This window comes from Nitrincola schmidtii (genome assembly GCF_008973715.1).
GTDB lineage: Bacteria > Pseudomonadota > Gammaproteobacteria > Pseudomonadales > Balneatricaceae > Nitrincola > Nitrincola schmidtii.
Genome location: NZ_WBOL01000003.1, coordinates 115,343 through 173,013, shown reverse-complemented (window position 1 = coordinate 173,013; position 57,671 = coordinate 115,343). Strand labels below are relative to the sequence as shown.

General features: G+C 44.3%; 56 protein-coding genes and 3 tRNA genes (2 of these 59 running past the window's edge). 18 read left to right on the top strand and 41 right to left on the bottom strand.

The features are described from left to right. The 11 genes from F7R24_RS04085 to F7R24_RS04035 all read right to left on the bottom strand — a co-directional run. A protein-coding gene (locus F7R24_RS04085) for a PH domain-containing protein (RefSeq protein ID WP_151669974.1) crosses the window boundary here: on the bottom strand, nucleotides 1-509 show its 5' portion. It extends 94 nt beyond the left edge of the window; the window shows 509 of its 603 coding nt (coding positions 1-509); its start codon is at nucleotides 507-509; its stop codon lies off the left edge, out of view. A 46-nt stretch (nucleotides 510-555) separates the two neighbouring features. After that, nucleotides 556-1,629, bottom strand: coding sequence for a toxic anion resistance protein (locus F7R24_RS04080; protein WP_168926769.1), 1,074 nt, complete (start codon nucleotides 1,627-1,629; stop codon nucleotides 556-558). Between the two features lie 48 nt (nucleotides 1,630-1,677). Next, nucleotides 1,678-2,550, bottom strand: coding sequence for an MFS transporter (locus F7R24_RS04075; protein WP_151669972.1), 873 nt, complete (start codon nucleotides 2,548-2,550; stop codon nucleotides 1,678-1,680). A gap of 76 nt (nucleotides 2,551-2,626) precedes the next feature. After that, nucleotides 2,627-3,466 carry a 3-mercaptopyruvate sulfurtransferase gene (gene sseA, locus F7R24_RS04070; protein WP_151669971.1) on the bottom strand — a complete coding sequence of 280 codons (840 nt, stop codon included), beginning with the start codon at nucleotides 3,464-3,466 and terminating at the stop codon, nucleotides 2,627-2,629. A gap of 49 nt (nucleotides 3,467-3,515) precedes the next feature. Beyond that, entirely contained in the window at nucleotides 3,516-5,327 is a 1,812-nt protein-coding gene (locus tag F7R24_RS04065) for a gamma-glutamyltransferase family protein (RefSeq protein ID WP_151669970.1), read from the bottom strand. Nucleotides 5,328-5,491: 164 nt separating this feature from the next. After that, nucleotides 5,492-6,766, bottom strand: a complete 1,275-nt coding sequence (gene clpX, locus F7R24_RS04060; RefSeq protein ID WP_151669969.1) for an ATP-dependent Clp protease ATP-binding subunit ClpX — start codon at nucleotides 6,764-6,766, stop codon at nucleotides 5,492-5,494. A gap of 73 nt (nucleotides 6,767-6,839) precedes the next feature. Further along, nucleotides 6,840-7,472 carry an ATP-dependent Clp endopeptidase proteolytic subunit ClpP gene (clpP, locus tag F7R24_RS04055; protein ID WP_151669968.1) on the bottom strand — a complete coding sequence of 211 codons (633 nt, stop codon included), beginning with the start codon at nucleotides 7,470-7,472 and terminating at the stop codon, nucleotides 6,840-6,842. Between the two features lie 113 nt (nucleotides 7,473-7,585). Next, the gene (tig, locus tag F7R24_RS04050) at nucleotides 7,586-8,908 is read right to left on the bottom strand and encodes a trigger factor (protein ID WP_151669967.1); all 1,323 of its coding nucleotides are present in this window, start codon (nucleotides 8,906-8,908) and stop codon (nucleotides 7,586-7,588) included. Between the two features lie 361 nt (nucleotides 8,909-9,269). Further along, a tRNA-Leu gene (locus F7R24_RS04045) sits at nucleotides 9,270-9,354 on the bottom strand. A gap of 19 nt (nucleotides 9,355-9,373) precedes the next feature. After that, nucleotides 9,374-9,449 (bottom strand) — tRNA-His (locus F7R24_RS04040). A gap of 28 nt (nucleotides 9,450-9,477) precedes the next feature. Continuing rightward, a tRNA-Arg gene (locus F7R24_RS04035) sits at nucleotides 9,478-9,554 on the bottom strand. 242 nt (nucleotides 9,555-9,796) lie between these two features. Between F7R24_RS04035 and folD the strand changes: the two genes are divergently transcribed. From folD to F7R24_RS03995, 8 genes are all read left to right on the top strand, one after another. After that, nucleotides 9,797-10,654, top strand: coding sequence for a bifunctional methylenetetrahydrofolate dehydrogenase/methenyltetrahydrofolate cyclohydrolase FolD (gene folD, locus F7R24_RS04030; RefSeq protein ID WP_151670059.1), 858 nt, complete (start codon nucleotides 9,797-9,799; stop codon nucleotides 10,652-10,654). Between the two features lie 206 nt (nucleotides 10,655-10,860). Then, nucleotides 10,861-11,622, top strand: coding sequence for a MotA/TolQ/ExbB proton channel family protein (locus tag F7R24_RS04025; RefSeq protein ID WP_151669966.1), 762 nt, complete (start codon nucleotides 10,861-10,863; stop codon nucleotides 11,620-11,622). Next, the gene (locus F7R24_RS04020) at nucleotides 11,612-12,013 is read left to right on the top strand and encodes an ExbD/TolR family protein (protein ID WP_151669965.1); all 402 of its coding nucleotides are present in this window, start codon (nucleotides 11,612-11,614) and stop codon (nucleotides 12,011-12,013) included. Before F7R24_RS04025 ends, F7R24_RS04020 begins: the two co-directional genes overlap by 11 nt. Nucleotides 12,014-12,015: 2 nt before the next feature. Further along, complete coding sequence (locus F7R24_RS04015; protein WP_151669964.1) at nucleotides 12,016-12,432, top strand: ExbD/TolR family protein; 417 nt, start codon at nucleotides 12,016-12,018, stop codon at nucleotides 12,430-12,432. Then, a complete protein-coding gene (locus F7R24_RS04010; protein WP_151669963.1) occupies nucleotides 12,429-13,277 on the top strand; it encodes an energy transducer TonB in 849 nt (282 codons plus the stop codon). Before F7R24_RS04015 ends, F7R24_RS04010 begins: the two co-directional genes overlap by 4 nt. 108 nt (nucleotides 13,278-13,385) lie before the next feature. Beyond that, nucleotides 13,386-14,294 (top strand): acyltransferase, encoded by a 909-nt coding sequence (locus F7R24_RS04005; protein ID WP_338087083.1) that lies wholly within the window; start codon nucleotides 13,386-13,388, stop codon nucleotides 14,292-14,294. Nucleotides 14,295-14,413: 119 nt separating this feature from the next. Then, the gene (locus tag F7R24_RS04000) at nucleotides 14,414-14,656 is read left to right on the top strand and encodes a type II toxin-antitoxin system Phd/YefM family antitoxin (protein WP_151669961.1); all 243 of its coding nucleotides are present in this window, start codon (nucleotides 14,414-14,416) and stop codon (nucleotides 14,654-14,656) included. 7 nt (nucleotides 14,657-14,663) lie between these two features. Next, entirely contained in the window at nucleotides 14,664-14,963 is a 300-nt protein-coding gene (locus F7R24_RS03995; RefSeq protein ID WP_151669960.1) for a type II toxin-antitoxin system RelE/ParE family toxin, read from the top strand. Nucleotides 14,964-14,980: 17 nt separating this feature from the next. Here F7R24_RS03995 and F7R24_RS03990 read toward each other — a convergent pair whose 3' ends face one another. From F7R24_RS03990 to hemP, 6 genes are all read right to left on the bottom strand, one after another. After that, nucleotides 14,981-16,105 carry a CobW family GTP-binding protein gene (locus F7R24_RS03990; protein ID WP_151669959.1) on the bottom strand — a complete coding sequence of 375 codons (1,125 nt, stop codon included), beginning with the start codon at nucleotides 16,103-16,105 and terminating at the stop codon, nucleotides 14,981-14,983. A 78-nt stretch (nucleotides 16,106-16,183) separates the two neighbouring features. Next, nucleotides 16,184-18,133 (bottom strand): MacB family efflux pump subunit, encoded by a 1,950-nt coding sequence (locus tag F7R24_RS03985; protein WP_151669958.1) that lies wholly within the window; start codon nucleotides 18,131-18,133, stop codon nucleotides 16,184-16,186. Next, the gene (locus F7R24_RS03980; protein ID WP_151669957.1) at nucleotides 18,130-19,296 is read right to left on the bottom strand and encodes an efflux RND transporter periplasmic adaptor subunit; all 1,167 of its coding nucleotides are present in this window, start codon (nucleotides 19,294-19,296) and stop codon (nucleotides 18,130-18,132) included. The genes F7R24_RS03985 and F7R24_RS03980 overlap by 4 nt, the downstream gene beginning before the upstream one ends. 91 nt (nucleotides 19,297-19,387) lie before the next feature. Then, entirely contained in the window at nucleotides 19,388-20,530 is a 1,143-nt protein-coding gene (locus F7R24_RS03975; protein ID WP_338087086.1) for an MFS transporter, read from the bottom strand. A 193-nt stretch (nucleotides 20,531-20,723) separates the two neighbouring features. Further along, nucleotides 20,724-22,934: a TonB-dependent receptor domain-containing protein gene (locus F7R24_RS03970; RefSeq protein ID WP_151669955.1), complete on the bottom strand. Its 2,211-nt coding sequence runs from the start codon at nucleotides 22,932-22,934 to the stop codon at nucleotides 20,724-20,726. A 120-nt stretch (nucleotides 22,935-23,054) separates the two neighbouring features. Continuing rightward, nucleotides 23,055-23,249 carry a hemin uptake protein HemP gene (hemP, locus tag F7R24_RS03965; RefSeq protein ID WP_151669954.1) on the bottom strand — a complete coding sequence of 65 codons (195 nt, stop codon included), beginning with the start codon at nucleotides 23,247-23,249 and terminating at the stop codon, nucleotides 23,055-23,057. 270 nt (nucleotides 23,250-23,519) lie between these two features. Between hemP and bfr (F7R24_RS03960) the strand changes: the two genes are divergently transcribed. Both bfr (F7R24_RS03960) and bfr (F7R24_RS03955) read left to right on the top strand, forming a co-directional pair. Further along, a complete protein-coding gene (bfr, locus tag F7R24_RS03960) occupies nucleotides 23,520-23,984 on the top strand; it encodes a bacterioferritin (protein ID WP_151669953.1) in 465 nt (154 codons plus the stop codon). Nucleotides 23,985-23,996: 12 nt separating this feature from the next. Next, nucleotides 23,997-24,464 carry a bacterioferritin gene (gene bfr, locus F7R24_RS03955; protein WP_151669952.1) on the top strand — a complete coding sequence of 156 codons (468 nt, stop codon included), beginning with the start codon at nucleotides 23,997-23,999 and terminating at the stop codon, nucleotides 24,462-24,464. Nucleotides 24,465-24,708: 244 nt separating this feature from the next. Here bfr (F7R24_RS03955) and F7R24_RS03950 read toward each other — a convergent pair whose 3' ends face one another. Then, a complete protein-coding gene (locus tag F7R24_RS03950) occupies nucleotides 24,709-24,909 on the bottom strand; it encodes a (2Fe-2S)-binding protein (RefSeq protein ID WP_151669951.1) in 201 nt (66 codons plus the stop codon). Between the two features lie 209 nt (nucleotides 24,910-25,118). On the opposite strand from F7R24_RS03950, the gene F7R24_RS03945 reads away from it, so the two are divergent. Further along, nucleotides 25,119-25,385 (top strand): sigma-70 family RNA polymerase sigma factor, encoded by a 267-nt coding sequence (locus F7R24_RS03945; protein WP_151669950.1) that lies wholly within the window; start codon nucleotides 25,119-25,121, stop codon nucleotides 25,383-25,385. A gap of 36 nt (nucleotides 25,386-25,421) precedes the next feature. Here the strand turns inward: F7R24_RS03945 and mgtE are convergent, their stop codons facing one another. The 4 genes from mgtE to F7R24_RS03925 form a co-directional block, all read right to left on the bottom strand. Beyond that, on the bottom strand, nucleotides 25,422-26,780 hold the full coding sequence (gene mgtE / locus F7R24_RS03940; protein ID WP_151669949.1) for a magnesium transporter: 1,359 nt from the start codon (nucleotides 26,778-26,780) through the stop codon (nucleotides 25,422-25,424). Between the two features lie 78 nt (nucleotides 26,781-26,858). After that, on the bottom strand, nucleotides 26,859-28,253 hold the full coding sequence (gene cysS, locus F7R24_RS03935; protein ID WP_206057467.1) for a cysteine--tRNA ligase: 1,395 nt from the start codon (nucleotides 28,251-28,253) through the stop codon (nucleotides 26,859-26,861). A 95-nt stretch (nucleotides 28,254-28,348) separates the two neighbouring features. After that, on the bottom strand, nucleotides 28,349-29,356 hold the full coding sequence (locus F7R24_RS03930) for a hypothetical protein (RefSeq protein WP_151669947.1): 1,008 nt from the start codon (nucleotides 29,354-29,356) through the stop codon (nucleotides 28,349-28,351). 7 nt (nucleotides 29,357-29,363) lie between these two features. Further along, nucleotides 29,364-31,043 carry a glutamine--tRNA ligase/YqeY domain fusion protein gene (locus F7R24_RS03925; protein WP_151669946.1) on the bottom strand — a complete coding sequence of 560 codons (1,680 nt, stop codon included), beginning with the start codon at nucleotides 31,041-31,043 and terminating at the stop codon, nucleotides 29,364-29,366. A 194-nt stretch (nucleotides 31,044-31,237) separates the two neighbouring features. On the opposite strand from F7R24_RS03925, the gene F7R24_RS03920 reads away from it, so the two are divergent. Genes F7R24_RS03920 through F7R24_RS03910 form a run of 3 tightly spaced genes read left to right on the top strand, consistent with a single transcriptional unit; the run spans nucleotide 31,238 to nucleotide 33,785 of the window. Then, nucleotides 31,238-32,482 carry a TIGR03862 family flavoprotein gene (locus tag F7R24_RS03920; RefSeq protein WP_151669945.1) on the top strand — a complete coding sequence of 415 codons (1,245 nt, stop codon included), beginning with the start codon at nucleotides 31,238-31,240 and terminating at the stop codon, nucleotides 32,480-32,482. A 53-nt stretch (nucleotides 32,483-32,535) separates the two neighbouring features. Next, a complete protein-coding gene (locus F7R24_RS03915; RefSeq protein WP_151669944.1) occupies nucleotides 32,536-33,051 on the top strand; it encodes a peptidylprolyl isomerase in 516 nt (171 codons plus the stop codon). Between the two features lie 8 nt (nucleotides 33,052-33,059). Next, the gene (locus F7R24_RS03910) at nucleotides 33,060-33,785 is read left to right on the top strand and encodes a UDP-2,3-diacylglucosamine diphosphatase (protein ID WP_151669943.1); all 726 of its coding nucleotides are present in this window, start codon (nucleotides 33,060-33,062) and stop codon (nucleotides 33,783-33,785) included. A gap of 8 nt (nucleotides 33,786-33,793) precedes the next feature. Here the strand turns inward: F7R24_RS03910 and F7R24_RS03905 are convergent, their stop codons facing one another. From F7R24_RS03905 to rluC, 7 genes are all read right to left on the bottom strand, one after another. Beyond that, a complete protein-coding gene (locus F7R24_RS03905; protein ID WP_151670058.1) occupies nucleotides 33,794-34,417 on the bottom strand; it encodes a MiaE family protein in 624 nt (207 codons plus the stop codon). A 218-nt stretch (nucleotides 34,418-34,635) separates the two neighbouring features. After that, nucleotides 34,636-36,126 carry a tripartite tricarboxylate transporter permease gene (locus F7R24_RS03900; RefSeq protein WP_151669942.1) on the bottom strand — a complete coding sequence of 497 codons (1,491 nt, stop codon included), beginning with the start codon at nucleotides 36,124-36,126 and terminating at the stop codon, nucleotides 34,636-34,638. Nucleotides 36,127-36,178: 52 nt separating this feature from the next. Continuing rightward, a complete protein-coding gene (locus F7R24_RS03895; protein WP_151669941.1) occupies nucleotides 36,179-36,676 on the bottom strand; it encodes a tripartite tricarboxylate transporter TctB family protein in 498 nt (165 codons plus the stop codon). 76 nt (nucleotides 36,677-36,752) lie between these two features. Continuing rightward, nucleotides 36,753-37,751: a Bug family tripartite tricarboxylate transporter substrate binding protein gene (locus F7R24_RS03890; protein ID WP_240775976.1), complete on the bottom strand. Its 999-nt coding sequence runs from the start codon at nucleotides 37,749-37,751 to the stop codon at nucleotides 36,753-36,755. A gap of 143 nt (nucleotides 37,752-37,894) precedes the next feature. Then, the gene (locus F7R24_RS03885) at nucleotides 37,895-38,581 is read right to left on the bottom strand and encodes a response regulator (protein ID WP_151669939.1); all 687 of its coding nucleotides are present in this window, start codon (nucleotides 38,579-38,581) and stop codon (nucleotides 37,895-37,897) included. A gap of 12 nt (nucleotides 38,582-38,593) precedes the next feature. After that, on the bottom strand, nucleotides 38,594-40,198 hold the full coding sequence (locus tag F7R24_RS03880; protein ID WP_151669938.1) for an ATP-binding protein: 1,605 nt from the start codon (nucleotides 40,196-40,198) through the stop codon (nucleotides 38,594-38,596). A 51-nt stretch (nucleotides 40,199-40,249) separates the two neighbouring features. Beyond that, nucleotides 40,250-41,239, bottom strand: a complete 990-nt coding sequence (gene rluC, locus F7R24_RS03875) for a 23S rRNA pseudouridine(955/2504/2580) synthase RluC (RefSeq protein ID WP_151669937.1) — start codon at nucleotides 41,237-41,239, stop codon at nucleotides 40,250-40,252. A gap of 463 nt (nucleotides 41,240-41,702) precedes the next feature. Here rluC and rne point away from each other — a divergent pair, with 463 nt between their 5' ends. Then, nucleotides 41,703-44,777: a ribonuclease E gene (gene rne, locus F7R24_RS03870; RefSeq protein ID WP_240775975.1), complete on the top strand. Its 3,075-nt coding sequence runs from the start codon at nucleotides 41,703-41,705 to the stop codon at nucleotides 44,775-44,777. Nucleotides 44,778-44,965: 188 nt separating this feature from the next. Here the strand turns inward: rne and murB are convergent, their stop codons facing one another. The 7 genes from murB to F7R24_RS03835 are packed head-to-tail and all read right to left on the bottom strand — an operon-like array spanning nucleotide 44,966 to nucleotide 51,336. Continuing rightward, nucleotides 44,966-45,991: a UDP-N-acetylmuramate dehydrogenase gene (gene murB / locus F7R24_RS03865; RefSeq protein ID WP_151669936.1), complete on the bottom strand. Its 1,026-nt coding sequence runs from the start codon at nucleotides 45,989-45,991 to the stop codon at nucleotides 44,966-44,968. Further along, nucleotides 45,991-46,767, bottom strand: coding sequence for a 3-deoxy-manno-octulosonate cytidylyltransferase (kdsB, locus tag F7R24_RS03860; protein ID WP_151669935.1), 777 nt, complete (start codon nucleotides 46,765-46,767; stop codon nucleotides 45,991-45,993). Before kdsB ends, murB begins: the two co-directional genes overlap by 1 nt. Before the next feature lie 4 nt (nucleotides 46,768-46,771). Beyond that, nucleotides 46,772-46,960, bottom strand: coding sequence for a Trm112 family protein (locus F7R24_RS03855; protein WP_151669934.1), 189 nt, complete (start codon nucleotides 46,958-46,960; stop codon nucleotides 46,772-46,774). Beyond that, nucleotides 46,953-47,969: a tetraacyldisaccharide 4'-kinase gene (gene lpxK / locus F7R24_RS03850; RefSeq protein WP_151669933.1), complete on the bottom strand. Its 1,017-nt coding sequence runs from the start codon at nucleotides 47,967-47,969 to the stop codon at nucleotides 46,953-46,955. Before lpxK ends, F7R24_RS03855 begins: the two co-directional genes overlap by 8 nt. Next, entirely contained in the window at nucleotides 47,953-48,390 is a 438-nt protein-coding gene (locus F7R24_RS03845) for an ExbD/TolR family protein (RefSeq protein WP_151669932.1), read from the bottom strand. The genes lpxK and F7R24_RS03845 overlap by 17 nt, the downstream gene beginning before the upstream one ends. 15 nt (nucleotides 48,391-48,405) lie before the next feature. Continuing rightward, complete coding sequence (locus F7R24_RS03840; RefSeq protein WP_151669931.1) at nucleotides 48,406-49,023, bottom strand: MotA/TolQ/ExbB proton channel family protein; 618 nt, start codon at nucleotides 49,021-49,023, stop codon at nucleotides 48,406-48,408. Nucleotides 49,024-49,080: 57 nt separating this feature from the next. Next, the gene (locus tag F7R24_RS03835) at nucleotides 49,081-51,336 is read right to left on the bottom strand and encodes a DNA internalization-related competence protein ComEC/Rec2 (RefSeq protein WP_151669930.1); all 2,256 of its coding nucleotides are present in this window, start codon (nucleotides 51,334-51,336) and stop codon (nucleotides 49,081-49,083) included. A gap of 102 nt (nucleotides 51,337-51,438) precedes the next feature. On the opposite strand from F7R24_RS03835, the gene F7R24_RS03830 reads away from it, so the two are divergent. Beyond that, nucleotides 51,439-51,972, top strand: coding sequence for a DUF2062 domain-containing protein (locus F7R24_RS03830; RefSeq protein ID WP_240775974.1), 534 nt, complete (start codon nucleotides 51,439-51,441; stop codon nucleotides 51,970-51,972). 33 nt (nucleotides 51,973-52,005) lie between these two features. Here F7R24_RS03830 and F7R24_RS03825 read toward each other — a convergent pair whose 3' ends face one another. Both F7R24_RS03825 and F7R24_RS03820 read right to left on the bottom strand, forming a co-directional pair. Then, nucleotides 52,006-52,695 carry an ABC transporter ATP-binding protein gene (locus F7R24_RS03825; protein ID WP_151669928.1) on the bottom strand — a complete coding sequence of 230 codons (690 nt, stop codon included), beginning with the start codon at nucleotides 52,693-52,695 and terminating at the stop codon, nucleotides 52,006-52,008. Further along, nucleotides 52,688-53,935 (bottom strand): lipoprotein-releasing ABC transporter permease subunit, encoded by a 1,248-nt coding sequence (locus F7R24_RS03820; protein ID WP_151669927.1) that lies wholly within the window; start codon nucleotides 53,933-53,935, stop codon nucleotides 52,688-52,690. Before F7R24_RS03820 ends, F7R24_RS03825 begins: the two co-directional genes overlap by 8 nt. A 103-nt stretch (nucleotides 53,936-54,038) precedes the next feature. On the opposite strand from F7R24_RS03820, the gene F7R24_RS03815 reads away from it, so the two are divergent. After that, a complete protein-coding gene (locus tag F7R24_RS03815) occupies nucleotides 54,039-54,626 on the top strand; it encodes a PilZ domain-containing protein (RefSeq protein WP_151669926.1) in 588 nt (195 codons plus the stop codon). After that, complete coding sequence (locus F7R24_RS03810) at nucleotides 54,610-54,879, top strand: hypothetical protein (protein ID WP_151669925.1); 270 nt, start codon at nucleotides 54,610-54,612, stop codon at nucleotides 54,877-54,879. The genes F7R24_RS03815 and F7R24_RS03810 overlap by 17 nt, the downstream gene beginning before the upstream one ends. A gap of 59 nt (nucleotides 54,880-54,938) precedes the next feature. Here the strand turns inward: F7R24_RS03810 and sthA are convergent, their stop codons facing one another. The 3 genes from sthA to nqrF form a co-directional block, all read right to left on the bottom strand. Next, nucleotides 54,939-56,339, bottom strand: coding sequence for a Si-specific NAD(P)(+) transhydrogenase (gene sthA / locus F7R24_RS03805; RefSeq protein ID WP_151669924.1), 1,401 nt, complete (start codon nucleotides 56,337-56,339; stop codon nucleotides 54,939-54,941). A gap of 89 nt (nucleotides 56,340-56,428) precedes the next feature. After that, on the bottom strand, nucleotides 56,429-56,689 hold the full coding sequence (gene nqrM, locus F7R24_RS03800; RefSeq protein WP_151669923.1) for a (Na+)-NQR maturation NqrM: 261 nt from the start codon (nucleotides 56,687-56,689) through the stop codon (nucleotides 56,429-56,431). A 133-nt stretch (nucleotides 56,690-56,822) separates the two neighbouring features. Continuing rightward, nucleotides 56,823-57,671 carry the 3' portion of an NADH:ubiquinone reductase (Na(+)-transporting) subunit F gene (nqrF, locus tag F7R24_RS03795; RefSeq protein WP_151669922.1) on the bottom strand. Its footprint extends 378 nt past the window's final position, so the window shows 849 of its 1,227 coding nt (coding positions 379-1,227); its start codon lies beyond the right edge, outside the window; the stop codon is at nucleotides 56,823-56,825.

Sequence of the window (57,671 nt, the reverse complement as noted above, 5' to 3'; positions counted from 1 at the left end):
AATGTTTCTTTAACAGCATCAATATCGCTGACGTAATGCCATTCAAGGATATCCACACCGCGCCCGGCGATACGCAAGGTACCATAACCCAACAACCGGCCAACTAACGACTGCTGGCGAGATACGCCATCTACTGACCGAAGGAAAAGCTCATGGGTTTTCACTCCTAGAATACCGGTTTTTTTCATCACGCGTGCATTAGTAAAGGTATAGACTGTACTGAACTGATGCAGGTATCGACGAATAGCATGAAAGAAAAAGTAGACGGCAACCAATAATAGTGCCCACCCAATCCAGCTTGCTGGGAGCGCAAAAACTTGATCAAAAAAATCTTCCATCATGGTTCTATAGAGAATCACTAATCGCCAATCGTCCCAAAAAGGTACTGACGAAACAGCGCTACGATAAAGATTGTAAAAAAATCCAGCGATAACAAGATCTACTGTTCCTCTTATAATAAATAGAGGGTTACGACGAATTTTTAAGACAACTTGTTCATTAGATAACATCTTCACTTCTCTTCCTAACCTGATGATGTGATTTAACTTAACTATTCTACCTTTTATTTAAGCTTTGCATACGTTCGATCTGAGCTTGTAACGTTGGTAACGCATTACGACGATAGCTAGACACCTCATCCAGTGCACCTTGCATCTCTTCGAATGCTTTTTCTAAGGTTTCCATATTTAACTGAGCGGATACCGCTCGTTTTTGTATTTCGGTTCCCTGCCGGCGTAATGCTGTCGCAGTTTCAGCGATCATTTGATTGGTGGTATCGTTTAAGGCATCAATATGATCCAGTACTAGCTTTTGGTTAGTCAGCGCCAAAGCAACATTGACGGCGACACGTAAAGCAGACAAGGTAACATTTAACGCTCGATCAACACCTCTAACCAGTTCACGATTATTTCGAATAATCAGTTCAATCGCTAAAATACCCTGCCGACAAACGGCTTGCTGCTGCTGGAGATCTAAAATTCGTTGGCGTAGTGGAAAAAGTAGCTCATCCTCTACAAAAGACTGATCATGACCTTCAAGTAATCCCTTTTCGATACGTTCGACAAGTTGATGGTCTATCACCTGCCCCATTTCAGCTGCTTGAGAGAGCGCATTGAGCGCTTGACGCATATCTTCTTGATCATGGCTCAGTGTAATCACATCACGCTTTAGGCGCTCTCTCCCTTCTTCTAAACCAGCAATCAACTCATTTAAGGTATCTTGTGCAGTTTCAAAACGGCGGAAATACTGCTTAACGGGAGACCGGCCGATTAAACTGCTTAGTTTAGCCGTTACACTACTAGACTCTAACTGCTGATTGTTTGGCTTTAATCCATTCAGTAATTTGCGCAGCGACTCTAAGCTTCGAGTGACAGCTTGCGCACTACTGGACTGAGAAGACATCTCTTGCAATGGTGTGTTTAGAAGCTGGGTTAACTTAGCAGACGCCTGTTGCTGCTCCAAACCCAGGGTATCAATTTGAACGCGCTGCACAGTTGTATCATTACTAAGCAACTGATTAACAAACTCACTAGCAGATTGACGAAGCTGCTCTGGATTAACCCTCTCCAGCTGATCTTTTAAAATCTCAGCAAGCTCTTCTGGTGCTGGTAAACGCAAAGGCTCATTCATAAGCATCTCTCAAACATTGGAACCTCTGTAAATAACTCTCAAAAGAATCTATCGATAATGAGTTAGTCGCTGATTAAATTTTTCCAGTGCCGCCAACACCTGATCCAAATCTTTATCAGAAGCGCTTGAGCGTCCTAACTCACTTAACTTAAGGCGCGTGGCATCCAGTGCAGTTAAGGTTTTTTCGAATTCAGCCAGTAAGCTATTCGATTCAAGATTTAGCGTTTCAGCCAACTGCTGTCTTTGCAACAAAGCATCTTTAGCGATGCCTTTAATACTTGGATCTGATAATTGGCGTTGAATATAGTTCAGGTCTAACAACTGAAGTTGCTGATGAATATCGATAAAGCTGTCCATTTGCTTCAAGCTAGATTTATAAACATCTTTTAGTAAAGTTTGTGAACGCTGCATCGCCAATTCTTCAGCTTGAAAACGCTTAGACAAGACTGCTTGTAACTTTGCATAGCGGCTATAAAAGCGTTCTGGAACTTCAACATTGACTTTCAGTTTAACCAACTGCGCTCTGATGGCATTCAGCTGTTTAATGACTTGATCCGCATGAGGATCGTCAGCATCACGCTCAAGGTTAACATCCAATTGTTCACGATGCTGTTTAGACGAGCGCTGGGCCTGACGCTGAAACAGAAATCTTCTAATTCTTCGCTCAGCAGGAACCGCTAAAAATAGGGCACCTAGCCCTGATACCCACCCTAACAAACTTGGACCAAAGCCACCCCATAGCGAGGTCAAGCCAAGCAAAAGACTGGCAAATGGAATTGCCATACCATAACGCAGAAAGACTTTAAAACGATTTGGCCTAAGGTCAGGTAAAACCCACTCAGGCTTGAATAGTCCCGCTAACAGCCAAGGTCCTGACATAATGGCCAAGCCTATCGCAAACCCTTGTAAAAAAGTTAGCATCTCACTCCTTAAGGCATAAAATAACTAAACACAGGCTCTGAACTGCAACACAAAGGTCGTTGTTCTGGTTAGAGTACTATTCAATCGGTAAGTTCTGATTGGCACCCCACTCTGCCCACGAGCCATCATACACGGCTAAATTTTCATAGCCTACCTGCAGAGCAGCAACTAATAAAATACAGGCAGTAATTCCAGATCCACAACTAAATATCAGGCGTTGATCAGGCGTAACCCCTAAGTCCTTAAAAGCCTGCGTTAGGTTTTCCGGTGAGTCATACCCATCACCCTTCATAATATCTAAAAATGGCAAATTTAAAGCGCTGGGAATATGCCCTGAACGCAAGCCAGGTCTTGGCTCTGGCGCTTGCCCTAAGAATCTAGCCGAAGCTCTGGCATCAATGATGTAAGTGCTTTCATCATCAATTGATTGCAGCACCTGTTCAAACGAACATATCCATTGTGGTTGAAGCTGTGCACGAAAATCACCCAACTCACTTACCACTGAGGGCTGCATTTGAGTGGGGTAGCCCTTTTCTAACCATGCAGGAAGCCCACCTAGCATGATGGAAACCTTACGATGCCCCATCACTTTAAACATCCACCAAGCTCTAGGTGATGAATAGATTCCCTGATTATCGTAAATAACGATATGACTATCCTCATTTATTCCTAACTGCTGAGCTAACTGAGTAAAGCGTTCTGGACTGGGCAATGTATGAGGTAAATTACTGCTAGGATCAACAAAGCTATTTTCAAGATCAAAGGCGACCGCACAAAGTAAAAACGCTGGTCGCTCATACTCAATCGGTGGGCGACCAACAACTTGTTGCATACTGGCATCTAAAACAACCAGATTATCGTCGTTTAAATGCTCAATAACCCAATCAGGTGTCACAAATAAAGAACCCGTTTGCATGTTTTTTCCTAAGTAAATTTTGTGCTGGTAAGTAAATGGATAATACAGATTAATCGCCCATCACCCGCCCTTCACGACGAGGATCAGCAGCACCCGTAATACCTTCAGGTATGTTAATCAACAATTGAATACCGCTGGTTAAGTCTCGCTCAGACACATCATGCCCCAAGGCCTCTAGTGCAGACAAGGTTTCAGGTGCAAAACGATCCGTCTCCAACCATACAGGACCGCCTAACGTCACGGTATGCGGTAACCCTACCACTTCCGATGGTGCTAACTGCCAATCCAACAAGGCTATCAAACTTCGAGCCGTGTAATGAATAATAGCAGCCCCTCCTGGTGAACCTAGACTGGCAACCCACTCACCTGTCTCAGTATCAAACACCAGAGTTGGACTCATACTGGAACGAGGTCTTTTTCCTGGCTCTACGCGATTAGCAATGAGACGTCCCTCGGCATCTCCAGGTCTAAACGAGAAATCTGTTAACTCATTGTTAAGCAAATACCCTCCTGCTAATCCAGTTCCCCCATCAGCCAAAATTCTCGCGCCAAAGGCGGCCTCGATAGTGGTCGTCATGGCGAGTGCATTTCCCATACCATCAACAATACTGATATGACTGGTGCCATATTCAGGTTGATCAGATTGAGGCGCATATGCAGTGAAAAATTCTTGCGGATTGCCGGCCTGAGCACCACCATTTCCCATACTTTGATCGCCCACTATAGCCGCTCTTGAAGCAAGGTAGCGTGGATTTAGCAGTGTGTTCCAATCACCACCGGGAGCTTCCACAAAATCAGGATCCGCTATGTACAACGCTCTATCTGCAAAACTTAATCGTGCCACCTCAATAAATCGATGTAGCCAGTCTACTGACTGTTCACCGTTGTGAACGGGAGTGTCAACCGGAAGGTATTCCAGCATTCCAAGCACTTGCATAATGGTTAAATGGCCAGAGGATGGGGGCGGAAAACCACAAACATCATAGACTTTCCAGGGTGTACAAATAGGTTCACGCACAGCGGGTTGGTAGGCCAATAGATCTTCGAGAGTTAAACCACCGCTTCCGGCAGGATGCTGCTGTACACGATTAACCATATCATCGGCAATATCACCTTGATAAAAGACTTGACTACCCTGTTCAGCAATTTGACGAAGAATTGCAGCTAGGGCTGGATTTTTTAGAATATAGCCTTCGGGTAAAGCCTCTCCGTTATCATAATAAAATGCTGCCGCCAAAGGATCTTCTCTTAGGTGGGTTTCACCCTCGAGCAGGGTGTGTAATCTAGCACTGACAGGGAAACCCTCTTCAGCTAGTTGAACGGCAGGTGCAAAAAGATCGGACCAATCTAAAACACCGTGCTGCTGATGAGCCAGTTCTAGCATTTTAAGTAATCCGGGTACACCCACAGATCTTCCGCTTGCAGCCGCTTCCATAAACGCCAAAGGCTCACCATCATCATTCAGAAAAAGATCACCCGTGGCTGCTGCAGGAGCTGTTTCGCGACCATCAAAGGCTTGCATCCCTTGATCTGATGATAAGAGCAGAAACGCACCACCACCTATACCGCTTGACTGTGGTTCAACCAGAGTCAACATGGCTTGAACAGCAATAGCGGCATCAACAGCTGAACCACCAGCTCGCAATATTTGATAACCCGCTTCAGTTGCCAACGGATTGGCAGCAGCAACAGCAAAAGTTTGTGCTTGGAATACAGAGGTGTTTGTTAAACCTGAGCTAGCCTCCGGTGCAATGGCTGCATCATAAGCATGAAGCGATCCTGAACTACCCAGAAGTAATAATGCAGAAAAGGTGAAGCCTTTCCATTTTGTACAGCGTAAAAAAAGAGGAGTTGATTGCATCGTCAGATCCCTTGTTTTGTTGTTATTCACTCAAGTTATTAACCTTGATATTAACCGAGTCCTCACTCGATATAAGATCAAAAGTATAGACGAACAATTGTTTGGTTGCTTCCAGAGACGAAAAAACCCGGCGAACCGGGTTTTTTAACATCAGAAATAGCTGATCAATTATCAGGGCTTGCTTTCGCATGCTCCTGATTTTCGTAAATCAGAATGGGCTCTGAGGTGCCTGTAATGACGCCTTCGTCTATAACGACTTTAGAAACATTTTTCATCGCTGGTAGTTGATACATAATATCAAGTAGCGTAGCTTCTAAAATAGAACGCAATCCACGAGCACCAGTACGACGCTCGAGTGCTTTTTTAGCAACCATTCGTAAGGCGTCTTTGCGGAAGTCAATTTCAGCACCTTCCATCTCAAACAGAGCGGCATACTGCTTGGTTAAGCTGTTTTTAGGCTCTGTCAAAATAGAGATTAATGCTTCTTCATCTAGCTCAGCAAGCGTCGCAATCATGGGTAGACGGCCCACAAATTCGGGAATCAAGCCGAATTTGACAAGATCTTCTGATTCAACATTATGGAGAACTTCAGAAAGGTTCTTCTCATCTTTGCTCTTGACGATGGCATTAAAGCCGATTGAACTACGTTCGCTACGATCACGAATAATTTTTTCAAGACCCGCGAAAGCACCACCGACAATAAAGAGTATGTTGGAAGTATCAACTTGCAAAAACTCTTGCTGAGGATGCTTACGACCACCTTGAGGAGGCACTGATGCTACCGTACCTTCAATCAATTTTAGTAGCGCTTGTTGAACACCTTCACCCGATACGTCACGTGTGATAGATGGATTATCTGACTTACGAGAAATCTTATCGATCTCATCGATGTAAACAATCCCTATCTGTGCACGCTCTACATCATAATCACACTTCTGCAGTAGTTTTTGGATGATGTTTTCTACGTCTTCACCCACATAACCTGCTTCAGTTAGGGTCGTTGCATCCGCAATGGTAAATGGGACGTTTAACAAACGTGCTAAAGTTTGTGCCAAAAGGGTTTTACCGCTTCCTGTTGGACCTATTAGCAAAATATTACTCTTGCTCAGCTCAACATCAGGCTTTTTCTCTTTTAGCTTTAAGCGCTTGTAATGGTTATACACGGCAACAGCAAGCACCTTCTTGGCACGCTCTTGACCGATAACATATTCGTCTAACGCTTTTTTAAGCTCTTCTGGAAGAGGCAGCTTGTCAGAAACTTCGCTATCAGCTACATCTTGAATCTCTTCACGAATAATGTCATTGCACAAATCGACACATTCATCACAGATAAATACAGATGGGCCTGCAATCAGTTTGCGCACTTCATCCTGACTTTTGCCACAGAAAGAACAAAAAAGCTTGTTGCCTTCACCTTTTCCGCTTGTCTCATCCGACATGCTTTTACCTCAAAAACTAACGATGGCAGCATTAATTTTACAATAATGCTGGGTTGTTTCCTGGCTGAGTTGCTTAAGATGCAACCGCTCTCTTATCTAAAACTTTATCGATTAAACCATATTCACGAGCTGTTTCAGGGTCCATAAAGTTATCACGCTCAGTATCTCTCTGAACAGTCTCTACATCCTGACCCGTATGTTCGGCAATGTGGTGATTTAACGTTTCACGAATTTTCAAAATTTCGCGAGTATGGATCTCGATATCAGTTGCCTGACCACGATAACCACCTAAGGGCTGGTGAATCATCACGCGCGAATTAGGTAATGCAAAACGCTTACCTTTGGTACCGCCAGATAGTAAAAATGCACCCATGCTAGCCGCTTGACCAATACACATGGTGCTGACGTCTGGCTGAATAAAACGCATGGTGTCATAAATAGCCATACCCGCGGTCACAGAACCACCTGGAGAATTAATGTAAAGGTGGATGTCTTTCTCTGGGTTTTCTGCCTCAAGAAATAACATTTGCGCAACAATTAAGTTAGCCATGTGATCTTCAACCTGGCCTACCAAAAAGATAACCCGTTCTTTCAGTAGACGTGAGTAGATATCATATGCACGCTCACCGCGTGAGCTTTGCTCAACAACCATAGGCACTAGGCCGGCATTCATGATTTCACTTCGACCGGTGAAAATCTCTGACATGTAAATTTCTCCTGATTGCGAGTATAAAAATATAGTCTATGTAAAATGAAAAAACGACAGCTGGCAACCAACTGTCGTTTTTCGGATTGATATTTAATCAATCGAAACGTTTCTTACTCGGCAGCTTCGTTGCGCTGAGCGGGTTTGATTGCTTCTTCGTAACTAACTTGTTTTTCGATCACTTTAGCACTAGAAACTAAATGTTCAACAACCTGCTCTTCTAAAACCAAACCTTTAATCTGATTTAAAATCTCTTCATTACCATAGTAATAATCGATCACTTCTTTCGGATCTTGGTAGGTTTCAGCCATCTCTTCAATGGTTTCACGTACCTTATCATCAGATGGCTTTAACTCGTTGACTTTGATTAGTTCTTGCATCAACAAGCCAACAGAAACACGACGTTTAGCTTGAGCTTCAAACATATCTTTAGGCAACATGTTCGGATCAATCTTAGCGTCAGGTCCACCAAATTGCTGAATCGCTTGACGACGAAGAACATCGATTTCACGATCAACTAGGGCTGCTGGAACTTCGATAGCATTTAGCTCAATCAACTTGCTGAACACTTTGTCTTTCAACTTAGTTTTCAAAGCATGCTTAAGTTCACGAGCCATGTTCTTTTTGACTTCAGTACGGAAACCTTCAACAGTGCTTTCTTCAATACCGAAACGAGCAAAAAACTCTTCATTAAGTTCTGGAAGAGCTTGAGCAGAGACGCTGTTCACTTTTACTTTGAATACTGCTGGCTTACCTTTTAGGTTTTCAGCATGGTAGCTTTCTGGGAAAGCCACATTCAAATCAAGCTCATCGCCAGTTGAAACACCAACTAACCCTGATTCAAATCCAGGGATCATGCTACCTGAACCTAATACAAGATCCATTGCTTCGGCACGACCGCCATCAAATGCTTCACCATCAATGAAACCTTCAAAGTTGATATTTAAGCGATCGCCATCGGCAGCTGCACGCTCAACAACTTCCCAGTCACCCTGCTGCTTACGCAGAGTATTGATCATTTCATCAAGATCTTCTTCTTTAATTTCAGCTGACAGCTTTTCTACTTCGACTGCAGAAAAATCAGCTAGTTCGATCTCTGGGTAAACTTCAAAGGTTGCAACAAATTCAAGATCTTCACCTTCAACATCTTTACGAAACTCGATGTTGGGCATGCCCGCAGGCATTAATTTTTCTTGATCTACTGCTTGGTAGAAAGATTCTTGAACCACTTGGCTCAACACATCAGAACGAATCGCTTTACCAAACATACGCTTGATAACAGAAGTCGGCACTTTACCAGGACGGAAGCCATCCAGACGGCGGCTACGCGCCTGCTGCTGAACCTGCTTGTTAACATCCTGATCTATACGCTCAGCCGGAACAGTGATGGTAACTTGACGCTCAAGACCGGAAGTCGTTTCAACAGAAACTTGCATGGAATTCCTCACAAATACTTTGCCGCAAAAATTGATGGCCTGCCTGCACAATGCTTCCTGCCTGCAAACCAAGTTACTGACCGGACGGCAGAATGCCACACCCGAATTCTAAAGGGCGAAATTTTCCGTCAACTCAGCCTAAGAGTCAAGAAAAACAGGTTGCCGATAATGAAATATAACTTTAAACAACTTAGTTAAGTCATTGAAAAAGATTTGGATTGAAATAAACTGAAAAGAAAAACAAAAAAGAAAGATAGACTTGATAAGATGCTTTAAACGACAACTACATATGTAACTTGTAAAAGCAAAAACACATCTGAAATAACTATAATGAGCTATGACTTATCATAGTTAACTTGAATGGTGCGGACGGAGAGACTCGAACTCTCACACCTTACGGCACCAGAACCTAAATCTGGCGTGTCTACCAATTTCACCACGTCCGCATTACAACATTACAGAGATTGGGGTGGACGATGGGGCTTGAACCCACGACCGCCGGAATCACAATCCGGAGCTCTGCCAACTGAGCTACGCCCACCATATCAAACTGTAATTGGTCAGGTTACTGGCGCGCCCGGCAGGACTCGAACCTGCAACCTACGGCTTAGAAGGCCGTTGCTCTATCCGGTTGAGCTACGGGCGCTAAGCCTGACCTTTCTTCAGTGACTTGCATTTGCTTGCCGCCTCAGAAGTGGTGCGTATATTAAGCATCGAATACGGCCTCGTCAAGAACAAATTTAAACTTTTTTTCAAAACCTTAGAACTTTGGCCAAGCTACCCTTATCTAGTTGAAGATATACAGAGTGTGTATTTATGGCGATCGACTTTTATGAGAAACTACTGATCTCTTATATGTCATTGAGTAACGGGGATCGATTTCCAACGATGAGCGCACAGATTATTGATGGTAAACAAATCGCACAACAAGTGCGCAACCAAGTTAAGGCAAGCATAGAAGCACATAGTAAAGATGGACATCGCCCTCCCTGCCTTGCTGTAGTTATCGTAGGAGATGACCCTGCTTCACATATTTATGTCAAACACAAAAAAAATGCATGTAAAGAAGTCGGTATCGTATCTACTTGTCACGAACTACCTGCCGATATTTCTCAACAACAACTTACTGCAATGATTGATGAACTAAATCAAGACCAGAATGTTGACGGCATCTTAGTTCAATTACCTCTTCCTGCTCATTTAGACACCACAACCATCATAGAAAGAATCAGACCCGATAAAGATGTCGATGGTTTTCACGCCTTCAACCTAGGGCGCCTAGCGCAACGCATACCAGCCCTTCGTCCCTGCACGCCAAAAGGGATCATGACACTGCTTCATTCAACCGGTGTTGACCTTTATGGACAAGAAGCAGTGATAGTAGGTGCTTCCAACATTGTTGGTCGCCCTATGACACTAGAATTACTTCTCGCTGGATGCACGACAACGACAACACATCGTTTTACTCGTGACCTAGAGGCTCATGTAAGACGTGCAGATATTGTCGTTGTCGGTGTAGGCAAACCAGGCATCGTTAAAGGCGAATGGATCAAACCCGGTGCGATAGTGATCGATGTAGGTATTAACCGCCTTGAAGATGGCTCAGTGGTTGGTGATGTCGAATATGCGCCAGCAGCGGAAATAGCCTCTTGGATCACACCTGTTCCGGGCGGAGTGGGACCGATGACTGTAGCGAGCCTAATGGAAAATACGTTTGAAGCCGCTATCAATCTGCAAACCCAGTAAAAAATAATTCGAGTGAATGAGGTCGATCACACTAAGTGATCGGCCTTATAGAAAACCTGCATAACCCAAAACTCTCAATCGTATCTTCTCAAAAACCTCGCACTTCGTGACTGACTACGTTAGGAATTATTCCATCACATAATTTGTAAAACGTAATGATAAGCTTTATCATTATTGTAATTATTACTGAATTAAAATGAGTGATTATGGATAACCAAAGCCAAACAATTAACACAGAAGAATTAAGCACATTAACCTCTTCCACCGATACCCTGTTTAATCTTTTAAATATTGGCGGTCCTGTCGTTTGGATTTTATGCCTTTTTTCAGTGTTTGCCTTAACACTGATCCTGCTTAAATTCTGGCAACTTTCCATCGCGGGTGCTGGCGGAAAACGCAAAACACATCGAGCGATCGCCTTATGGAACCAAGGTAAGCAAACAGAAGCGATCAATCAACTCAGCCAAAGCCAACAGGCACTGCCCAGACTGATAGGCACTACAATGATTGGCGTTCAACACCAAGGTGACACACCTCAACTCCGAGAAGAATTGAGTCGTCTAGCATCCGTTGAGATGGAGAATTTGCGTTCTTACCTACGCCCACTCGAGGTGATTGCCAATTTAAGTCCATTACTGGGCTTACTAGGCACTGTCTTAGGTATGATAGTGGCGTTTCAACAAATGGAGCTTGCTGGCAACCAAGTAGATCCAAGCGTTTTATCCGGTGGTATTTGGCAGGCATTGCTAACCACGGCGGCAGGTTTAATCGTTGCCATACCCGTTTTTCTAGCCCATAGCACGCTCGAGAGAAAAACTGAACGCATCGCGCACGATATGGAAGTGTTAGTCACCAGTGTCTTTACCCGAAACTGCTTAGCAGCTACCCCTGTGATTAAAACTCAAGCCATAGCTGACACTCAAGATTCCACTTGGGAAAACACACAAGGCGCGACGAATGCAGCTTAATATTCAAACTGCCAAAAGGCGTAAAGCATTGAGTCTTACGCCTTTGATCGATGTTGTTTTTATTCTATTGCTATTTTTTATGCTGACTTCAAGTTTTATTAAATGGCATAACATGGAACTTGCCGTTTCCAAGCCGTCGACCTCAACCGTCCAAAGTAGCGACCAGCCCCCCCTGCTGTTTACGCTCGTTGAAACTGGAGAGCTTTCCCTAAGGGGACAAGTCTATAATGAAACCGACAATGCGGTCCTAGCACAACTCATCGACGAAAATTCTGATGCCAGTGTGATCTTATTAACAACAGATCAGGTTAATGTTCAGCAGATCATCTCTACGATAGATCGACTAAAACGTTTAGGTGCTGAATCTGTATCACTCAATACGGATCGTTAAGTATGCAGTTGTTTAGGACCACGAAAGCTAGATCCGGTAATGATGACAATGTGATACCCCTCATCAACATTGTTTTTTTAATGCTGATATTCTTTATGTTAGCCGGACAAATTACATCGACCGATGTACTCAATGTCATGCCCCCCACTTCGGAAACGCAAGCGCCAACAACGCCACTGGAATTTGAAATCTTGATGGATGCTGAAGGTTCAATCGCTTTCAACAATCAGACGATCACCTATGATGGTTTGCGTACAGAGTTAGAGGTGTTAAATACACCTGACGTGCAAATCTCTCTCGCACTGAAAATTGATGCAGATGTCACTGCTGAGACACTGAAACCTTTATTAAAACTTCTCTCCGACTCGGGTATGCAACAAATCACCCTCTATACACGCCAAACACGTTCAGCCTCATGATATTAACCAAACGCCATCGATTAACAGCTTTTCTGGTCGCGCTCTTACTTCATGCGCTACTCGCTTATGCTTGGATTACTCACCGAAAATCAACTCAAGAAACGGCTATTCAACCAGGCATTGCGGGGGTGACCGTCAGCTTAGCCAGTGCCGGCGATCTATTGGATGCCATGGAAGCCGCCTCTCAACAAACAACTCATGAAGAGACTCCTGATGACGCCTCAGATGAGCCGCATGAATCCCTTGATGAAGTACCTGAAGAAATTGTCGAAGAGACTATCGAGGAAGTTGTAGAAGTACCCGTTGAAGCAGAGCCTGAACCCTTACCAAAGCCAGAGCCAACACCAAGACCTGCGCCTAAATCTGTTCCTACAGAACAGCCTCAATCTGAACCTAAAAAAGTGACACCCACCCCCTCACCTGAGGTTGTGGATACCACTGCAGATATTCAAGGTCAACGTGAGCAAATTACCGATACGCCCGCTGAACAGAGTTCAACTGCCGGTGCTAACACTCAAGGACAAGAGCAGATCGTTGATACGGGAGGAGACCCCGCAGCTGAAGCTAACTATTATGCACAACTGAGTCGTTACCTAGCTCAACATAAACGTTACCCTATGGCAGCCAGAAGACAACGCCGTGAAGGTGTTGCCGAAGTGGAGTTCACCATAAACAGACAGGGACAGGTGCTGAGTTCACGTATTGTAAGAAGCAGTGGACATGCGATGCTAGACCAAGAAGTGTTAGAGATGCTTACACGCGCTGCGCCCATGCCAGGCTTTCCATCATCGATCAACCAAAATCAATTGATCATTACACTGCCGGTGAGTTTTAGTTTAAGGTAATAACCACTATTCATGCACTCCAATGCAAACTCATGACTTTGTATTGGAGTGTTGTTATTCTTTGGCAAAAATAACGAGATAAAGACTGCCTCGGCTAAAGGAATGACCATGCCTATCGTAACCGGAATCATTGCTAGCTCATTGCTTTTCAGTAACATTTTGATCTCATGCGTGTTCTTATTTTTCTTTACGCTACTGAAAATTCTTATTCCGTTTAAACCCGTTCGCCGTAAACTGAATACTATCCTTGTCTTTATCGCCAATCGCTGGGTCAGCAATAACTCATTGTGGATGCGCCTAACACAACGAATGGACTGGGAGATTCAATTACCCGAAACACTTGATCCTAAAGGCTGGTATTTTGTCATCAGCAACCATCAGTCCTGGGTCGATATCATGGTGCTTCAACATTGCCTTAATGGTCGCATTCCACTTCTCAAGTTTTTTTTAAAGCAGGAGCTGATCAAGGTACCGATCATGGGAGCCGCATGGTGGGCGCTCGACTTCCCTTTTATGAAGCGTTACAGCATAGCCTATTTAGAAAAACACCCCGAGATGAAGGGTAAAGATATCGAAACGACTCGCAAAGCCTGCGAAAAGTTTAGAGACATGCCAACCAGTGTGATGAACTTTCTAGAAGGTACTCGCTTTACCCCGGCTAAACATCAGCAACAAAACTCTCCATTTAAGTATCTGCTGAAACCTAAGGCAGGAGGCATGGCTTTTGCCTTCAATGCAATGGGTGATCAATTTCGATCCATTTTAGATGTCACCATTCATTACCCAGATGGCATTCCCACCTACTGGGCGTTTTTACAGGGAAAAATGAAACGCTGTCATGTGATTGTTCAAGAAAAACCGATTCCTGATCAGTTACGTCATGGTGATTATGAAAACGACCCTGAATATCGACTCGCCTTTCAGCAGTGGGTTCAAGCGTTATGGTATGAAAAAGATCAAACGCTCAAGCGACTTACTCAGCAGAACCTTACCGAATCAAAATCAACTCGAGACTAGAGCACTCCGTGTTACATGTTAACTTTACTTTTCGCACTAATCGCACGATTAGATTAAATAGCACTTTTGAGTCGATGCTCTATAATATCACTGAGCTAGCAGACTTAGAGGGGTTGAACATGGATACATTAACAGCAAATGATGCCAAACGTAATTTCGGTGAACTGCTTCTAAACGCTCAACGTGGGCCTATTAAAATTAGTAAAAACAACAAAGACGCCGTTATTGTGATGTCGATTAAAGACTATGAAGAACTTGAAGCCATGAAAGCCGATTACATCAAATATTGCTTTGAGTCTGCAAAAGAAGACCTAGCGAAAGGCAAGGTCGTTGATGGAGAAACATTCTTGAAGAGCCTGTAGCTTAAGCATGCAAAGAAACACATATAAGCTAAGCAATCTTGCGCAAAGTCATTTGCGCAAGATTAAAAGCTACACCGTGACGAACTTTTCCGAATTACAATGGAATAGGTACAGGGACAACCTACTTATGGCATTTCAAATGCTTGCTGACAATCCAGTCGTTGGAATAAGCTGTAGCGAGCTGTACCCAAGTGGCTTCTTCTTCCCAATAGGAAAGCACACAGCCTACTTTACCAAAGAGGATGGCTTTATTCTGATCGTTGCTGTTCTTAGCCAGTTGCAGTTAACCCAAAATCATCTAAAGTAATTTTCATATCCTATTTTTTACACTTTGGCGGGCTTAATCCCCGTCAAAGCCTCCAACGCAGACTCAACGACCTCTCTTGGCACGTCCTTCGTAATAAACACAATCCGTGAGCGTCGATCTTCCGATGGCCATTCGGGCAATGGCACCAGCGGATGAAATACATGTTGTACGCCGTGAATAACAATAGGCGCCTCATGACCCTGAATATTCAAAATTCCTTTTACTCGAAGAATATTTTCACCCATAAAACTCATCAACACATCCAACCAAGCGGATAACTGCTCTTCAGTGATGGGCGTATCAATAGCGAAGCAAAAAGCACGTATATGATCATTGTGCCGATTCACATCATGATGGTGATGGTGATGGTGCTCATGTCCATGATGATGGTGGTCATGGTCATGGTCATGGTCATGGTCATGGTCATGGTCATGGTCATGGTCATGGTCAGCATAAGCTTCTTCTTTTAACCATTTGGCAACATCAGGGGCTTTACCCGTCGAAGAAAACAAACCCAAATCAATCAACTGATCGGCATTTACATCACCTTGACTGCTAGACCATAAATTAGCGGCTGGATTAATTTTTTTCAGACGTAGCTTTAGTTGCTCACTCTGCTCAGCAGGTGCAAGATCTTCTTTGGATAACATTAACACATCAGCAACAGCGGCTTGTTTGACTGCTTCAGGATGGTTATTTAAGGTATCTGAGCCATTACACGCATCAACCAAGGTGATAACACCATCTAACTTATAACGACTGGCAATTTGAGGATGTGTCATTAGGGTATGGATAATCGGTGCTGGATCAGCCAAGCCGGTGGTTTCTATTAACACACGACTGAAATGACGTTCTCCTCCACGGGCAAAGCGCCAAGTAATATCACGTAACGTCTTAACCAAATCGCCACGAATGGTGCAACACAGACAGCCGTTACCCATCTCCATAATCACATTTTCAGTCGCATGGGTGACCAGCATATGATCCAGTGCCATTTCACCAAATTCATTGATGATAATCAGTGTGTCTTTGAAGGCATCCTGCTTAACTAATTTATTTAAAAGTGTCGTTTTACCACTCCCCAAAAAGCCGGTTAATAGCGTAACCGGTATCAGAGGTTTACGTTCGTTAGAATTAGACATCTTGAAGTCCTATAAAATGGAAATGCTAGTGTTATAAAATAACACTAGCATGCTTAACTGACTAGAAACAATAACTATTTAATCAGTCGACAACGCCACCACGGGGTCTAATCGAGCGGCTTTGCGAGCAGGTAAGTATCCAAAGATTAATCCTGTTAAAAATGCACAACCAAAGGCTAAAATCACAGGAAACGGACTAAACACCACGTCAGTTCCTAATCGATCAAGAAGCGAAGTTACCCCGAGACCCATTAGTACACCTAGAACACCACCCAGTGCTGATACTAATACCGCTTCTGTCAGAAACTGTTGCAAAATATTGCTGGTTCGAGCACCCGTTGCCATTCTGACCCCTATTTCACGGGTTCTTTCGGTGACCGATACCAGCATGATATTCATAACCCCTATTCCTCCCACAAGTAACGAAATAGCGGCAATCGAACCCAATAAAATGGTCATGGTGTTTTGAGTTTCGGTGACTGATTGAATAATCGATTCCATATTACGTATCTGGAAATCTTCAACCCCGTGACGACTGAGCAATAAATCATGAACAGAATGCTGCACTTGAAAGATGTCTGCCTGTTCTTCAACCGCTACTGTCATGGTGCGTAAATGGCGACGGCCTAAAAGACGAACTCCTCCACTTTCAAAAGGAACGATAATGACATCATCTTCATCTCTACCAAATGGAGAGGCACCTCGAGGACTCATCACACCGATAACCAAAAACAAAACGTTATCGACCATGACATACTGTCCGACAGGATCTTGTTCCGGGAATACCGCATTGGCAGCGGTTTGACCTAGCACGGCCACACTGGCAAAGCGTAGTTCATCCTCTTGAGAGAAAAACGTTCCGGATGAAACGGGCCAATTTCGGAAGTCAGAATATTCCGCTGACGTTGCTAACACCTCTGTTCGATGATCTCGTTCAGCCGCTCTTAGGGTGACGGTCCCACCCTGTTCAGGAATGGCCGCATCGACTCCTTGCAACTCTCCAACCGCAATAGCATCTTCAGGGATCAGTGTCGTTGCTCCCCAACCTCGCTGATTTGGACCACCGGGCCTAACCAGCAGTAAATTACTGCCCATGGAACTAATGCGATCCACAATCGACTGACGCGCGCCATCTCCAATAGCCAACATGGTAATCACTGATGCCACGCCTATCACAATGCCAAGAAGCGTCAATACAGTTCTAAACAGATTGCTGGTTAAGGCACTTAGAGACATCCGCATCGCTTCTGCTAGATGGGCAAAAAAATTGCCGGGTTTAGCATTGAGTTGAGCAGGAGCTTTAACCGTCACTGAAACGGATACTTTCATAACTGATTTAGGATCTTGGGTGATCACACCATCACTGATTTCAATAATACGATCAGCATGAGCCGCAACCTTTGGGTCATGGGTAATTAGAATCAGTGTATGACCTTGCGAAGATAAATCAGCAAAAAGCTTCATGACCTCTTCACCCGTTTGGCTATCTAATGCCCCAGTAGGTTCATCGGCTAGAATTACCTGACCGCCGTTCATCAAGGCTCTTGCAATAGAAACACGTTGTTGCTGACCACCGGAAAGTTGGTTTGGTTTATGATCCATTCGATCAGATAAACCTAGTCGGGAGAGTAATTCTTCGGCCCTTTGATGCCGTTCTGTACGGCAGAGTCCTGCATATACAGCAGGCACTTCGACATTTCCTCTTGCTGACTCACCTGATAAAAGATTGTAGCTTTGAAAGACAAATCCAAAAGCTTCACGACGCAGAGCCGCTAACTCATCGTTATCGAGCAAAGCGACATCGGTACCATTAAATAGGTACTGACCTTTTGTGGGTCGATCAAGGCATCCTAACAGATTCATTAGGGTTGATTTACCAGAACCTGATGCACCAACAATGGCCACAAACTCACCCGGCATAATAGTCAGGTTGATACCTTTTAATACATCAACGTCACTCTCGCCACTTTTAAAGGTTCGATAAAGATTCTTAATCTCGATGAGAGGTGTTAAAGCGGCAGACGTCATCGAGGTCTCATTCCTGTTTGAGTGGATTGAGCATTCCCAGCACGTTGAGAACCTTGAGGTGTCACAACCTGATCTTCAAGTGACAAACCTTCCTTAATCTCTATCTGAACACGATTCGATAGTCCGGTGATCACTTCCCGTTCTTCTATTGATCCATCTGGTAAAAGCAGTTTCACCTTAGCGACACCAGCTTGTCTGTTTGATGAGCCAGAGATTGCATTGACCGGCAGCATTAAGACGTCATCCACTTTATCAACTATAAAAAACACTTGAGCCGTCATTTGTGGCAATAGCGCCATCTGGTGGTTATCGACATCGAATAATGCATTAAAAAGAACCACGTTATTTTCTACTTGCGGAGTTGGTTCTATCCGTCTTAGCTGACCTGACCAACGTCTTGACTGATTGCCCAGCGTCGTAAAATAGGCTTCCATACCTGTAGACAGACGACTCACATCGGCTTCTGAGACTTGTGCTTGAACCGTCATCACCGACAAGTCCGCTATTTGCATAATCGTTGGTGCCTGTTGGGTGGCATTAATCGTTTGCCCTTGTCTTGCTACAATATTCACGACAGTTCCAGACATAGGTGCGAAGATTTGAGAGTAATTAAGGCGCGCCTCTTCCGCTCGCAGGGTTGAAGAGGTTTGATCTATCTGAGCGGCTAAAGCCTGCACTTGAGCCTCCGCTGATCGCTGAGAGGCTTCAGCAATTTGTAATGACTCTTCAGAGGTCATTCGATTCGACACTAATTGTCTTTGGCGTCTTAGCTGAATCTGCGCTAATTCAAGCTGCGCTTTTCGATCCTGCATTTGTGCTTCAAGATTACGCAATTGAGCTCGTGTCCCATCAACATTAGCGCGATATACCGTCGAATCTATTTCCGCCAGTAATTGACCTTCCTCAACCTGATCACCAACATCAACCAAAATTTCAATCAATTGACCCGAGACTTGCGCCCCAACATCAACAAAATTACGAGGTTGTAAGCGTCCGGTAGCGGTAACGATATTTTCAATCGAGCCTTTGGACACTGTTACATAGGACACTTCGTCATCAGTGACGCTGTATACATAAACATAATAAGCCCCCGCTGCTGAAGCCAAGACGATGATTGCAAATAACCAGCGCCATAAGGGAAATGCTTTTTTTACCGTCACCATGTATTAGATCCTAAAAAGTATTTTGGACATTATGTTGAAAATACCATCTGAGCTTCAACTATTAAGCTCAATATTTACATATATTTACATATCAATCTTGGTGTGATGCTTTCATTTTTCGAAGCGCCCACAGACCTATAACGGGTCCAGGCAATAGCCATAAGACCACCCAAGGCCCCATGTCGTTCCAAAGCAGACTGGTAATCCAGATGGATGGAATGGTCAGTGCAAATCCAATGGCATTCATCATCGCCAGTGAAGAGCCTAAACTGTCTGCGGGCGCATTCAGCGCAGCAAGAGCTGAAAACTGAGGTGAATCAGCAATCACTGCGATACCCCATATCATCAGAAGAACAAACATCAATATAGGTGAAAGACCTGATAAAAATGGGTAGAGCAAACAGATAAATCCAGATACATATAAAGCTGTTTTAGCAACAAGAAGACTACCTATCGACTTACTTAAGACGCCTCCCAAAATACAACCTAACGCACCTAATCCGATGATTAAAAACGAGACTATCGAGACTAAGTCTAACGATAGATTCAACCTTGATATTTCTCGACTCACCAATAATGGCACGAGCATCCAAAAAGCATACAGCTCCCAGCAATGACCAAAATAACCACTAGCAACTGCTCTAAAGTTTGGCAATCTAAGCGCCAAGAAGCCCTTACCCAAATTCATTTTACTTGGCTGTTTAGGTAGGTGATCTCCTGTGCCCAGCACCAAAACTACAACACCACCCAATACCGCAAAAACAGAGGCAGCTGTAATTGACCACTGCCAGGGCATTCCTAAGGTTATTCCTCTTAACAAGTGAGGCATCGAAGTTCCCAGTGTTAACATACCTACCAACCAGGCTAAAGCGGCACCTGCATATTTAGGTGTCCATGAGATAACTAACTTCATCCCCAAAGGATAAATACCTGCAAGGCAAACACCTGTTAAGAAGCGTACTAACATATCGAGGGCTAATGTTGCCTGCGTCAAAGTCATTAATAAATTAACACCCGCACCGATGAAGCACGCGATAGCGAAGATTTCACTGGCTTTAAATCTATCGGCCAATCCACTGATTGCTAAAAGTAATGTCCCTAAAATAAAGCCAAACTGAACTGATAATGTTAAATACCCAAGGTAGGAATCATTAAGGTCATACATGCTAGCGTAGGATAACCAAACACCGTTTATGCTAAACCATAAAGAAGTACCAAAGAGTTGCGCCAGCACAATCGTCAATAAGGGATGCTTCTGCAGTAAAGTATGAATAACCCTGCTCCTAAACTATATACTTATTAAATTTCAGGTAATTAGCATAGTTCATTGTTTGCAAATAGCATACTAAACGATATACATGCAAAAAAACCGCCGAGGTTGAATTCGGCGGTTAAATATCGATGAAGAGGATTTTACGTGTTGCTTATTAGAAGTTGTATACTGCTGAAAGCCAAAGCCGTCTGCCTTCCTCAATAATACCGGTGGTCGCGGCTAAGGAATGAAAGTAACTGTTACCGAAACCATCACCGTTTACTCCACCTGAATCATTGTAGGTATTGTAACGAACCGCATCACCAATAAAATCTTTATCGAATAGATTATATATGGATGCAGAGAATGTAAGATTTGAACTAGCTTTGTAAGAACCACCCAAATGAAATACTGTGTAATCACTCAGTCTAGCACCTAAGGTGTCATATATGGACTGACTGGTTGAATAGCTTCCATCAGCATTGGCTAAATTCTCATAACTAGATGTAAATCGCTCTCTCTTGCCACGATACTCTCCCTTAAACCATAGGTTTAAATCAGAGTTTACACGCCAGTCCAAAGTTGCATTCGCCATGTGTTTAGGCGTTAGCGTCAGCGGACGACCAGAATTATCACCGCTTTTTTGTTCGGTATCTGTATAGGTGTAATTTAAGCTCAATGACCAATTATCGACGATGGGAAGACGGGCTGCCAGTTCAAGACCTTGAGTGACTGCTTCATCAATATTAACGCTTTGAGAATAAGTGCCATCAGGGATGCGAGGATTACCTGAAATAGTAATAGGATCTCCATTAGCAATCTTATTACTAAAATTGTTATGAAAAATGGTAGCGTTGGCGTTCACACCTGACTGGTTGTCGAAATACAAACCCAACTCCGTGCTCGTTACCGTTTCCGGTTTTAGATTCGGATTACCGATGGTCAAGACTTCACCTTGTCTCGTAGCACCATTGATTCCAGCATGTAGATCATTAAGCGAGGGGGTTTTGTAACCTCTAGACATACCACCTTTAGCGGTCCATTGATCCGAGACGGACCAAACCAGATACCCTCTTGGACTCAAATGACCACCAAATTGATCATGATGATCATAGCGACCCCCCAAGGTTAAGGCTAAATCATCTCTCAGAAACCATTCATCTTCCGCAAACAACGCCCAAGATTTTTGCTCAAACTTTTGATCAGCTATGCCATCTTGCAGACTGGCATCGATATACTGCCCACCGACAGTAATCATGTGCTGATCACCGACAGGTGTAAAAAACTTAGTATCAAAAACAACATCTTTATTGATAAGATCACGTGGATTCCCACCAACTACCGAGGGAAGGTTTTTGTAAGCTTGTCCAATTGTTCCTGGAATAGTTCGACCAAGGGTTTCTGTCTCATTTACCATAAGGCTCGACTCAAGCGTCCCGACGGCAAATCTACCTGTATGTGAGAGTGTTAACCGATCTCTGTTAAACTTTAACTCTTTCTCATAACCATTCGCCGTATTGAGTGCTGGAAGCGTGCAAGTGCGGTCTAATCCATCTAAAGATCCCAGCTGACATTTGTCGTTATTATAGGTTTGTCTCGCCTGATCAAAATCCAACGAGACATCATGATGGTCGTTCGGCGTTAAGGTCAATCTAATCCCTGCTGTCGTGTTTTCAGCACCAACTGGAGACGGTCCTCTTTGACTGATCACGGTTCCATCATTGAAGGTTAAGTTGGCATCTTTTCTTTCAAACCAGCTTCCACGAACCGCCAAACCCAAACGATCTTCGATCAAAGGTCCCGAAGCGTAAAGATTCATCCGATGACTATCGCCTGCATCTCTATTTTCCTGATAGGTCGTATCTGCTGAAATTGATCCACTCCACTCTTGAGCCACTTTTCGCGTAATAATATTTATCACACCACCCATGGCATCAGAGCCGTAAAGAGTGGACATCGGCCCACGAATGACTTCTATTCTTTCAATAGCTGACACAGGCGGCAAAAAGCTAGTCGAGGTTTCACCAAACCCATTAGGAGTGATATTCCCTGACGTATTTTGCCTGCGACCATCAATCATCACTAAAGTATATTCAGAAGGCATCCCTCTCATGCTGATGTTTATGCCGCCCGTTTTACCCGTTCCTTGACCAACATCGATCCCCTCGACATCACTTAGAGCTTCAGCTAAGTTTGAAAAACGCTTTCGCTCCAGCTCTTCGCGTGTCACAACAGATATACTGGCAGGCGCATCGGTAATTTTCTGCTCAAAACCAGATGCACTAACAACGAGGTCATCAAGACGAATAGAAGCATCATTAGCGCTGGCAATTGATGCTGTGGATACAATTGCAACAGCTAATAATTTAAATCGAAAAGGGTTCATTACCACTCCAAATGATTCTTAACAAGGACAGTTAGAATTACATTGGCTGGCTGGCAGGTTTAAAGCTGGCTGGCTTAACGCTTTTTGATGAGATTTGGTTTAACGCTAGGGTTAAGAGGATTATTTGGTCAGTATCAACTTACCGTTTTTCGTCCTTGTTAAGCGATAGATCTCATTTTCATGAACTATCTCTAGACGTCCTCTGTCAGATAACAGCACGTCACTTGAAATACGAGAAGCGTTCAACTCCCCACCAATGAGCGGGGCAGAAAGTTCCTGCTCTACGTCTTTAAAGCTGTTTGATTGACTGTTCATATTAACTCCTTAAACCTAACGAGAATCATTATCATTATTACTATTTATTAAGTCAATAAAAATTTTATTTAACTGATTAGATTGACTATGAAGCTTTCTAGAGCCTAGATTTAGGTCAAGCATTAAACGTTTTTCTGAGCTTTTAACCACTTATATTTGCTTAATCTAAATAGATGACTATAATAGTCAACTATTATAAGTTACTGATTTTATTATTTATTAATAAGCATAAACTGAATCATTATCATTTGAATTACTAGGGTGCCAAATATGAAAGGCGAGAAAACCATCATCCAGCAACTCAACAAAGTGCTAACCTACGAACTTACCTCTATCAATCAGTTTTTTCTCCATGCACGCATGTTCGGCAACTGGGGATTTAACGAATTGAACGAGAAAGCCTACAAGAAATCGATCAAAGATATGAAACAGGCTGACAAACTGATCGAACGTATCCTAATGCTGGAAGGATTACCTAACCTTCAACAATTGGACCGTCTACGCATCGGTGAAACACCTGTTGAAATGCTTAGCGCTGATCTAGGTTTTGTTATGGATCAACTCCCCCTCCTCCGCCAAGCCATTGCTGAATGTGAAAAACTTCAGGATTATGTCAGCAGAGAACTGCTTGAAGAGCTCCTGGAAGATGAGGAAAACTACATCGATTGGCTGGAAACTCAGCATCAGTTGATCGAAAACCTAGGCACTGAAAATTATTTACAGTCACAGATTTAAAGGAGAACACAGATGAAAGGCAATGCAGATATCATCGCGAAAATGAATGAAATCCTCGGCAGTGAACTCGCTGCAATGGATCAATATTTTGTGCACTCCAAAATGTATGAAGATTGGGGTCTAGGCAAGCTTCACGAGCGGATCGCTCATGAGTTTGACGATGAAAAAGGTCATGCAAGCTTATTGATCGACCGCATTCTAATGCTGGAAGGCACTCCCGACCTCTCTACTCGCGGCCCTGTGCATATTGGCAAGACAGTTCCTGAAATGCTGCAGTTTGATCTCAATTTGGAATATGAAGTCGGCAATCAGCTTAAACAAGCAATTGCATTATGCGAGTCGAAACAGGACTACCAAACGCGAGACATGTTACAAGTTTTGCTAAAGGATACGGAAGAAGATCATGCACATTGGCTGGAACAGCAATTAGGCTTAATCGAAAAAATTGGACTGCAGAACTACCTACAGTCGCAGATGTAATGATCAAAAAAATGTTCAACTTTTTAGTTTAATGCGATTGCAAATGATAATTCTTTGCATTAACATGAAGCTTCATTGACAGGTTGAACTTGTGCCCCGGCACTACAGTTCATGTGCTCTCAGCACGTTAGGCCGTAACCCAGACCCCTGAGTTACGGCTTTTTTTTATGTACAGGATGTACGGTAAATACAAAAAACCGCAGTACTAGAAGCAGTGCGGTTTCTATAACTGTTAAGGTAGTTTTTAAGCAGCAGCGTCTGTACAAGCATCTAATAACAATTGATCCTGACGTGACCTTACAACACTTCTTGCAACACTCACGCATTTGCCACAACAGGCACCTACTTGAAGCGCTTTATTAAGATCACGAACACTCTGAGCCCCTTCATCGATCGCTTGATGAATATCTCGCTCAGTTACACCATTACAGATACAGACATACATGGCTTAATCTCCGCTAATCACTTAATCTAAATGATAACGCTTATCATAAATATTTCAACTGTTTTTTGGTCTACCTACTCCCTTTTACAAGATCCTCTCATTGCTAAGACTTCTGCACTGGTAAGTATTAAAAAACCCAATAATCGCTATTGATAATTATTATTATTCGTATTATCTTGAGATCAATACGCACTCTATAGGAGATTCGCATGAACTCAAAAACAATCGACTTATCTGACTATCTGTCTGTGCATCACGAGGAGTTAAAAGCTTATCTATCGGGTTTATTTGGGTCGACTAGGTTTGCTGAAGAGATTACTCAAGATTTACTTTTCTACTTGTGGAATACACCCGTCGTGATTCACGAGGGAAACCCCATGGGTCAACTGCTTTGCATGGCAAACCGATTGGGGCAATACAGAAAACGGCAACCTACTAATAAATATAAGACCCGTAAAATGAGGGCAACCTACTGAGTGAAGTACTCGGTAGGTTATAGCTGAAGCAACACCTCACTTTAAAATGATTAATGTTGCGAGTCCAAGAAAGGATAAGAAACCAGCAACGTCGGTAACGGTTGTTAAGATAACAGCACCCGATAGTGCAGGATCTATCTTCATCTTCTTAAGCATTAAAGGGATAGCAATACCCGCAAGGTTGGCAATCGTCATATTGATAAGTATGGCGATGGCAATGACAATCGAGATTTGAACGTTACCAAACCACAGGTGAGAGATGATACCTACTACCAGTGCCCAAATCACACCGTTCGTAAGGCCTACCCACAACTCTTTGTTGAACAACCAGATTTTATTGTTACCCGCAATTTGCCCTAGCGCCAAGCCTCGGATGACAACCGTCAAAGTCTGACTACCGGCAATCCCCCCCATGCTTGCAACGACAGGCATTAAAACGGCCAACGCTACCACTTGTTCTAGTACCGCTTCAAACTGACCGATAACAGCTGCCGCCAAAAACGCGGTTGCCAAGTTAATGCCTAGCCACACTCCCCTACTTTTAGCACTTTGAAGGATGGGTGAGAACAGTTCTTCCTCATCACTGACACCAGACATATGCTTAAGGGTTAGATCTGAATCATCCTGCGTAATCTCCAGAATGTCGGCAATATTTAACTGACCTACAAGAACCCCATCCGCATTGATCACTGGGGCAAAGTATAATTCGCGTGATCTAAGAATCGATGCCGCTTCGTTGATCTTCATGGTGTCATTTAAGGTAAACGGATTATACATGTGCTCATCAACAAGAGAGTCTTGATTCTGCTTAACAAGATCAATCAATGTTATGGTACCCATTAAATGCTTATCTTTATCGGTCACCATAATTTCTTGTGATTCGTCATCCAGAAGCCTATGAATACGGACGAAACGTTGAACCGCTTCCAACGTCACACCCTGCTTCACGTTGACCGTTTCAGGGTCCATGTATCGACCGACGGTATCTTCATCATAAGCTTGAAGAACCTCTACCTGAGAACGAATAATCTCATCAAGAGAATCATAAACGCCCGCTTTAAGCTCTTCATCAACGACATCTAAAACTTCCGCAACTTCCTGTGCATCTAGGCCTTTAACAATTTCAGTAACATCTGAGATGCTAAGATCAGCCAGATACTCTTCGCGAATGTCTTCTGCGACTTCCGCTAGCACTTCACCAACCAGACTTTCTGGAACGGCTGTCCAAATTTGGCGACGCAAATTGGCTGGGAAGGATTCCAGTAAACGAGCAACATCCGGCGCTTCCTGCTCAGATAATGCTTCACAAAGACTGACATGATCTTCTGCTTCAATTAATCGCTGAAGATATACGAGTCTTTCTTCTGTTGAAGCAAATTGCAGTTCTTCGTGCATAGAATCTCTCTTACTTACATCAACCTATGACCAACATGGTTTAGAGCATATTATCTATTTATTATTAATTATTTATGATCATATTGCTTCACGATACCAAGTCGTACCATCGCGACTATCTTTAAGAATTACACCTTGATCCAGCAGTGACTGACGAATACGGTCTGCTTCAGCATAGTCCTTATTGGCCTTTGCCGCTGCTCGTTTAGTAATCCACGCTTCAATCTCTTCACCTGTGATCTGCCCTTCTTGATCATCACCGCGAAGGAACTGATCAGGATTTTGTTGTAACAATCCGAGAATACCGGCTAGACGTTTTAATTCGCCGGCCAAATGCGGCAACTCAGGTGCTTTAGCATGCTTAGCGACATTCAGCTCATTAACCAACTCGAACAATACCGCTAAGGCTTTGGGTGTATTGAAGTCATCCTCCATCGCTTCACAGAAACGTTGTTCATAACTATCATTGACACCTTGAGGGCTTTCTTCAACGGTGATCCCTTGCAATGCTTGATAGAAACGCTCTAATGCAGAACGTGCTTCAGTCAAACTTGAGTTGGAATAATCAATATAACTACGATAATGCGCACTGGTTAGAAAATAGCGAACCACTTCAGGGTTATGTACTTTCAGCACATCACGAATGGTAAAGAAGTTATTCAGTGACTTGGACATCTTTTCTTGATTTACGCGAACCGGCCCTGCGTGCATCCAATAATTGGCATAGGTGCAACTATTCGCCGCTTCCGACTGAGCGATCTCGTTTTCATGATGAGGGAAAGGCAGATCGGGACCGCCACCATGAATGTCTAAGGTCTTGCCGATGCAGCATCGAGACATAGCTGAACATTCTATGTGCCAACCAGGACGTCCTTCACCCCAAGGAGATTTCCAGCTCACCTCACCGGGTTTTGCCGCTTTCCATAACACAAAATCGAGCGGGCTCTCTTTTACTTCATCTACCTCAACACGCGCACCAGAGCGGAGTTCATCAATCTGCTGGCCACTTAATTTGCCATAACCTTCGAACTTTTCAACACGGTAATAGATATCACCGTTGGATGCCAAGTAAGCGAAGCCTTTGTCGATCAAGTCTTGAATGAACAGGATAATGTTATCCATATGCCCGGTGACTCGTGGCTCTTCATCAGGGCGAAGCACGGATAAAGCCGTTTCATCTTCATGCATTGCAGCGATCATGCGTTCAGTCAACTGGTCCACTGATTCGCCATTTTCAGCGGCTCGACGAATAATCTTGTCATCTACATCGGTGATGTTACGCACATAATTAACATCCCAACCACGCCACCGAAGGTATCGAGTGATAACATCAAATGAAACCATGACGCGAGCATGACCTATATGACAGTAGTCATAAACCGTGACACCACAGACATACATGCCGATTTTGCCGGCCTGTAGGGGTTGAAAAGGCTGTTTAGCTCGCGTCAAGGTGTTATAAATCTGCAACATAGTTGTCAACTCTAGTCATTTTGGAAAATATACAAAATATTAAATGTTATATTGTAACAATAAAGCAATAGGATTCACGATTTAAACCGGACTCCTTACTCAGTAAGACTAATGCGACCTAACCAAGCTCTACCCAATACACTGGACTCTCTTGTGACCAGTAGATCTCCTTGGTGCCACAAAATCGCCTCCCACTGACCCACTGGACTGATTGCATGATAGCTGGCCTCATTCCAGTTAGGTGCATTCTGCTCAACCGGCACTAACCAAATAAATGCCGATACATTTAAGAACCCTAAACGATAGCCTATTAAGGCTAAACGCTGAGTGACAGGATCGTAATCTGCACCGGTGATCAAGCCCCCTACCGGAAATTGATCGCTACTGACCAGTTGCTGAACAGGCGCCTGCTTATTTATTCGGTAAAGGCGCGTATGCTGATCCTGCCAATTCTTGGTGAACAGCCACAACTCATTATTCACAACTGTCAGTGCTTCACAGTCATTATTGTGTGCGTGTCGATTTCGCTCTGGACGGGTATCCGCTAGTCGAATATTAAGCCGTTCACTGGGAACAACGCCTTGGTCTCTAGCTTGATCAAGATCGTGCAACTCGACTTTATAAATCTGCATCCATATGCGATCGCCCAGGTTATTTCCGCAGTCAGCAATAAACAGAGTACTATCATCCTGCGCTAAGGCTTCCCAATCTTCATTCACAGAGTTTAATGGATGCACTCGACGACGCACCGCATCACCACTTTCAGTCAACTCGAATAATGTTGCATCGTGTCCACTGTCATTATGCGTCCATAATCGTCCTTGACGCATGGCTAAACCAGAAGACTCAACAACCTCTGCAGGAAGATTCGCTAATCGCTCTACCCTTAAACGTTCTGGTAGTTCAGGGTATTGCTGACGCTCGACCTCATCAAATACGTCAAGATCCACATCATTCTGTAGGGATGTGTCGATATCTTGATCAATGCTTGACTCAACGTCGTCACCATCGCTGACTTGACTGCTAATCGGCGGCTTTACCTGTGTTTCAGCACAACTCGATAAAAGCAGCAAGCATGCGAATAACAATGCCCTTCCCTGCATACTAGGTTTAACCCTGCTGTATTTTTGCCCAAGAATCTCTTAGGGTCACGGTTCGGTTAAACACTAGGTTATCCGATGTTGAGTTTTGATCAACACAGAAGTACCCCATACGCTCAAACTGGAAGTTCTGCTCGGGTTTAACCTCAGCCAAGCTGGGTTCAGCACGACAACCCGTCAGTACAACCAAGGACTCGGGATTGATAAAATCCAAGAAAGAACGCGATTTATCACTTTCAGGATTGGCTTCAGTAAAGAGGCGATCATATAGACGCACTTCACAAGGTACCGAGTGATCAGCATTGACCCAATGGATTACACCATTCGCCTTATAACCTTCCGGATTGACGCCTTTTGTTGCTGGATCATAGGTGCATTTCAGCTCAATGATGTCTCCAGCGTCATTCTTGATGACTTCTTCACAGCGAATGACATAAGCACCACGCAGACGAACCGCTTCTCCTGCAGCCAAACGTTTCCACTTACGCGGAGCAACTTCTTCAAAGTCTTCTTGTTCAATTAGCAGATTACGCCCAAAGCTAACGCGACGATGACCCATCGATTCATCTTTAGGATGTGCGGCAAGTTCAAACCACTCCTCTTCGCCTTCTGCAAAGTTAGTAATGGTGACTTTTAAGGGACGTGTAACACACATTGCACGTGGCGCATTGGCATCCAGATCATCACGGATCGCAGATTCCAGCATTGCCATATCGACGATGCCATTTGAGCGAGTTACACCGATCATATCGCAGAAATTGCGAATAGATGCCGGTGTATAACCACGTCTTCTTAAACCAGAAATGGTCGGCATACGTGGATCATTCCAACCCTCGACATGTTTCTCATCGACCAACTGCTTCAGCTTGCGCTTACTGGTGATGGTGTAGTTTAAATTTAACCGTGCAAACTCATATTGTTTTGGTTGAGAAGGTACAGGTAAATTATTGATTAACCAATCATATAGTGGACGATGATCTTCAAACTCTAAGGTGCAGATTGAATGCGTAATCTGCTCAATGGCATCCGATTGACCATGCGCAAAATCGTAAGAAGGATAGATTTTCCACTGATCGCCTGACTGGTGATGATGTGCGTGGCGAATACGATAAATCACCGGATCACGCATGTTAATATTCGGTGAAGCCATATCGATTTTGACACGTAGAACACAACTGCCTTCAGGACGTGTTCCATCCTTCATCTGTTCGAATAACGCCAAGTTTTCGTCAACGCTGCGATCACGATAAGGGCTATTTTTACCTGGCTCCGTCAAAGTACCACGATACTCGCGCATCTGCTCAGCGTTCAGATCATCAACATAGGCCTTACCCTCTTTAATCAGGTAAACCGCCCAATCATGCAATTGCTGGAAATAATCAGAGGTATAGCGAATATCACCGGCCCATTGAAAACCCAACCAGCGAACATCGCTGATGATAGAGTCGATATATTCCTGACTCTCTTTTTCAGGGTTGGTATCGTCGAAACGTAAATGACATTGACCGCCGTACTTGATCGCTGTGCCAAAGTTTAAACAGATGGACTTGGCATGTCCTATGTGAAGATAACCATTTGGTTCGGGCGGAAAGCGCGTGATGACCTGACCACCATGCACATTCTTTTCGATGTCCTGTTCAATAATCTGGTGTATAAAATTAGTGGGCTTTACGCTGTCTTGCTTGGTCATAGTGTCAACTTTGTTTGGCTAATATTAAATAAGGCTGATGAAAGCTTGCCTTGACAGTAACCGACTATTATAAACCGACTCATTCATTGAACGCACGGATCTTACCGAGAGTTTCACATTTTTCAGCCTTTTATCGGCGTGTGTTAAGCTTGGCAACTTAAGATTCATAATTAGATGTTGAGAAATACCCTAACATGCCCACAACACATTTCAGCGGCACCCTAATTATAGGCGCAGGTCCCAGTGGATTGATGGCGGCAGATATTTTGTCTAAAGCTGGCGTTGCCGTGCGTATTTATGAGGCGATGCCAACACCTGGGCGCAAGTTTTTGATGGCAGGTCGTGGTGGCTTAAATATTACTCACTCGGAAGCACTGGATGCTTTCGTGCAACGTTATGGCGATCACTCATCTTTATTAAAGCCTTTATTAAATCGCTTTGGCCCTAACGATATTATTAATTGGATGGATGAACTTGAACAGCCAAGCTTTATTGGTAGCTCAGGCAGGGTCTTTCCAAAAGTAATGAAAGCCGCTCCCCTTCTTCGCGCTTGGTTAACGCGCTTGAATCAACAGGGTGTTGAACTCTTAACACGGCATCGCTGGGTTGATTGGGATGACCAAGGCGGCTTTCACATTGAATCACCAGAGGGACCTCAGATAATCACCGCCGATCAAATCATTCTGGCAACCGGTGGTGGTAGTTGGAAAAAACTCGGTTCTGATGGCCAATGGGTAAACCTTCTTCAGCGACAGGGTATACAGATCAATCCCTTGGTCGCCTCTAACTGCGGATTTACCTGCGAATGGAGTAACGTACTTCGCAAGCAGCATGCAGGCACTCCCATTAAGGGTGCCGTCCTTAAAAGCCAACATTCAGAGAAAAAAGGCGATCTAATCCTCACTCATTATGGTTTAGAGGGAGGTCTTATTTATGCCTTTTCTGCTGAAATCCGACATGCGCTAAGTTTAAATCAATCCGCCAAGTTAACGCTTGACCTGATGCCAGACATCGAACTTGCGCAGTTAATCAAGCGAATTGAAAAGCCCAGAGGCCGTAATTCGTTTAGCAACCACCTTAGAAAAGCTGGAATCGCTTCTGTGAAAGCAGCCTTAGTTCGCGAATCTTATCCTGAGATTGTCAACGATGATCCATTCGCATGGGCAGAAGCTCTAAAAAACTGCCCCATTACACTGACAGGCATGCGCCCGATAGATGAAGCGATCAGTACCGCAGGTGGGGTACCCTTCAGTGAGCTTAATAACGATTTTAGACTTAAAAAGAAACCCACTGTTTTCTGCGCAGGTGAAATGATTGACTGGGACGCACCGACCGGTGGCTACCTGTTAACAGCCTGTTTTTCCATCGGCGTACATATCGCTGAAGCGATCATTAGCAGCAATTCGGAAAAATCGAAGATGCACTCAAGCAAGACTTGAGTATAATAGCGGTTTTTATAATACCTACTAAAACCATCCATAGGATCAAATGAATGATTATTCTGCATACAAATCACGGCGATATCACCATTGAACTGAACCATGAAAAAGCACCCAAAACTGCTGCTAATTTTGAAGCTTACGTCAAAGAAGGTTTCTATGATGGCGTTATTTTTCATCGTGTCATTGACGGCTTCATGATTCAAGGCGGTGGATTTGAGCCTGGTATGACGCAGAAGAAAACCCGTGAAAGTATTGAAAATGAAGCGGATAACGGCTTAAAAAATGAAGCTGGTACTTTGGCTATGGCACGCACCATGGACCCTCACTCCGCTTCTGCTCAGTTTTTCATCAACGTTTCAGACAATAGCTTCCTGAACCACACTGCAAAAACATCTCAGGGTTGGGGTTATGCCGTCTTTGGCAAGGTAGTTAATGGTATGGACGTGGTTAACAAAATCAAAGGTGTCAAAACCACCTCTCGCGCCGGTCACCAAGATGTTCCTGCGGAAGATGTCATCATTGAATCAGCAGAAATCGTTGAATCGGCTGAAAAAGCTGCTGAATAAGCAAACCTATGTCGCTGTTGCTGATTTCTGATCTTCATTTGCAACCGACACGCCCTGACATCATGTCGGGGCTAACCCGCTTACTGAATAACCTACCTCAGGGTTGTCGTCAGCTCTATATATTGGGTGATCTTTTTGAATACTGGATCGGCGACGACGCTCCTTTACCCGGGACAGACCTATTAGCCGATCAGCTTTATCAATTACATCGGCAGGGATTGCAGATTTTTTTTCAAGCCGGTAATCGAGACTTTTTGGTTGGCAATGCTTGGCTACAAAAAGCAGGCGCTCAACTTCTACCCGAAGCGTTTAAACTTCGCTTTCCAGATGGTGTTTTAACCCTGCTCATGCACGGTGATCAGCTTTGCACCGATGATATTGAATACCAAGCTTTTCGAAAAACAGTGCGTGATCCCTTATGGAAACAGGCTTTCTTGAGCAAAACCATTCAAGAACGCATCGCCATCGCGGAAAACTTGCGAGCCGAAAGCCAAATGCGAGGCGCAGAAAAAAATCAAGAAATCATGGATGTTAATCAGCAGACTTTAGAACACGTGATGGACAAAGCATCTGTAACCCGACTCATTCATGGACATACTCACCGCCCAGCTCGACACCAGCTCACTATCAACAATAAACCAGCTGAAAGAATAGTCTTAGGTGATTGGGATAAGAAGGGATGGTATATTCACGCCACCCCAGAAGGAACCGAACTGATTAGCGTTGAACTTTAACCCTTTCGTTAACTAGCAACAGCTTCGACCGGAACCCCGCTGTGGAATCGAAACTCTTCGTCAGGAAGCTCAATCAATTCACGCTCTGCCTCGCGAAATAACGCAATACGATCATCAATCGGACCGCCTGCATACTCCTGTGCTAAAAACAGATAATCCTGATAGTGTCGCGCTTCAGACTTTAATAATGAGCGATAAAACTTTGCCAAAGGCTCATCTAAAAAAGGCGCTAACTTAGCAAAACGCTCACAAGATCGCGCTTCAATTAAAGCACCAATAATTAAGGTATCAATCAATCGACCTGGTTCAGATGTACGCACATGCTTGCGCATACCACCAGCATAACGTGACGACGTTAAATGTCCATATTCCATACCGCGATCCTGCATAATCGCCAACACTTGCTCAAAATGGATCAACTCTTCTCGAGCCAAACGCGACATTTTATTCAGAAGATCGGGACGATCCACGTAACGAAACATCAATGTCATCGCAGTCGAAGCAGCCTTCTTCTCGCAATGCGCATGATCAGTCAGCAACAAGCTTAGGTTTTCAGGCCTAGTTGCCACGGCAATCCAACTATCGGGAGTTTCACAAGGAAGGAATTGGTGAATTTCATCAAGCGCAGTCATCTTAGTCATATCAATTGCAAAGCTATAAAAACCGTTAAGAAAAAGTGGCTATATTATAACTTTCTAGACTTCTAAGCGCTATGAGTGGTTAATAGTTTGTAGTAACGCTGGACATACTGGCTTTGTGAGACACGCTTTTCGCCTTCCCTGGCCGCTCGACTGACGCCATCCTTGGCGTCAGACGGTCTCACAAACCCAGTACATCCAGCTTTTCCAAGTTATGCTGAACGTGATTTTTGAATCATCTTCTTAACTACTGGTAAACCTAGTGATAGCAAGGCAATCAATAAGAGCACCAAAGAGATAGGCTTATCAATAAAGATCGACCAATCACCCCCTGAGATTTGCAAAGCTCGACGCATGGACTCTTCCATCAGCGCACCAAGGATCAAACCTAAGATCAACGGCGCCGCAGGGAAGCCATTCAAACGCATGACCAAACCGATCAAACCAAAGACGAGGAGCAACACCAAATCGAAGCTACTGAAGTTTAATCCGTAGACACCTACCATGCAGAAGATCAGAATTAGTGATAGCAATAAGGCTCTTGGTGCATCAAGAATTCTGGCGATATAAGGGATCAAGGGAAGATTAAGTACCAACAGGAATATATTACCAACATACATACTGGCAATAACCCCCCAAAACACATCGGGACGCTGCTCGATCATCATCGGACCGGGTGTCACACCCATTACCAATAACGCACCCAATAAAACAGCAGTAGTACCCGAACCCGGAACACCCAAGGTTAACAAAGGAACAAAGGAACCACCACAAGCCGCGTTATTAGCTGACTCTGGCGCAGCAACCCCTTTAATATTACCCTTGCCGAAGGTATCACCATCTTTGGCCAAGCGCTTTTCCATACTGTAGCCCAAGAAAGAGCCAATAGTTGCACCCGCACCTGGAAGAACACCGGTAAAGAAGCCCAAGACAGAGCTTCGCGCTACGGGTGCCGCCATTTCTTTAACTTCAGACATGGATAGTTTTAAGGAACCAATTTCATTACGCTTCTGAACCTTTTTACCGCCACGCAATAGCATGTAAAACACTTCAGCCAGCGCAAAAATACCCAAAGCAACAACTAGAAAGTTGATACCATCCAGCATCTCGATACTGCCAAAAGTATATCGCTCAGTACCCGTCTGAAGATCCATACCCACAATCGAAATCATCATGCCTACAATGGCTGCAATCAGTCCTTTAACCAAAGACTTATCAGATAAACTAACCACCGCAGTTAATCCCAAAACCATCAACGCAAAGTATTCAGCAGGACCAAAACTGACTGCAACTTTTGACAATAAAGGCGCAATGAACATTAAGCCAATAATAGAGATGGTTCCACCCACAAACGATGCATAGGCAGCAATTGCTAACGCCTTACCCGCCATCCCTTTTTGTGCCATGGGATAGCCATCAAAAGAAGTCGCTACTGTCCCAGCAACACCGGGAGCATTCAGCAAGATAGATGAGGTTGACCCACCAAATATAGCGCCATAGTAGACCCCTGCCATTAAGATCAATCCGGTAGCAGGGTTAAGATTGAAGGTAATTGGGATCATCAATGCCAATGCACTCATCGGTCCTAACCCAGGCAACATACCGATTATTGTGCCTGCAAAAACACCGATGAATACATACATCAAGTTGATAGGATCCAGTGCAATACTGAATCCATACATCAGGTTATTTAAAGCTTCCATAGGGAAAACCTTCTTATTATTAAGTATTCGAACAGATAGATAACTATAAGACTTAAAAAGGGATAATCCCTTGAGGGAGATAGATTCCCAACACCTTACTCAGCAACAAATATAATGACAACACGATGCTACCTACGGTTACAAAATTCACGACATGATTGCGATAACCAAACCAATAGGCTAGACCGACCCCTAATATGATAGAGGCGGCCAAGAAACCTAGTGGTTTTATCAAGAATGCATAGGCAAGGACACCAACAGATGCTCCTAATACCTGCATCTTTGGATTCATAATGCCCGTTTGAGGTAAATCATCTGCAACATCTGCTTCTTTAGATGTCTTATCTTCCGCGACATTAGCGGGTACTTTTTCAAGAAAAAGAAACACCGATAAGATTAAGAGACAAAGACCCAGCATTTTAGGAAAAGCATCTGAATCAACAGGACGAGGAATAGGAAAAACAGGTATTTGAAATGCCATCCACAAATAACCCAGTGAAGAGACAAACAGAATAACAGCGAGGAGTTGATTGATATTAAGTCGTAGCATATTAGGATCATCCGGATGAAAAATTGGAAAGAACGCTGATGGAAATAAAGCTCCATCAGCGCCGAATAGACCTAAATCAATTACGCAACAGACCTAGCTCACCTAAAACTGCACGGAACTGTTCTAACTGACCATCCAAGAAGGCACCAAACTCTTCACTGTTTTGATAAGCATCCAACCAGCCTAGGCGCTCAGTCGCTTCTTTCCAATCATCGGTTTCCATCATGCGAGCAAACAGATCTTCGTAGTAGCGTAACGCTTCTTCAGGAATATCCTTGGGAGCCATCACACCACGCCAGATATCAAAGGTATAGTCTACGCCTTGCTCTTTATAAGTAGGCACATCCAGACCGGGAATACGCTCTGGTGAAGACACACCTAATGCGCGCAAATCACCACCTTGCAGTTGCGCCACAGCTTCACCGGCACCGGTAATAACCGCTTCAACGTGACCACCTAATAAACTGGTCATCGCCTCACCACCACCGGAAAAAGCAATATAGTTAACTGACGCTGCATTTAAACCTGCTGCCGCTGCTGCGCCCGCAATAGAGATATGATCCATTGAACCAGCTGCAGAGCCACCACCCACACTCAAACGAGGGTTTTCGCCAATTGCAGCAAACAGATCATTAATATCTTGATAGGGTGAGTCATTCGCTACTAGTACGATTGAATAATCCGTAATTAACCGTGCCACAGGGGTAAAATCGGTGTGATTAAAGCGAGAAGTGCCTGCTAACGGCACGAGAATGATTGGAGGACTAGTAGCAAAAAGTTTGTGATCGTTACGGTTATCGCGGGCAATTTGCGCCCAAGCAACCGCACCACCGCCGCCTGGAACGTTGATTGCTGCAAAGTTAACTTCTGCGAGGTTTTCAGTACGAATAACATTTGCTGCTGTTCTTACCAAGGTATCCCAACCACCACCTGGGTTAGCCGGCGCGATAAACTCGACTGCTTTTGAGGGTTTCCAATCACTAGCAACGGATTGCGCAGCCATACCAGCGGTCAAGGTTAAGGCCGCTCCGATCAATGCGAGGGACTTGAGAGGTGTACTCAGATTCACTTTCATAACAAACTCCATGGTTTTTATCTTTCTTTTAGTTTGTATTGAATCTAATCAGTAGGTTCTACTCACACAAGCTTATGGTCATTTTTTGAAAAAAGCCTATAAACTCCATTTTGTTCATTTTGTTCACAGCCTAACGCAAAGCATCATTGTTTTGCACGATAGCGACGCTCAGGTCTTCCTACTTCTCCATAATCTAACTCAGCCTGAACCTCCCCATTCGCAACCATGTGCTCGAGATATCGACGCGCTGTGGATCGACTGACTCCCGTATATTGCGCTAAGGATGATGCGGTTTGAGGAACATTAAACATACCTAGACCCTCTCGTATGCGACCTAAGGTTAACGGATCTATACCTTTAGGAAGCTTTACATCTCCACTATCAACTCCTTTATTTCGAATAAGTGCTTTATCTAGCTGTCCTTGCTCCAATTCATTATGCTGAGACAAGAACATTTTTTCATGCTGAAAACGTTGCAACATCTGTGACATACGGGAACTTTCAATGGGCTTAATAAGGTAATCAAATACTCCTCCCCTAAGCGCCTCTTGAATCGTTTCAACTTCACGAGCTGCGGTGAGCATAACGATATCAATAGAACGATATCGACGACGTATTTCCCAGAGCAACTCAAGTCCATTGACATCAGGAATGTAAGCATCTAACAAAACCAAATCGGGTAATGTTGATTGGCTATCTAAAAACGATAAGCTATCAGCCGCGTTATGACAAATAGCAGCGACTGAAAAACCATCTGATTGCTCAATAAACTGACGATTGATATCTGCAACGCGAAAGTCATCTTCAATGATCAACACTTGATATGTCATCTTAGGTTTCCTTTATAGGCTATTGCAGATTAAGGATTTTTCTAAAGTAACCACAAAACAAGCGCCACCCAATTCACCCTCTTCTAAATATAAGTTTCCTGAATACATCGTGGCATAACGCTCAATCAAAGCAAGACCAATGCCTTGATGATTACCCTCTTTAGTGGAGTAACCTTGCTGAGTAATGACAGCCAGCTCGTCAGGCTGCAAACCCAAACCAGAGTCCTCAACTTCAATCAGCACTTGGTCTCCAAGATCGGTGAAAAAGACTCGCACTCGAGCAGCTACACTCTCTCTTTCTATTGCTGCATCAAAAGCATTATCAATCAAATTACTCATCACTTTCATCAGAACATCTTGTCCTTGCTGATTCAAATCTATCTCTAAAGAACTATTATTATCTAATTCAAATTGAACACACTTTTGCCTAGCTGTATTCATTTTAGCGAGTAACATAGCCCCTAAAACCGGATTTTTTAGATGTTGCAATACAAAACGCACTTCATCCTGTTCAGCTCGACCCTCTTGATGAATCATCGCTAAGGCCTCATCAATTTGATTTAGCTGAAGCAAACCAGAAATAGTATAAAGACGATTGGAAAACTCATGGGCCTGCTCACGAAGCAAATCTGCATCTGCACTGACTTTTTTTAATGCCGTGTAAAGCTCACGGATCTCTTTTTGACTGCGAAACGTGGAGACAGCACCATCCACACCGCCTTGCGGGTTAAAAATAGGAATACGGTTAACGACAACTGGCACATCACCTACCCAGAGTTCGCGATCATACTGCTTCTCACCTTGAGTCAGCACCTCTTGTAGGCGCGAGTTCGGTACCAGTTGATCAATGGGAGCCCCTAGATATTCTCGATCATCACGAATACCTAAGGTTCGTTTAGCCGATTGATTTAACAGAGTGATGTGACCCTCTTTATTAACTGCAACTATCCCTTCATGTATTGATTGAAGAATCGCCTCCTTCTCATTGACTAATCTAGCTATTTCACGAGGCTCAAGCCCTAAAATGAGACGTTTAAAATGCGCTGATAACCAAACCGCACCTGTCAAACCCATAAACACTGATCCAGCGATCATCAACCAGCCTAGGTATAAATACCTTCCAACATCCTGACTGACTTTTTCCAGCATAAAACCGACCGAAACCACACCGATAATTTCACCCGAAGCGTTTCTGACTGGAGTTTTGCCCCGCATCGCTTCACCCAGAGTTCCTGTCGCCAGAGAGACATAGGATCGACCCTCAATCAACGCAGGATCATTATCGTCGCCTACCATACGACCACCGATTCTTTCAGGTACCGGATGCGAATATCGTATTTCCTCACGATTACCCACAACGACATAAGCGGCACCGGTTTCTTTTCTAACTCTTTCAGCAATGGGTTGAATGATGGCGGCGGGATCAGGATCATCAAATGCGTTAACCAACTCAGGAATGACAGCGACAGTTTTCGCAACACTCAACGCACGCATACCTATTTGCTCACTTAGCAGATCCGCTTTACTGAGATTCAGATACACACCTTGCATACCCAAAATCACTGCCAACAGCGCACCCACTAACACCAATAACTGCGTACGTATACTTAACATCATCCCTACTCGAAGCTCCTTAAAATAAGCGCCTATCTCTTAAGCCTGAACTATTTATTGCTCATTACTAGGTGTGTGCTTGAGCAGAGTATTTATCGCTTGCGACATATCTGCATCATAATCAGCGGTAACTTTAATAGTATCTCCATCAGGTAAGGTGACATGCAATTCTGCTGCATGCAGCATCAGTCGCTTTAACCCTAACTCTCGCATCTGCTGATTACTTTCATCCGTTGCGTATTTGCTATCGCCGATAATAGGATAGCCTGCAAATTGGCTATGTACACGAATTTGATGTGTTCTACCGGTTAACGGGCAGGCTTCAACCAAGGTAGCTAAATCACCAAAACGACGTAATATTTGAAAGTCCGTAATTGAGTCTTTGCCATCAGCATGAACTCTTACAATTCGCTCACCAGAACGTAACTCATCTCTGACCAACGGAGCATTAATACGCTGACGACGATTCGGCCAACGCCCAGCAACAATGGCGTGATAGACTTTACGAATGCGCTTTTCTCTTAACGCTTCGTGCAAAAAGCGCAACATACTGCGTTTTTTTGCCACCATGATGCATCCAGACGTATCTCTGTCTAAACGGTGTACCAACTCTAAAAAACGTGCATCTGGTCGAATCTGCCTTAAGGCCTCTATCAAACCATTATTAATACCACTACCACCATGCACAGCAAGACCTGACGGCTTATTGATAATGATCAATCCATCAGACTCGTACAACACTGCCGCTTCCAAATGCACAGCGAGACTCTTCCCAACTGGAACTGGCTCGTTTTGCTCTGGAACTCTAACGGGTGGAATACGCACCTCATCGCCTTCAATGAGTTTGTAGTCTGGCTTAATGCGTTTTTTGTTCACCCTGATTTCACCTTTACGCAAAATTCGGTAGATAAGGGTTTTGGGAATGCCTTTTAATTCGGTGCGTAAAAAATTATCGATGCGCTGACCTTCTCGATCGGCTGAAATCGTCACAAACCTGACACTCGGTCGATCTTGGCTATCCTGTTGTTTTTTTAACTCTGACATATACTGATTGGGTCCGACTAATTGATGCAATGTGGCTTTACTGTTATATTCTACCGTTGCTGCTAGCCGTTGGCTTTAGCTATTTTCGATTCAAGGCAGTGGGTGATGTTTTTTTGAACTTTACACAACGCCCTTGCCTCAGAAGTTAGCAGCTTAAACAGATTTCTGATGAAATTTACTAACAGAATTTTAAGTAACGCTTTCACCACCTTTGCATAAGCGAGGGTCCGGTTGGAGGTGGAGATGTACGTTAACCCAGAAACTACTTAACCGTAGACACAAGGCATACAGAATAACCACATTGGTTAACGTTTCCTCCACCGTTGATATGTCAGGCAGATGATTTCTGCTAGGTGCTGCTTTCGCCAGTTGCGACAGCCTATCACAAAGACTGGACATCAAGTTCACCCGTTGCGCCAAGCTCGGGGTGCAATGCGTTACGCTTTTGAGAACGCATAACAACATGAAAAGAATGCTAATTAACGCCACTCAGTCTGAAGAGGTGCGTGTCGCGCTTGTCGATGGACAACGTTTGTACGATTTAGACATGGAGTCTGATAGCCGTGAACAAAAGAAAGCCAACATCTATAAGGGTCGTATTACCCGCGTAGAACCCAGTCTTGAAGCTGCTTTTGTTGACTATGGCGCAGAACGCCATGGCTTCCTTCCTTTAAAAGAGATCTCTAGAGAATACTTTCAAAAGTCACCTGAGCGTGGCCAGCGTCCTAGTATTCGTGAAGTGATCAAAGAAGGCACTGAAGTCTTTGTTCAGGTTGATAAAGAAGAGCGTGGCAACAAAGGCGCTGCTCTAACAACCTTTATTAGCCTTGCTGGTCGCTACTTGGTTCTGATGCCAAACAATCCTCGTGCTGGGGGTATTTCCCGTCGCATCGAAGGTGATGATCGCGCACAGCTCAAAGAAGCACTGGCTGGCGTTAATATCCCTGACAACATGGGTGTCATCATTCGTACTGCCGGTATAGGTCGCACCAGTGAAGAGCTTCAGTGGGATTTAGATTACCTTTCTACACTGTGGGAAGCGATCATCGACGTTAATAAACGTCCTGCTCCTTTCTTGGTTTATCAAGAAAGCGGCGTGGTTATTCGCGCTATTCGTGATTACCTGCGTGCGGATATTGGTGAAGTCTTAATTGACAGCCCTGAAGTCTATGAACAAGCGCTGCAGTTTGTTCGCCAAGTCATCCCGACCTTTGAAAGTCGCGTTAAGCTTTATAAAGAAGAAACGCCACTGTTCAACCGCTTCCAGATCGAAAGCCAAATCGAAACCGCTTTTGAGCGTGAAGTACACCTGCCATCCGGTGGTTCGATTGTTATCGATCCAACAGAAGCTTTAGTCTCTATTGATATCAACTCTGCACGAGCCACTCGTGGCGGTGATATTGAAGAAACCGCGCTGAATACCAACCTCGAAGCGGCTGATGAAATCGCTCGTCAATTGCGTTTACGCGACATTGGCGGCTTGATTGTTATCGACTTTATCGACATGACGCCGATCAAAAATCAGCGTGAAGTTGAAAATCGCTTGCGCGATGCGCTTAAAGTAGACCGTGCGCGTGTACAAATGGGTCGTATCTCACGCTTTGGTCTGTTAGAGATGTCGCGTCAACGTTTACGTCCATCCTTAAGCGAGACACGCGGTTCTGTCTGCCCTCGCTGTAATGGCACAGGTGTTATTCGTGATACAGGCTCTTTGGCCTTATCCATTATGCGCCTTATCGAAGAAGAGTCTGCGAAAGACCGGACTTCACAAATTCGTGCCATTTTGCCAGTCAGTGTTGCGACTTTCCTGCTTAATGAAAAGCGTGCTGAAGTGCATGCCATTGAACGCCGCCATGGTGTTCAGGTTGTCATTGTGCCCAATCCCAATATGGAAACACCTCACTATGAAGTGGTTCGTATTCGTGATGACCATACCGTTAGCACAACCGATAACTTAAGCTACACGATCAAACCTGAACCCGCTCAAGCACCAACTGAACCGGCTGCACGCAAGTCAGTGAAGCGTGAAGAAGCCGCTGTGAAAGGCATTTTACCCCCAGAACGCAAGGCTCCCGTTTCTACTGAATCCTCAGCACCTGTGGCTAAAGTTGCATCACCTGTAAGCCAAGCACCATCTGCGCCCTTAGCAGCTCCACTCTCTAGCGGTAGCTCTTTTGCAAGCCGAATGATGGCTTCACTGAAAGTTTTATTCGGCGGAAGTAGTGCTGCAAATACTGCATCAGCTACAGCTCAACCTGAGCCAAGAAGTAACACTCCTGAAACGGATAATCGTCGTCAGAATAATCGCTCATCCAATGGCACAAATGATAAGCGCAGACGCAAACCTCGCGATAACGATAAGCGCACTAAAGAACGCAATCGTGATGATCGTGAAGATGAAGTGATTACCATTGAGCCCGAACAGAACTTGCCACCTATTGGTGACAAAGCTGCTGTGGATGACAATAACAATCGCCCTCGCCGCCGCCGTCGCAATAATGACAAACGTCGTCAGGACAAATCAGAACCTACCGAGTCGACTAATCAAGACCTGGAACTAGATCTTGAACAAACCACCGAGAAGGATATTGATTCTGAAGAGAAGAATGTCAGAGAGCCAAGCCGCAGCCGTCAGCGCGGTCGTCGCCGTCGTGGTAACGAACGTACAGCGGAACGCACAATAGCAGTTAGCGATATCACTACAACGGATGACACAACCACAGATAATCAAGTCACTGATAATGAAGTGGTCGAAACTGCGGTAGCTGTAAAAACAGAACAGCAGGGTGATATTTTTGAATCGTTAGATTCACAAGATAACGCTCAAGTTGATCAGCCGGCGCAGGTTGACGTTGACACTAAACCAGAGGCTGCAGTTGAAGCTGAAGAAACCGTTGAAACCGCAAAAGTAGAATCACAACCTACCTTAGATTTCAACACGCCTTCTGTAACCACTGAAGAGACTGAAACAACAGAAGCCTCTGAAGTTGCAGAAGCGACTCATGAGCCTGAAACTCAAGTCACTGCCGCTGAAGACGTAATCGCTAAAGACATTACGGTTTCTGAAGTCGAACCTATTGTTTCTAAAGAAACTGACACTCTTGAAACCGCCTCCGAAGCGAGTGCTACTGAAGAACAAGCTTCAGTAGCGACAACAGCTTCAGAGACAGAGACAGCTCACGCTGATGAATCGCCAGAAACTACTCCAGTTCAAACTGAAGCAGAACAAAGCGAGACAAAAAACACAACCGAAACGCCAGTTGTAGAAGCACAACCTGAAGCAGAAACCCTGGAAAACTCTGAACCTAAACAGACAGAACAACCCGCCCCTGCTGAAGAAGCTGTCACAGCACCCGTTGCAGAAGCAACACCTGAAACGTCTGTTGAAACACCTACTGAAACGCCGAGCGCTGAACCAAAACGTCGCAGCCGCCGCGCTGCCAACGACCCACGCCTAAAGCGTCAACAGGTGCAGCAACAGATCGATATTCTGGAAACCGAATCGAGCAACACCGAGACGGAAACCAAGTCGGACTAACACTCAGTACAAGGCAGCGTCTATCCGACAACATTGTCAGTTAGACGCTACCAACTAACAGAGTGTTTATTAGTTAATACCTGACTGACCCTCTGCGCCAAGGATGGCGCAGTGGAGCCATCATGGACGATTTCACGGCGTGTCAGGCAGGTATAAACTGATTAACACGATCAGCACGATATAAAAGATCAAGGATAAAACCGCGGTTCAACCTCTAACAACACACCAAATCGCTGCTGAACAGACTCTCGAATCTGCTCCGCTAACGTCTCAATCTGCTGTCGATCACCCTTCCCTCGATTCACCAACACCAGCGCCTGCTTTTCATAAACTCCAACGGCGTTTAACTGCTTCCCTTTCCAACCACAAGCCTCAATCAGCCAACCCGCCGCTAACTTATATCCATCACCATCAGCAAACCCCACCAAGGCAGGAAATTCAGCTTTCAGTCTTTCATATTCAGCCACACAGACACGTGGATTTTTAAAAAAACTACCGACATTCCCTATCACAGCTGGATCAGGAAGCTTCTGACGACGCAACTGACAAACTGCATCAAACACATGGTACGGCGTGATACTCAAACCCTTAGCCAGTGACTCACAGGTATCCTTAAGGGCCAAATATTCGAGATTAAGCTGTGTAGCATCACGCGTGAGGTTAAACACGACATCGGTGATGATATAACGACCAGGCTCAACAGACTTAAACACACTATCACGATAGCTAAACTGGCAATCAAAACTCGATAAACTCAGCAATTGGTGTGTTTGTGTATCGAGCACGTCAACCCAAGCCACTCGGTCTTTCAGCTCAACACCGTATGCACCGATATTTTGCATCGGAGCCGCACCCACTGTTCCAGGAATGAGCGCAAGATTTTCAAGTCCAAAAAACCCCTGAGACATGGCATAAACAACAATATCGTGCCAATTCTCACCCGCAGCAACCTTCAGCTGTAACTGATCACCTTGCTCTGAAATAACCTCGACACCCTTGATTTGCATACGCGCAACGACACCGGGAATTTGATCAGACAAGATTAAGTTACTACCACCCCCTAAGACCAAAAGAGGAAAATGATTAGATTGGCAATAATTGACCAGCGCTACCAACCTATCCCGACTCTCGATTTCGATAAAGTTTTCCGCCACTGTATCGAAACCAAAGGTATTTAGACTTTTTAAAGGGTAATCTTTTTGCAGTGTCAACATTAAGCCGAAGCCTCGTGAGACAGCAACCACTGTTTAATTCGCTCAAGATCCTCCGGAGTATCTACACCCGCTGGCGGTGCCTCATCAGCAGGCGCCACATGAATACGTACCCCATTCCATAAAGCTCTAAGCTGTTCTAGACACTCACACTCTTCAAGTGCAGCCGGTGGCCACGTCACAAAATCATTTAGCATTCTAACGCGATAGGCATACAGGCCAATATGACGCTGCCAAGCAAACAATGCCGGCACCTCTTCTGTAACACCCTGTTGAAAGGCATCTCTAGGCCAAGGCACGGTTGCTCGGCTGAAATATAACGCCATTCCCATACGATCACTGACTACCTTAACCACATTAGGATTGGTCAAGGCTTCGATCGACTCTATCGGCTCAGATAGAGTCGCAATACCCGCTTCAGGCATTGCCATCAGATTGTGCGCGACTTGATTGATAATTCTGGGTGGAATCAGTGGTTCATCACCTTGTACATTGACGACGATATCATCGGCATAAAAACCAAGTTTGTGCACCACTTCCTGCAGACGATCTGTTCCTGAGGGGTGGTCAGCTCGCGTCATGCAGACCTCTGCACCGAACTCTTCAGCAGTATCGGCAATGCGTTGATCATCTGTGGCAATAATCACCCGCAGCGCTTCACTTTCACAGGCACGTTCATAAACATGCTGTAACATGGGTTTACCACATAAGTCAGCCAGTGGTTTGCCTGGGAAACGGCTGGAGGCAAAACGTGCAGGTATAACGACTGAAAATCCCATGGGCTTATTTCTCTTTCAAGCGTTCTTCAGTCGTCAATGTACGCGCTTCAGATTCCAGTAATACTGGAATATCATCACGAATCGGATAAGCAAGACCACTTGCACGACAGACTAGCTCATTCGCAGCAGCATTGTATTCCAGTGGTGCTTTTGAGACTGGGCATACCAAAATATCTAGCAATTTCTTATCCATTTTCTGTACCTTTTGTGTCAATGGCAGCTAAACGCTGCAGTAACGAATCTTTAAAAGTGTCAGGCAGCATCGCAGCCACCTGCAAAACCCAACTATTTGGAATATTTAAGAGTTTACATTTAACTGCATCTTTTTCGGTCATCATAATGGGATAGTCATTTAACCCATCAAAATCTGCTTGGGTGTATTGATGATGATCCGAAAAACTATGCTCAATCACCTCTAAACCCAGCTCTCTTAGCGTATTAAAGAAACGCTTTGGGTTACCGATTCCACAAACCGCATGTACCTTTTTTATAGTCTGGCTCTCTGACCATTCACTCGCTATGTAAATTTGCATACCTTGTAACGACATTATTTGAATCGGTGCCAGTGTAAACATCTGAGAACCAGGGTATTGAATTTCAGTTCCACCATTTTGCAGGATAAAATCTACTTCGGATAAACGTTCAGGAGGTTCACGCAGCGGGCCTTCCGGTAAACAACACTGATTACCTAAACCTCGAACACCATCAATTACAGCAATTTCAATATCTCTTTTGAGAGCATAATGCTGCAATCCATCATCACTAATGATCAGATCACAGTCACTATTGGCCAGCAGATGCCGAACAGCCGCTGGTCTATCAGGGTCAATAACCACCGGTACCTGACCACGAGAATGAAGGAGTAACGGTTCGTCACCGGTTTCAGCACTGGGTTGATCCGCAGCAATACGCCAAGGATAAGACGGTGGCTTAGCACCGTAACCGCGACTCACGATACCTGGACGGTAACCAAAGGATCGCAACAACTCAATCAGAGCAAGAACGACCGGCGTCTTTCCTGTTCCTCCCACACTAATGTTCCCGACAACAATAATGGGTACTGGAGATTGGTAAAGTGAATCAGAGCATTGAAATTTAGCACGCCGACGTCTCGATAAACGGGTAAAGAGTATTGATAAAGGGCGCAATACTTTCAGCCAAGACGCTTGTTGATACCAACCTCGTTCAATCAACTGAATCATGCAGTTCGACACTTTCTTGTGTAGTGATTCGTAGCTGGGAAAAGCCCAACTGCCCTGCGACATCCATTGCTGATACGACCGCTTGATGCGGTGTTTGTGCATCGGCTGTGATGACATAAGGAATCTTACGCTGTTCACCAGCCAGTTCAATCACTGCACGCCGAAGAGTTTCAGGTTGAGTATTTACCAATGCTTGACCATTAACGGAGTACTGGCCATCAGCATTAATAAGAATGTCGATACGCTCTTGCTCTTGACTGGCTGCTTGTGCAGAGCTTGCTTCTGGCAAGCTGACTTCCAACTGCGTTTCTCGTGTAAAGGTGGTGGTTACCATAAAGAAAATCAGTAATAGAAACACCACATCAATCAACGGGGTCAGATTGATAGTAAGAGGTTCTTGCTGTTGATGTGAGAACTTCACAGGTCACCTCTTTTTTTAGAGCGTATCATCACGTTCATCATGGAGCACTTCAACTAACTTCACGGCTTCTTGCTCCATGGTTAACACCAGCGTGTGAACACGTCTTTGCAGGTAGCGATGCATGGCTAATGCCGGAATGGCAATTGATAAGCCTGCGGCTGTGGTAATCAGCGCTTCAGATATACCCCCCGCCAGTACATTGGCATTACCGGTTCCTTGAATCATGATTTCGGTGAAGACTTTAATCATACCGATAACCGTACCTAAAAGACCCAGCAAAGGAGTGATTGCTGCAATCGTTCCTAAGGAGTTTAGGTAACGCTCCATCTCATGAATCACTTGATGAGCGGCTTCTTCGATACTGTCTTTCATGACCTCTCGGCCATGACGGGCGTTTCGTACACCCGCGACGATAATCGTACCCAGAGGGCTTCCTTCAGCAATCCCGCGAAGACGCTCAGGAGTCATCTCTTCACTTCGAATGAGTTCAAACACTTCTGCGAGTAATCCAACAGGCAATATTCGATCTTTTTTCAAAAACCACAGTCGCTCAAAACAGATTGCCATCGCAGCAACGGAGCAAGCTAGAATAGGTAGCATCAGCCAGCCACCCGCTTTAATCAGTTCAAACACGCTTAAGCCTCCATAAAAGATGAGTCACTGTAACATGAAATTAGCAAAAACTGCAGGTCAACCATTTGTCCAATAACGTCTTTTACGCTTTCGTTGCGTTGAAACTTTACACTGACCCTTAATCGCTTCCAGCAGGACTGCACCATCGGTTGCAGTATTATATTCATCAATACCACGTAGGCGAAATCGTTGTGTAATAGCTGCCGCTGGATGACCATAACGATTGGCAAATCCAGCCGTATAAATCACCACGCTTGGATTGACATGATCGATAAAAATCTCACTAGAAGAACTGGCACTGCCATGATGCCCTGCTACTAGCCAATCGACCGATTGTATTCGGCCACTTCGAATCAGATCATACTCTGTCGGATGACCTGCATCACCTGGTAATAGTAACGCACAAAAATCATTTCTTACTTCCATCACACAGGAATGTTCATTTTCACTGGCACGGTCATGAGGGAAATCTGTTAAATAGCGAAAATCGACTTGATTGTAACGCCATTTAGCTTGTGTATGACAACTGGCAAATCCACGTTGCAATAGCTCAATGCTTCCAGATTCCTTTATTAACACTTCAAGCTGTTCACTTAAAGCAGGTAAACCTCCCGCATGATCTAAATCGTTATGACTAATAATCAGCTGTGTCAATGTGGACTGATTTCGTACCTTAAACCAAGGGGCAATCGCAAAACCCCAAGCACTTCCACCCATAGGAAAACCGGGTCCTGTGTCATATAAGATAAGCTCATCTTTGGTTTCGATTAATACCGCCAACCCCTGACCTACATCGAACACGATTGCTCTAAAGTCACCCTCTTGTAATTTAGTATTTTGCGGAAACAACAGCGGAAGGAAACAGACTGATCCAATAAGCTTCCATCTCAGCGGTAAAGGAATCAGCAGAACTAACAGCAAAGGTAAGATACTGATTAATAATAAAAGATTAGGTTTACTCAGCGATAGGGCTGCCCATTGGACATCAGCCGCTTTCGTGAGAAAGAACCAGAAGTTGTCTAACACTAGTCGCACCAAAAAATTTATCCCATTCAGATCCATCACTAACAGAGATACAACAAAAGGCAACCCGATGATAAAGATTGAAAATAATGGAATAGCCACAAGGTTTATCAGTGGTGCTAGTATTCCAAGCTGTTGAAATACCCACGCCATCACTGGCATCAACCCGATAAAAATCACCCATTGAGCTCGTAACAAGGTTACCCAACCCTGTATCGCTGCACCTCGATAGGCGTCTGTCATTAGCAGCAAAACACCTACGGCAACAAATGACATCCATGCACCCGGTTCAATGATGGCTAATGGGTTATAGGTCATCACCATGACAAGAGCTAGCCTCCATCGCTGCCAACCCGTTAGGCTTAGCAAACGCCACTCCCCCAATATAAAGATTGAAACCATCATCCAGGCTCTTTGTACCGGCAAGTTAAACCCTGCTAGCAAGGCGTATAGGGTTGCAAGGATGAACGCCAATACCAATGGCATGACACGTAAATAGGGTGACTTATACCCTAGCAACAGAAAGCCACCCAGCATCAAGCGCCCAATTAAAAACCCGGAGCCACTCATCACTGCAATATGCAAACCACTCACAACCAGTAAATGAGCCGTTCCGGTTCTTTGTAATACTGTCCAGATGTCATCCGTCATCAGGGTTCTGTCGCCCAACAAAATGGCCGGCAATAGCCACTGGGCCTCACTATCAACAAACTGATTCGTAATAAAAGCCCTAAAGCTGTCCCTAACGCTATAAAAGCGATGCTGTGCCGGGTGGTGAGCTAGCACTTCACGTAAAGTCGCACTCGCATCCCATCCTGAACTTAAAAAGTGTCGTTCAAGATCAAAAGCATCTGGATTTTGCAAAAAGTGGGGAGATCTAAGACGAACGTTTGCGCTGATATAATCACCAGCACCTAAATTGGAAAAATCAGACTCATGGCGAAATTGATAAGCATTCACACGTATTCTGCGCAAACGCTTCAACTGATCGTTGTCCGTTTCTACGGTATCAATCTTGAGAATAAAGCGTGTGCGCTGATCGCCAAACTCCGGCAAACTGACTATATAGCCACTCAATAGGACATCCTGCCGATCCAAACTGAGTGGCAAACGATGATGAAGCTGCCACGCAGCATAACTAACAGCCACTATCACTCCGACTAGATACAACGCTAGGTATGCTCGATATCGAGTCAGAAACATTGCCGGAAGAAGAAGTAACGCCCATAAGGCTGTTTTTAGCGTCGGAAGAAAGGCTACACTCAATAGCCCAGCAAGATAGATGATCATCCTTGATCCTCTCTATTGGTTTGGCTTGCATAAAACGGCATAATGGACGCATAACTTCGCCCTGATTAGTCGACAATGCCTCGCAAGATTTTAAAAAAATACATGCCTGACCCACATTGGGTTCGAAATCACCCGCAACTGCGATGGTTGGGTGAACATATCAGAAATCCTGGACTCTGGCATCTTTCTCATCGCTCCGTGTCCTTAGCATTTTTGGTAGGCATTTTCTTTGCTTTTATGCCAATGCCATTTCAGATGGTTCCTGCGGCAATGCTTGCAGTGCTTATAGGCTGTAATTTACCCTTATCAGTAGGACTGGTTTGGATATCAAATCCCATCACCATGCCTGCACTGCTTTATTTTTCTTATCGTGTAGGGCAAGTCATTCTAGGTGCCGGGAATCTATCACAACCCATGGTATGGAACTTGGACAGCCTGTATGACAATTTCCAGCAAATTTGGCGGCCGCTCATCTTAGGTTCTTTGGTATGTGGAATAACTTTTGGAATGACCGGTTTTATTGCTGTTCGTATCTTCTGGACAATACATGTCAGACGAACATGGATTAAACGAGGTCGAGAAAGACTTAAACGCGAGCAGTTGCAAAAAGAACAATCAAAAACATCTCGCGATTAAGAGCCCTCAGCGATAATTAAGAGCTCTTAGCGATTAAAAACTCTTTGTCACCAGCTTTCCCTCTTCCAACAGATAAGCCTGATCCATTCGAGCAGCAAGATTCAAATCATGTGTTACGACCACAAAAGCGATTCCCAACGACTGATTCAGATGGTCAAGATAGGATTGCACCTCATCAGCCGTATGTCGATCCAAGTTGCCTGTCGGCTCGTCCATCATCACACAGGCAGGCTTAGTGACTAGCGCTCGTGCAATAGCAACACGCTGACGCTCACCTCCACTGAGTTGACCTGGCTTATGCTGTACACGGTGCGACAAGCCCACCTGCTCTAGTAACTGAAGTGAACTTTCACGCGCTTGCTCAACTGGAGCACCTCTAATCAAAAGAGGCATCGCCACATTTTCTAGCGCACTGAATTCATGCAGCAGATGATGGAACTGATAGACGAACCCTAATTTTTCGTTACGTATCTTGCATCGACGACTTTCAGAAACGGTATAAATCGCCTCCCCTTGGAGTTTCACTTCACCGGCGTCTGGCTTATCAAGCCCTCCCAGGATATTCAGTAAAGTACTCTTACCACTGCCTGAACTACCCACAATAGCTAAACGTTGACCCTGTTCAACGAAAAAGTCTAATTCATTTAAGATGGTTAAGGTTTGACCTGCTTCTTCATAACGACGACAGATTCCAGTCGCCTCTAACACCCACGCCTTATTCATAACGAAGTGCCTCCGCTGGCTGAGTACGAGATGCCTTCCATGCCGGATACAAAGTCGCAAAGAAACTAATCAATAAAGCCGTTGTGGTAATGGTGATCAAATCACTCACTTGAACTTCTGAAGGTAAGTAGTTAATAAAATAAACCTCTGCCGATAAAAACTCTATTCCCATTAAGCGCTCAAAGCCTGCCACCAAATCACTGACAGTCAGAGCTAAGATGACCCCCAATACCAGACCTAAAGTGGTTCCTATAAAACCAATCACCGCTCCTTGAACCATGAATATTCGCATAACCATAGCAGGTGTGGCTCCCATGGTACGCAGAATAGCGATATCAGCTCGCTTATCGGTCACAACCATCACCAAGGTGGAAACAATATTGAAAGCCGCCACAAACACAATAAGAAAAAGCAGCAAGCCTATCATGCGTTTTTCCATCTGTATGGCTTGAAAAAGATTACCGTGAGTGCGAGTCCAGTCAGATATTTGCATAGGTCTGGCTAAATCAGTAGCTAATTGACGCACTAACATAGGCGCCTGAAAAAGATCATTAAAAGCCAGACGGATACCATCTACACTGTCGGCGGGCATCCGCTTAATTCGCGCAGCATCCACTCTGTGCACATACGCAAGGCTGGCATCTATTTCAGCACCCACTGAAAAAATACCTGAAACGGTAAAACGTTTCAGTTGCGGTACAATACCGGCAATACTGACCGAAGCCTCAGGCAAAACTAATGTAATTCTGTCACCTACCCCTGCACCTAGCTGCCTAGCTAAAAGCTCACCAAGAATGATATTAAACTCTCCGGGTTCAAGTGTTGCGAGTGAACCCGAAACAAAATGATCTTCAATAATTGACACCGAAGGTTCGATATCCGGATCAATACCGCTCACTAAAACGCCTTGAACCTGTCCAGCATGCGTTAACATCCCCTGAGCTTGAACAAAGGGTGCCGTTGCACGCACATTCGGATTATTAGCCAAACGCTGTCTAACTGCCTGCCAATCCTGCATCGGCTTTTGGTAATCACTCAAGGTCGCATGTGGCACCATACCTAAAATACGTTGGCGTAATTCACGATCGAAACCATTCATCACTGAAAGCACCACGATTAAGGCTGCTACCCCTAATGTCAGTCCAAGCATGGAAACAAGTGAAATAAAGGAGATAAAATGATTGCCACGCTTTGTAGCGGTATAACGAAATCCCACAAAGAAGGAGAAGGGTCGAAACATAATTTAATTAAACCCGTAATCAGCTCTCGCTGCCTATAACAGATTGACTAGATAATTCGGTATACTCACAGAATCTACCGACACAAACTAACGGAGAATCGCCTTGGAACAGGATCGCCGACAATTCTATCGTATAGACAAATGGGTTGCACTTGAGTTTCAGCTTTTGGATAGCAGTTCTGAAACTATTGAACTGCCTAACCCGGGCACCTTTAAGGTTTCACCTCATTTCATGATTCATGCAGAACTTGAACAGTTGAACCAGAGTCTAAACCAATTATTTGAAAGCGCATCTCAGCAATCTTCTCAAACGATAGAAATTATTAAAATATTGAATCACAAGATTGATATCATTGCTAAATCCTTAAGTAACAATGAAGAGATAGGATTCAATATTCGCACTGATCGAGTCAACCTGAGTGAAGGTGGCTTATCTTTAAATCTTGAAAATCCTTTGCCTCTTGGACAATTGACCATGGTTAGGCTCATTATGCCAGAATCATATATGGGAATGCGTTTATTAGCGGAAGTTAAGCGCTGCGAACCTAAAGATGATCAGTTTGAGATAGGTCTTGAGTTTCAACGCATGCCTGAAATATGCAGAACGGAAATGGCTCGATTAATTTTTCGCTCACAAATAGAACAACATCACGCTAAAAAGGAAAATTTAATTAATGGGGAAGCATCATAAACTACTACATCATTTAGGTGTTGCTGTAGGGTTTATTTTTCTGATCACATGGTTTTATCTAGGGCGAAGCTTCGGCTTTTTAGATTGGGCCGTAAGTTTTGCTCCTGCCAGTCATGCAGGCGCAGTGCTTATGCTTGCTATTATGGTAATGATGATTCCCGCCTTTTTATTATGGAAGTATATGAATCGCTGGTTAGAAAAAAAGCTCAATGTGACAGGGAAGTATTACGAAGATGATGTCTACAAAAAGTAAAAAATAAGGCACTTTTCTAAAGTGCCTTATGACATTCTGGAGCCACAGTAATTCTGAAACTACAGATTTGACACTCGATTAATACCAGCAATAGCAGCTACTCGGTAAGCCTCAGCCATGGTTGGATAATTGAACGTCGTATTCACGAAATACATCAGAGTATTTGCCGCACCCTCTTGGCTCATGATCGCTTGACCGATGTGAATAATCTCTGAAGCTTGGTCACCGAAACAGTGAATACCTAAAATCTGGAAGGTTTCACGATGGAAAAGAATCTTTAGCATCCCCACCGGCTCACCAGAAATCTGAGCTCTTGCAGTATCTTTAAAGAATGCTTGCCCTACTTCATAAGGAATCTTTTCTTCGGTCAACTCTTCTTCAGTTTTGCCAACAGAGCTAATCTCTGGAATAGTGTATATACCGGTTGGGACATCGTTGATATAGCGGAAATCATCGGCTTGAAGCAGATCTGAAGCAGCGGAACGACCTTGATCAAGAGCAGCAGATGCTAAACTTGGCCAGCCAATAACATCACCAACCGCATAAACACCTTCACAAGAAGTTTTGTAATGATGATCAACTTCAATCTGACCACGACTATTAGCCTTCAAACCGATTTTTTCGAGCCCAAGACCTTTCGTATTTCCAGAGCGACCGGCACACCATAGGAAAGCATCAGCACGCAAGCGCTTGCCAGATTTGAATTCGATGGATACCCCGCGATCATCCCCTACAATGCTTTGATACTCTTCATTGTGACGGATTTTCACAGCATTATTGCGCAGGTGATAACTCAACGAGTCAGAAATCTCGTGATCCAAGAAAGACAGTAAACGATCACGATTATCAATCAAATCCACTTTAACGCCCAAGCCACTAAAGATGGAAGCATACTCGCAACCAATGACCCCTGCACCATAGATGACCATGGTTCTGGGCGTATGATTCAGCTTCAGTATTGAATCAGAGTTGTAGATTCGTGGATGGCTAAAGTCAACATCCGCTGGACACCAAGGGCTGGAACCTGTGGCGATGATGAAGTTTTTTGCCCTCAACACTTCGACTTCATGGCCTTGGCTTTTAACTTCCAGACGTCCTTTTTCAGCAAACGAGGCAAAACCAAAAAATACATCGATACGATTACGTGCATAAAAGTTGGTTCTGAGCATTACTTGGTTAGATATAACCTTTTCTGCACGACGCAATACTTTCGGAAACGAGAACCAACGGGGCTCACCAATATCACGGAACATTGGATTGGTGTTAAATTCAATAATCTGCTTTACCGAGTGACGCAAGGCTTTAGAGGGAATGGTGCCTTTATGGGTACAGTTACCACCCACAGTATCCTGCTCTTCAACTACTGCAACACGCAAGCCTTTCTTGGCTGCGTTCATGGCAGCACCCTCGCCTGCAGGCCCGGACCCTATGACTACGACATCGTAGTTATATTCAGCCATTCGCTATCCCCTTTATGATTATTGAATTCGATGGATCAATTGATGTCAGCACAGCACTCTAGCCTAAACAGCTATGAGCTAAAAGCCAATTAACCTTTAGATTTAACCTCATAGGCTAGATCTGGATTCATCGTTTGATTTTGCTTCCGCGCACTAATAATACGCTGCTTTTCTTCTTCATCTTCACAAATTTCTTTGTCACCACCGCAGATATCGCACTCTTTAACCATACCCAGCGCACTCATACCACCACAAGAACCTGCAATCGGCTTACGACCCATAATCACGCCGACTGACATACCTAAGGTGAGTAGTAATAGGATGACAAGTGTAATAATAAAAACTTCCATAAAACCTCCGAAAAAGTTGGGTGCATCCCCAACACGCCGCTCCTGCGCATCCATGCGCTCGCGTGTACATAAAAAATGGCCGGAACTATCGTTACCGGCCATTTTATCGAACTTAGTAGTGCATTGGCTATGTTTAGCCGCCGAAATCATCCAATAGGATATTATCCGGCTCTACACCCATGTCTTCGAGTAGCTTAATCACCGCAGAGTTCATCATTGGTGGTCCACACATGTAGTATTCACAATCTTCTGGAGCTTCATGATCCTTCAGATAATTTTCATACAAGACATTGTGGATAAAGCCAGTTGGACCGGTCCAGTTATCTTCAGGCAAAGGATCGGATAGAGCCAAATGCCAAGTGAAGTTTGGATTTTCTGCCGCTAGCTTATCAAACTCTTCAATATAAAATGCTTCACGCAGTGAACGAGCACCGTACCAGAAAGTCATTTTACGCTTGGATTTCAAACGCATTAACTGGTCGAAGATGTGCGAGCGCATTGGTGCCATACCGGCACCACCGCCGACAAACACCATTTCGTTATCGGTATCTCTGGCAAAGAACTCACCAAATGGACCATATACATCAATTTTGTCGCCTGGTTTCAACGAAAAAACATAAGATGACATGATTCCTGGAGGTAAGTCAGTTCCTGGTGGTGGAGAAGCAATACGGATATTAAACTTCACGATACCACGCTCTTCAGGATAGTTTGCCATGGAGTAAGCACGAATCGTCGGTTCAGTGACCTTAGAAACGTAACGCCACATATCAAACTTATCCCAATCGCCTCGATACTCTTCATCGATATCAAAGTCTTTGTAGTTAACTACGTGCGGTGGGCATTCTAACTGAACATAACCACCTGCGCGGAAATCTACATTCTCACCCTCTGGCAAACGCAGAGTCAGGTCTTTGATAAACGTAGCAACGTTAGGATTAGACTCGACAGTACAGGTCCACTTTTTCACGCCAAAGACATC

Coding starts and splice junctions, on each gene's coding strand:
- rluC (WP_151669937.1), bottom strand. CDS start 41,239: ATGTCAGAGTTAAAAAAACAACAGGATAGCCAAGATCGACCGAGTGTC.
- folD (WP_151670059.1), top strand. CDS start 9,797: ATGAGCGCACAGATTATTGATGGTAAACAAATCGCACAACAAGTGCGC.
- F7R24_RS03880 (WP_151669938.1), bottom strand. CDS start 40,198: ATGATGTTAAGTATACGTACGCAGTTATTGGTGTTAGTGGGTGCGCTG.
- clpP (WP_151669968.1), bottom strand. CDS start 7,472: ATGTCAGAGATTTTCACCGGTCGAAGTGAAATCATGAATGCCGGCCTA.
- F7R24_RS03970 (WP_151669955.1), bottom strand. CDS start 22,934: ATGAACCCTTTTCGATTTAAATTATTAGCTGTTGCAATTGTATCCACA.
- bfr (WP_151669952.1), top strand. CDS start 23,997: ATGAAAGGCAATGCAGATATCATCGCGAAAATGAATGAAATCCTCGGC.
- F7R24_RS03895 (WP_151669941.1), bottom strand. CDS start 36,676: ATGCTACGACTTAATATCAATCAACTCCTCGCTGTTATTCTGTTTGTC.
- F7R24_RS04010 (WP_151669963.1), top strand. CDS start 12,429: ATGATATTAACCAAACGCCATCGATTAACAGCTTTTCTGGTCGCGCTC.
- F7R24_RS03885 (WP_151669939.1), bottom strand. CDS start 38,581: ATGACATATCAAGTGTTGATCATTGAAGATGACTTTCGCGTTGCAGAT.
- F7R24_RS04025 (WP_151669966.1), top strand. CDS start 10,861: ATGGATAACCAAAGCCAAACAATTAACACAGAAGAATTAAGCACATTA.
- F7R24_RS03820 (WP_151669927.1), bottom strand. CDS start 53,935: ATGTTTCGACCCTTCTCCTTCTTTGTGGGATTTCGTTATACCGCTACA.
- murB (WP_151669936.1), bottom strand. CDS start 45,991: ATGTTGACACTGCAAAAAGATTACCCTTTAAAAAGTCTAAATACCTTT.
- F7R24_RS03930 (WP_151669947.1), bottom strand. CDS start 29,356: ATGCAGGGAAGGGCATTGTTATTCGCATGCTTGCTGCTTTTATCGAGT.
- F7R24_RS03825 (WP_151669928.1), bottom strand. CDS start 52,695: ATGAATAAGGCGTGGGTGTTAGAGGCGACTGGAATCTGTCGTCGTTAT.
- cysS (WP_206057467.1), bottom strand. CDS start 28,253: ATGTTGCAGATTTATAACACCTTGACGCGAGCTAAACAGCCTTTTCAA.
- F7R24_RS03910 (WP_151669943.1), top strand. CDS start 33,060: ATGTCGCTGTTGCTGATTTCTGATCTTCATTTGCAACCGACACGCCCT.
- F7R24_RS03835 (WP_151669930.1), bottom strand. CDS start 51,336: ATGATCATCTATCTTGCTGGGCTATTGAGTGTAGCCTTTCTTCCGACG.
- rne (WP_240775975.1), top strand. CDS start 41,703: ATGAAAAGAATGCTAATTAACGCCACTCAGTCTGAAGAGGTGCGTGTC.
- F7R24_RS03905 (WP_151670058.1), bottom strand. CDS start 34,417: ATGACTGCGCTTGATGAAATTCACCAATTCCTTCCTTGTGAAACTCCC.
- F7R24_RS04075 (WP_151669972.1), bottom strand. CDS start 2,550: ATGCTAACTTTTTTACAAGGGTTTGCGATAGGCTTGGCCATTATGTCA.
- F7R24_RS03900 (WP_151669942.1), bottom strand. CDS start 36,126: ATGGAAGCTTTAAATAACCTGATGTATGGATTCAGTATTGCACTGGAT.
- bfr (WP_151669953.1), top strand. CDS start 23,520: ATGAAAGGCGAGAAAACCATCATCCAGCAACTCAACAAAGTGCTAACC.
- F7R24_RS04005 (WP_338087083.1), top strand. CDS start 13,386: ATGCCTATCGTAACCGGAATCATTGCTAGCTCATTGCTTTTCAGTAAC.
- F7R24_RS03985 (WP_151669958.1), bottom strand. CDS start 18,133: ATGACGTCTGCCGCTTTAACACCTCTCATCGAGATTAAGAATCTTTAT.
- F7R24_RS04015 (WP_151669964.1), top strand. CDS start 12,016: ATGCAGTTGTTTAGGACCACGAAAGCTAGATCCGGTAATGATGACAAT.
- tig (WP_151669967.1), bottom strand. CDS start 8,908: ATGCAAGTTTCTGTTGAAACGACTTCCGGTCTTGAGCGTCAAGTTACC.
- F7R24_RS04080 (WP_168926769.1), bottom strand. CDS start 1,629: ATGAATGAGCCTTTGCGTTTACCAGCACCAGAAGAGCTTGCTGAGATT.
- F7R24_RS03995 (WP_151669960.1), top strand. CDS start 14,664: ATGCAAAGAAACACATATAAGCTAAGCAATCTTGCGCAAAGTCATTTG.
- clpX (WP_151669969.1), bottom strand. CDS start 6,766: ATGTCGGATGAGACAAGCGGAAAAGGTGAAGGCAACAAGCTTTTTTGT.
- F7R24_RS04020 (WP_151669965.1), top strand. CDS start 11,612: ATGCAGCTTAATATTCAAACTGCCAAAAGGCGTAAAGCATTGAGTCTT.
- F7R24_RS03810 (WP_151669925.1), top strand. CDS start 54,610: ATGGGGAAGCATCATAAACTACTACATCATTTAGGTGTTGCTGTAGGG.
- F7R24_RS03950 (WP_151669951.1), bottom strand. CDS start 24,909: ATGTATGTCTGTATCTGTAATGGTGTAACTGAGCGAGATATTCATCAA.
- F7R24_RS03925 (WP_151669946.1), bottom strand. CDS start 31,043: ATGACCAAGCAAGACAGCGTAAAGCCCACTAATTTTATACACCAGATT.
- F7R24_RS03855 (WP_151669934.1), bottom strand. CDS start 46,960: ATGGATAAGAAATTGCTAGATATTTTGGTATGCCCAGTCTCAAAAGCA.
- F7R24_RS03915 (WP_151669944.1), top strand. CDS start 32,536: ATGATTATTCTGCATACAAATCACGGCGATATCACCATTGAACTGAAC.
- sseA (WP_151669971.1), bottom strand. CDS start 3,466: ATGCAAACGGGTTCTTTATTTGTGACACCTGATTGGGTTATTGAGCAT.
- F7R24_RS03945 (WP_151669950.1), top strand. CDS start 25,119: ATGAACTCAAAAACAATCGACTTATCTGACTATCTGTCTGTGCATCAC.
- F7R24_RS03920 (WP_151669945.1), top strand. CDS start 31,238: ATGCCCACAACACATTTCAGCGGCACCCTAATTATAGGCGCAGGTCCC.
- F7R24_RS03980 (WP_151669957.1), bottom strand. CDS start 19,296: ATGGTGACGGTAAAAAAAGCATTTCCCTTATGGCGCTGGTTATTTGCA.
- F7R24_RS04065 (WP_151669970.1), bottom strand. CDS start 5,327: ATGCAATCAACTCCTCTTTTTTTACGCTGTACAAAATGGAAAGGCTTC.
- nqrM (WP_151669923.1), bottom strand. CDS start 56,689: ATGGAAGTTTTTATTATTACACTTGTCATCCTATTACTACTCACCTTA.
- lpxK (WP_151669933.1), bottom strand. CDS start 47,969: ATGATTCAGTTGATTGAACGAGGTTGGTATCAACAAGCGTCTTGGCTG.
- kdsB (WP_151669935.1), bottom strand. CDS start 46,767: ATGGGATTTTCAGTCGTTATACCTGCACGTTTTGCCTCCAGCCGTTTC.
- hemP (WP_151669954.1), bottom strand. CDS start 23,249: ATGAACAGTCAATCAAACAGCTTTAAAGACGTAGAGCAGGAACTTTCT.
- F7R24_RS04000 (WP_151669961.1), top strand. CDS start 14,414: ATGGATACATTAACAGCAAATGATGCCAAACGTAATTTCGGTGAACTG.
- sthA (WP_151669924.1), bottom strand. CDS start 56,339: ATGGCTGAATATAACTACGATGTCGTAGTCATAGGGTCCGGGCCTGCA.
- mgtE (WP_151669949.1), bottom strand. CDS start 26,780: ATGCACGAAGAACTGCAATTTGCTTCAACAGAAGAAAGACTCGTATAT.
- F7R24_RS03830 (WP_240775974.1), top strand. CDS start 51,439: ATGCCTGACCCACATTGGGTTCGAAATCACCCGCAACTGCGATGGTTG.
- F7R24_RS03990 (WP_151669959.1), bottom strand. CDS start 16,105: ATGTCTAATTCTAACGAACGTAAACCTCTGATACCGGTTACGCTATTA.
- F7R24_RS03890 (WP_240775976.1), bottom strand. CDS start 37,751: ATGAAAGTGAATCTGAGTACACCTCTCAAGTCCCTCGCATTGATCGGA.